This window comes from Cryobacterium sp. TMT2-4 (assembly GCF_004402575.1).
GTDB lineage: Bacteria > Actinomycetota > Actinomycetes > Actinomycetales > Microbacteriaceae > Cryobacterium > Cryobacterium sandaracinum.
In genome coordinates this window covers 1-56,735 of sequence record NZ_SOGE01000034.1, presented here as the reverse complement: position 1 = coordinate 56,735, position 56,735 = coordinate 1, and the positions used below count along the sequence as shown (strand labels likewise).

Below are 56,735 nucleotides of genomic sequence, written 5' to 3'. Positions count from 1 at the left end.
GCCGACCCAGCTCATTCACCGAGCTCGGTTTGCTCATGGACCCAGCGGTGATGCTGACTGTCGAGGAGCAACGTCCGGCCGTCATTCGCGCTCGACTACTCGTGGCCGGGGATACCGTGGCCGAGAAGTCAGTCGAGGTCCAGCTTCTGGCTGCGCACCAGTGGGTGTCACGCCCGGTTGAATTGGCACTGGAGATGCTGGCCGCCCATGTGCAGCCGAACCACCCTGCGATCGCACCGCTGCTTAGCGAGGCTTCCGACATCCTCGAACACGACACGGGTAGCGGCTCGCTTCAGGGGTATCAGGCCGGCCCCGACAGGGTCGACGAGATCGTCGCGGCTGTTTTCGAGGCGATGCGGAATCGCGCCATCCGCTATTCCAATCCACCAGCTAGTTGGGCTGACGTGGGACAGAAGGTGCGCAACCCTGCCGAGGTTCTCGAGGGACGGGTTGGCACCTGTCTGGACACTACGGTCGTGTTCGCCGCTGCCCTTGAGCAAGCGGGAATCAACCCACTTCTCTGGGTCGTCGATGGACACGCTTTCGTCGGCTACTGGCGCGAGGAAGACCGCAGTCTTGGTGCTCCGGCGACGACGGATGCGACGGAGGTCGTCAACCTCGTCGACCTCGAACTGATCAAGCTCGTCGAGACGACGATGCTGACGACCGAGCTCACCGAGAGCACCTTCGCTCAGTCGCAACGATCACCGTACGTCTCGCAGCTTTCCGGCAACCTTGAGAACGTCATCGGGGTGACCGACGTTGTGCAGGCGCGGAAGAACCAGATCATCCCCCTGCCAGCGCGCACCCAGGACGATAGCGGCACCATCATCGCCACTGAGTACCACCCCCACACTCCAGATATGCCGACCCCACCGCATGCCGGCGCCCCTGCCGGAACCATGAAAGACAGGCCCGGCCGGGTCGTTCCGTACCGCGTCGAGCAATGGAAGAACGCGCTGCTCGACCTCAGCCTCCGCAACAGGCTGATCAACTTCACTGACCGCGGCAGGCTCCCCCTCGTAGTTGCCGACCGCTACCTCGCGAGCATCGAAGATCTTATTGTCAACGGCACGGGACTGACCCTTCTGCCCTCGGACCAGGTCGCCAGCATTGACCGTCAGCGCGGCATCCGGTTTGGGCGAGACCTTCCCCAAGACCAACTCGCGTTGCTCCTGCAGGACAAGAAGTCTGTGTATGCCGATGTGACCGATGCTGCCTACACGACCCGACTGCGAGCTCTTGCGTACAAGGCGCGCACCGTCGTTCAGGAGACAGGTGCAAACAATCTCTACCTCGCATTCGGGACCCTGGTCTGGAATGTCAAGGGACGCGAGTTGCGCTCCCCGCTGGTCTTGGTTCCCGTGACCCTGGAAACGACGAACCGGGCCGGGAGCTACCGAGTGGTGCTGGACGAAGCAGGCCAGTCAACACCCAACTACTGCCTTTTGGAGAAGCTGCGCCAAGAGGACGGTCTATCTATCCCGGGACTGGAGAAGCCGGTCGAAGGCGCTTCGGGAATCGACCTAGAAGCGGCGCTGAGAGCCACCCGTGAAGCGATCGTCGCGGCCAAACTCCACTACCGTGTGGAGTCGACTTTGGACCTGGCAATCCTCCAATTTGCCAAGTTTCGGCTCTGGAAGGACCTCGACGAGAACTGGGAAACGCTCGCCGAAAACTCACTCGTCAACCATCTCATCTATACGCCGACCGAGGCATTCGCTGACCCTGTCCCACCTCCACCCTTGGCCGACCTTGACGCTCTCGGCGCCGAATGCCCGGTTCCCGGTGACTCCTCACAGCTTGCCGCCGTCGCGGAAGCGGTTGCGAATCGCACCTTTGTACTCGAGGGTCCTCCGGGCACAGGCAAATCGCAAACCATCACGAACCTCCTCACCCGAGCCGTGGCCGACGGCAAGAGAGTCCTCTTCGTGGCGGAAAAGCGAGCAGCTCTCCAAGTGGTGCAGAAGCGGCTCGAGGAAGTGGGCATGGGTGCATTCGCCCTGGATCTGCACGACAAAGCCAGCAAGCCCGTTGCCGTGCGCGCCCAAATTCGAGCCGCTCTCGAACACCGTGTGACGGTCGACGGACAAGGCCTCAAGAATGACCTTGAGGCGCTGGCGACCGCACGAGGAAGCCTGGCGCGGTATGCGAGCAGGCTCCACGACGAGAACCCGGCCGGCCTCTCGTACTACTCAGCCAGGACCCAAGCGCTGTCCTCCGCCCAGGATGTAGCGGCGATGTCGGTGCCGTCGGATCTGCCGGGTCACGTCACCGCCGATGTTCTGGATGATGTTCGACGGGTGTTTCGGAATCTCCCGGATGTTGCGGAACCGGCACGTGCACGGCCGGAGCACCCGTGGGCGTTCCTGACTGAGCCGCCCGTACCGTCACTGGACATTGAGCGGGTTCGCGCGGCATCCCTCGAAATGGATGCCGCGGTCAAAGACTTACCGGCCGACGGGACCGTCGCTGGCGTGCTTACCCATACTGTTACAGCGCCGGAGTTCACTGCCCTGGCAACACTCGCGACGTCGCCCCGACTCCCTTTGAGCGTCCTTGAGGCGACCGTCGCGAGTGAGTGGCGTGACGCCGAGCGCGATGCGATGGCTGCGGTGACTGCGTTCATTGCCGGATACCAGGCCGCCCTCGACGTGGTCACCCCGGCCGCATTCCAGCTCGATACAACAAGTGTCCATGCCGCCGCAACCGCAGCCGACGCCTCCGGCTTCTTCGGGCGCAAGAAACGCAGGCTCGCTGCTCTACAGATGCTTGACGGCGTGTTGGTGGAAGGCGTAGTCATCCCTCTGAAGAGCCTGTCGGAAGTCACGAGGCAACTCGTCGCCGCGCAATCCAAACTGGACGAGGTCAGGGTCCTAGTTCGAAGCGTGGATGGGGTGACGATCCCCGGAGAGTGGAACCCCCTTCTGGCCCCGGACGTGGAAGTCCTGTCCAGGCAACTTAACTGGCTTCGCTGGGTGGGCAGCGTGCTCACGCCGTCTACTTCGCCGCACGGCGAGGCGTTCACGGTCGCATTGCGCGCCTACTACAGCGATGCTGGTGCGAATGTCAGCCCTAAGCTGCGTGCGGCCGTCACAAGGTGTGGCACCGCAGTGGAGGAACTCATTTCCGCGCTGGGCGTGACCCCACAGCCGCTAGTCAAATGGTCGGGCCACATCGGATTCATTGCTGCGTGGCGGCGGACGGCTCCCGAGCGAGACGCCCTCGATCCCCAAATGCATTCCCTGCGTCGGTGGGTCGATCTCCTGGAACACCTCGCACCACTTACAGCAGCGGGCCTGTCAGAGGCGCGGACAAGCATCCTGGCCGGCACGACCGAACTCGTCGACGCCAGCCGGGCGTTTGAGAAGGGCCTCGCGATCGCATCGATTGGCGAACGCGCTCACGCGACTGCCCTGGACCAGTTCGAAACTGTGGCGCACAACCGTTCAATCACGCGCTTCACTGACTCCTCCCGCGCGGTACGCGAACACCTACCGTCCTATATTCCGTTCACCGTTCTCGGTCAACGCACCTTTGGTGCCACCGCGAGCACCGGCCAGATTGGGCTGCTCAAACGGCAGCTGGACCGGCAGCGCGGCGGCATGGGTGTGCGGGACCTGATGCGCAACTTCGGAGACCTCATCACGCAAATCATGCCTTGCATGCTGATGAGTCCGGAATCCGTTGCCAGGTTCTTTCCCGCGCAAGCCGGACTATTCGACATCATCGTCTTCGATGAGGCCTCCCAAGTTCGGGTCGCGGATGCGATCGGAGCAATGGGGCGCGCGAAATCCGTCGTCGTAGTTGGGGACAGCAAACAGATGCCGCCATCCAGCTTCGGCGAAAGCAGCATCGGCTCCGCGGATGACGACAGCGGAGCGATGGAATTCGTCCGTGATGAGGAATCCATTCTTTCCGAGTGTGTGCAATCCCAAGTCCCGAGCAAATGGTTATCCTGGCACTATCGGAGTCAGGACGAATCCCTGATCAGTTACAGTAACCGGGCCTACTACCGCGACCGCCTTTCATCATTCCCGGCACCCATACACACGTCCGGGAATAATGGGATCGCCGGCTACGGTGTGAGCTTGGAACGTGTAAACGGCCAGTTCCTGCGAAGCGGCACGGGCAAAGCTCTCCGCACCAACCCGGTGGAAGCCGAAGCAGTCGTGGACGAGATCATCAGACGATTCTGGGCCTCCCCCCTCGTGGTTCCCTCAATCGGAGTAGTGACATTCAACATGCAACAGCGAACTCTGATCGAGACCAGACTGCGCGACAGTGGTGACGACCGCATAGTGCAGGCGCTCGACAACGACACCGACGGCCTATTCGTGAAGAACCTGGAAAATGTTCAGGGTGACGAGCGCGACACCATCCTTTTCTCAACGGCTTTCAGTGCCAACGACCGTGGATACCTCCCCCTGAACTTCGGGCCGTTGAACCTGCCCGGAGGTGAGCGTCGACTCAACGTGGCAATTACAAGGGCGAGGCGCCAGGTAATCGTATTCAGCAGCTTCAACCCGAAAGACCTCAGGGCGGAGGAAACGACCTCGGTCGGCATTAAACACTTCAAGGCGTACCTTGAAATGGCGGAAAAGGGTGGCGACGCGGCGGCCGGGTCAACGCGGATATCGACCGCCATTGACCGTCACCGAGAAGACATCGCCGAAGGGCTGCGAGAGCGCGGACTCACGGTGACGACGGATGTTGGCCTCTCCGATTTCCGAATCGACTTGAGCGTCGCCGAGCAGGGCGACCCCGGCAAGCCCATCATGGCCGTGCTGCTGGACGGACCCGGTTGGGCGGCGAGGCGCACCGTCTCGGATCGGGACGGACTGCCGGTCGAGGTCCTCTCGAAGCTGATGCGCTGGCCAGCCGTGGAACGGATATGGATGCCTGAATGGCTGAGCAGTCGAGATTCTGTGCTCGATCGACTTACCCAAACGCTCGCCGCGGCCGCAAAGGCAAGCCAGACGGAGACCCCAGAGGAACCAATGGCCATGGCACTGCACGCTCAGACGCCACCCTCACTGGGTGCATCGCCCTCGACGACTGAGCGGAAACTAGCATCTGCCTTGTCCCCGACGTATCGCTCCCACGCCCTGGCTGGGCCCCCGCCTTCTTTGAATGCGGAGAGATTCGATCCATACCAAGTTCGCTACCTCGGGCAAACCGGTGTCCTGGATGCCCTCCCTCGCCTACAGGCCGCTGCCTCCGTATCCACCGCACTCAGAGCGATTGTCGACGCGGAGGGACCCATCCACTACGTACGCCTCACTAAATTACTGGCGCTGGGATTCGGGCTCGAACGAGTTAGTGCAACTCGCATGCAATCGATCCTTCGGCACCTGCCCGAGGAGCTGAAGGCCCAGGACGAGAAACCGTTCGCTTGGCCGGCCCGCCTTGACCCGAGGACCTGGCGAGGATTCCGCCCAACGCCTGGTGGGGTCGCCCGCCCTCTCGAACACATCAGCCCTCGAGAACTGGTTAATGCAATGGTGGAAATTTGCCACACCTCAGCAGGGATGAATGAAGTAGAACTGATGCGGGAGACCCTGAACATGTTTGGCGGTACATCGCTGACGACCAAGTCCCGAGATCTCCTCTCGGCCGCGCTACTGACCGGGCAAAACAACGGTCGGCTAGAACGCACACAAAACGGCGTCTACTTGGCTGCCAACCCCTGATCAGGACTGCTCGAACGACCGTCATCGCCCTTCGCCTATTTCAGTTGCCGTCAGGAGGCAGGCGCCGCGGCGTAGCTCGGTTTTCTTTGAGGCCCCGGCTTAAAGGCGGAGCTCAGTACGTTCGATTGAACAAAGAGAACAGGCAAAAACTCACATGGCTCAAGACTCAGATTCCGTCCCGATTCGTGCGAAGGATGCGGATGCTGCGCTGGTGGGCAATCCTTCCAGAGGCATCGGAGAAAGGAATCGCATGGCTGAAGAATGGCAACTCCGAAGTGTCCGTGTTCCGAAGGGAACGCATCTTGCGAACTCTAAAGGTACTCCCGGCGCTCAACGGGATCTGCTGTATAAGAACGGGACGAATGCGCTCGTAGGACCCGCGGAGTCGGTTCCAGTTGACAAGGAGGAGGGATCCTCCCCGGACTATGAGTACGCGCAATCGGACGAGGACGGACCAGGACTCGGTGCGGCAATCGCTGGTCTCGCACTGGTCGGACTGACAATCGGCACCATTGCTATGGTGGGCGCGTCCCGCGACAAGAATTCGCGGCTCCGCGAGTTAGAGTCAAGCCTCGCCGAGGCTCGCCGGGCCGAAGGTCAAGCAGCGGTTGCCATTTCGCGCGTTTCCGCACCCGCGGGCTGGTACGACGCGGATTCCGGGCGTCAGCGCTGGTGGGATGGCCAGCAGTGGACTGAACACTTCCAGTCCGACCCGCGTCGAGCCCCGGCGCCCGCAGGGTGGTATGACGATGGCTCGGGAAACCTGCGGTGGTGGGATGGCCACGAGTGGACGGCTCATTTTCAGACTACCCAAGGTCAGGTTGCTCCGAGGTCGCCAGGTGCACCAGACACTGCGCCGGTAACGCCATCCACTGATGTGGAGGCGGGGTTCGGAATGCCGCAGATCAGTATGAGCAGTGCAGAGTGGCAGGAGCGTGTTCGGGCGATGCTCCTCGCTCGGGCGTTCAGCGAAGAGCAGTGGAGGTTGCTGTCCAATGCCCGAATCGACGATGCGGACGGCGCGCTTCTGGACTGGCAGAGCGAACTGAACAAACTCACCCCGCAACAGTTCTCGGATCGCATCAACTACATGCTCGAGAGAAATCCCGCTCTGCGCAGCTCTGAACAGGACCCCGCTCCGGCGGGGTGGTATGACGATGGCTCTGGCCAGCAGCAGTGGTGGGATGGCCAGCAATGGACTGAGCGGTTCCAGGCAGAAGAGGTCAAGATACTCGCGGACTCGCGCGCGATCACTCCCGCAGGTTGGTATGACGACGGTTCCGGCCGACAACGCTGGTGGGACGGTCAGCAATGGACCTGACTTATCCGCCATCGTGAGCACGGCGCCTTGACACGGCGCCCACCCCGCGGCCGTGCAGTGAGCCGTAGCCGAAACGCGCGCTATTCGGCGCCCGACGCTGAGCCAAGGTCGCGCTGCCGGTCGTCCATCGCCTTACGTGGGTCCATAAGACCGTCGATTGCGACCTGAAACTTCAACCCACGGCGGCCGTTCACCTGCCGGATATTGTCAAGAAGCTGGGCATCTACCGCGTCGAACATCACTGCTACACCGCGGATATGCTGCTCCGGGTTGTCCCACAGTCGCGGGTTGGCGAGCACGTCCAGCAGGTAGTCGCGATCGAGTGCCTCAGCTAGCTTGCCGAGTTTGTCGACGTACTCGGCTTGGGCAAGAGCCCGTTGCACCTTGTCGGTCGGAAGGCTGAGCCGCCGGAATAGTTCAGTCACGTTTACGATCACTGAATCGATCTGCCCGATCAGCGACGGTGCGACGCGGTCGCCGGCTGCCGCGTGCATCAGGTACAGCTGCCGGAGCGTTTGCAGTTTCGCGATGCGCTCGCGGACGAGCGGGGGCAGCGAGTCGACGGCGCGCGGGTCCTTCGCGGCTGCGCCATGGGCCCGACGACGATGCAGCATCCAGATCGAGCCCGCGACGATCCCGACTGCAGCGAGGATCGCCAGGAGCACCCAGCCGAACGACGTCGGACCACCGCTGTCGACGGCGGCCGCGAGTGTCACCGCACCGATGCTGATCAGTACAGCTGAACCGAAAACTGCAGCGATGACGATCCAGGCAGTCTTCCTGTGCTTGTCGTATCCGGCCAACCTAAATCCGCCCACGTCGCGCTGGCCGCCGAAGAGCGTGATGAGCAGGTCGATGATCATCCAGTAGCCGAAGCCACCGACGGTGACGAGCTTCAAGACGGCCGAGCCGGTCTTTCCGAGGTAGAACCGGTCGGCGCCGAAGACACCAAGAAAGAACGAAAGCAGCAACGTCACGATGAAGCTCTTGCTGCCTTCAGGCACCGTTCCTGCGGGACGTGGGGTCTGCGTGCGCTCCCGGTCTCCCGGCGGAGCCGGCGGTACGAACCGTGGCGGAGGCGGGGACACGCGGGGCGGGGAAAGGGGCGAGGGTCGCGGCGGCGGCGGCGTTACGCGTGGTGGCGGTGGCGGGCTGCTCGACAAGTCGTCCCCCATTTTGTCCCTCGTGTTGGCCGTCGGTGCGCGATCGGCCTTCCGCCAGTCGTGTCGTCCGCGGCGCGGCAGCGGACCGTACGAGCACGACCCGACACCGGTCGATGCATATGCCGGCGGGCCTGACCCGGCCCCAGTCTAGGCGCACACGGCCGGTGCTAGGCTCCGCCAAGATCGCTGTGCACCGCGGGCCCCGCGAACGACAGCGAGGTGGCCAGAGAGATCTTGCAACGAGGCATCGATTCTCAGCGCAGGCCGGGGTCCGGCATGCACGGCTGGCACGTCCGCGGATCCCCGTGATTCCCATCCGCGATGGCGGTCTTTCCTCGGAACGCGGCACAGTCTGCGAGCGGTGGCCGCAAAAGATACTCGGCGGCGCGGGCTTGCGAGATGTGCCATGACCGGCAAGATGGCCGATAAGGCGGAATTACGTCAAGACCCCCGCGGAACCACCGTCAGAGCCGAGACCCAGGCCAGCCCGGAAATCCGCGAACGTCCTGCGGTCCACCTCCTCCATCGACGTGGCAGACCCGAGCATGGAACACCAGCGGTCGACGGCGTGCGCGGCCTGGTCTGCGGGGAGGCCGGGAATGATCCGGAGCAGTTCCTCGGCCCGCCGCTTCCGGCGCTCGTCCTCCAGGAGGTCGCTGGGGGTCTTGTATTCGGAGCTCATACGGACACACTAGCCAAGGTGGGGTTTGAGCGGGCGTGGTGAGGACTCGGAGCACGGTGCCGGGGTGAGCCCCGTCCTGGCGCGAGAAGTCTCTGGTCCGGCACAATCCGCAGCGTCGGATCGGTCGACATAGACTCACCCACAGGCGAGCTGGCGCGAGCTAGTCCTGCTCGGTGAGATCCACGCTCTTGATCAGAGCGTCAAGCTCCGGCTCCGTGGACAGATCCAAGGGCGTCAGCGCCTGGGCCGAGCCACTCTGCCGGATGGCCAGCTCCGACGACGCCTCGTTGACAATCTGGATGGCGCCGGTCTCACGCCACCGAACCCCAACGAGGCGGGAACGCTCGAACGTCGCCGCCAAGAGCACCTGCGCGCTGATCGTTCCGTACGCGTCCGGGGCCGACCGAGTAACGGCTACGACCCGCACGCTCTGCAGTGCCGGTACCTGGGCGAATGCTTCCTTGACCGTGACGAGGGTGAAGCCCGCGACCGCCTCCTTATGGAGTGTCGCCGTAGCCTGCTTCGTCGCCTGCTTCAGCGTCGGCTTCCCGCCGGGAGTGACACTCGGCAACTTCGACGGCATCGCTGTCGACGGCGGGACTAGCACGAGAACACTGGCTTCGGCGCCGTCAACGGAGAGCGGGACTGCCATGGCGTCGTTGTCCTCGAAGGCTGTTTCCAGCACGTGCATGACCGTGTACGGATCGTTGGCCCCGAGAGCGGACCAGACCTGGTCGAGATCCTCCTGTTGTGCCATTCTGGCGTCGTCGGCGGCTGCCCACGCGGCTGCTATTTCGCGAGCAGCTGACTCCCTGCCGTCGCGTTTGGCTTGCGCTCTGCGCGACCATGCGAGAATCCCAACCCCTTTGAGAGCAGCCTGGCGGTGGCGTAGGAACACGGCAGCTTCATCGATTAGCTGCGTTGGCGGGGCAACCGGCGCTGAGCTCGACTGAAAATCGGCCCAATGCAGGCTCGTCAGGCTGGCGACCAGGTCGACGAGTTCCTGAATGTACAGGAGGCGCTCACTAGCCGCGACCGACCGAGCCGACGCTTCCAAAGCGCGCGAAGTCGCTGCCGGGGAACGACGCGTGGGACCCGACGACCGCGCACGCGACCGGCTTTGCGATCCGCTCAGCGAAGTGTAAAAACTGAAGGGACCCGCCCCCGTGGAGAATCCTGTTCTGCCCGAGCCCACATGGATCCGTGCGGCGCGGGTACCGATGCTCGCGCGGACCCCACGGCTGTTCATTCTGATTCGCACGCCCGGCGCAAGCCTCACCGAAAACCCCATGTCCGAAACTTACCGGAATACGCCGTGATTCGATGAGCGTTCAGGCAGCATCTGCGCAACCAGTTGTCCCTAACCAGAAGGCCGACCACCCTCACCGAGGCACAGTTCGGCAGGTCGCACAATCGAACTCGGCCATACTGGCGTGATGGTCGACACGAAGATGACGAAGTCCGCTGGAGAGCATTGGGTCTGCTCGGTCCTGAGCCGGTTGAACTGGGGCGCCGCTCTCACCCGCGATGGCCTTGAACGCACGGATATCCTCGCCGTGCGTGCCGACGATTCGAGGACCATGATCGAGGTCCAAGTGAAATCGGCGAATGGTGTCACTCCGAAGACGAGTTGGCCGGTCACCCCCAAGGCGCAATTGCCTGCTCAGACCAGCCGTGAGTGGTTCGTATTCGTCGCCCTTCCCCAGGAGCCACACGAGCGGCCACGGTCATTCATCATTCCGCGTAATGTAGTCGCCGCTGCGACGTGGATAGTCCATCAGGACTGGCTCACCGACCCGGATGCAGTCCAGGGAAAACGAAACGTTGGCGTCGATCGCGCGCGCGTTTCAATGTGGACATGGGCCGGCTACGAAGACCAGTGGGGGCTGTTGGAAGAATCTGCCTACGATGCTCCGATTCTGTTGCCGCCCAAACTGCGCGAATTGGCGCTCGACCCACGCGTTGGACTTCCCCCGGACCATCCCTGGAACGACTCCCTGCCGTTCTGGTGACGGCGACCAGCCAGAACGTGGGCCAGGGCAAGGCTCAAGCGGCAGTGGCGGAATATGTCCCTTCTAATCAATAAGCGACTCGCTCGTCAGTCAGAGCGGGATCATGAGAGCGTGCGGCGCCAGGAAGTCCGGGCGCCGGTGATCGGGTCACCCCAACTCACGTGGAGTGTTGTGCTTGCCGGGCTCGCGAATGTCTTGCTGTAGTCGAAGTAGATCGACTCTCCCGGCCCGACATCCTGCAGATCGTGTTCAAAAAGGGTGATGTCATTTCCCTCGCCGAGCTCGTCAACCGACACGACATGCATAACGTCCTTCGAGATATTGCGGAGTTCGTACTTGCTCCCGATACTGCTGAGCGACCAGGGGTCGGTCGCGATCTTCGAAAGTTCAATCGCGTTCCTCTGTTCGAGCGCCTCCGCCGACCGCGCGGCGGCGGAGGCCGAATCGGCTGATGCGCGGAGGGCGACCGTCTCGTGCTCCTGTGCGGCGTCCCTGGCAGCACGGGCATCGTCCCGGGCGTGACGCGCGTCGACCGCCTGCCATGCGGTGACACCTACCCCGATCGCGGTGATGAGCAGGAGGCCAAGGTTGATGATGCTGCTCTGGTTCATTGGACAAACGTATCGAGTGCCGCTCGCAACGGATGCAGCATCGCCCTTGTTCCAGGTCGCACTCACGGCCTTTGGCACTGAGACGGGCAGCCGCCGATCGTCTCGCTAGCATGCACGCATGGTGGCGCCCTATCGAGCAGGCGATTCAACTCCAGAGCCTGCCATGAGTTTCGAGGTGAGGCCCCTCCTGCTCCACGGTTGAAAGGTCTGGCGGCGGATTCTCTGCCCGGCTCCCGATTTCCGGTAACGAATAGGCATGTGATGCTTGCGGTCAAGGGCATTACCCCGGGTCCAGAGTGCGGACTGCCTAGGCGCCGGCCACACCGAGAGTGGAGGCGAAGTTCCACCAAACTATGTCTGTTATGGCCCCATGATGACGGATCGCGAGATGCTTGAAAGCAACCGTCCACGAGGTCAACCGATATCGTCAATCCATGTCCTCCAAAGAACAAAGTCACTCGGCCGGCGACGAGAGGGTCTTCGCTGCCTATGGCCGAGCTATGCACGGATCGCAGGCGTTGGAGTTTTGGCTTCGAGTCTTAGTCAACGTGCATCGGGTGACGTTGAAGGACTTCGCCTCCCAAGCTGAACTCGACCGGGCCGTCGATACGCTCTCGACCTCGACAATGGGGACTGTGTTCTCAGCGCTCCGTACCCTGGCGCGGGACCCGATCTTAGAAGAGAAACTGACCATGGCAGTGGGCGAACGAAATCGTCTCGCTCACCATTTCTTCAGCGAGTGGTCGGATGCTTGGGACGGCCTGGAGACCGAGATCGAAATGATTGAAGACGCGAACCGCGTGCAAATGCTGTTCGAAGAAACGGTTCGGGACCTCGCCGCGACGCTGGGAAAACACTTGGACGTCATCGGGTCGAATCCAGATGCTTATATGCCTGGCCTGCAGCAGCGCCTCGGCGAATTTAACGAGCAAGGCGAGCCGACCACAAACTGAACCTCGCCTATCGAACGGAGTTGCAACCCAATCAGCTGTTCGATTCCAACAGGGATCGCGACGGTATCGTGCAGCTTATCGAGGCTTTGCCGACGGGCCCGACGGCATCAAGAGTTCAGCTCGCCCTTCCATCCATATCATCGGTTTCTGCAAGTTGGGCCACCACGGCGGCGTCAATCATCACGTCTGTGAGTGACGCGGCAGCGGGGCAAGGCAAGTAGGCGTGGCAGCTGGGTGAACAGCGTGAGCAATCATCTCAGGTGGGTCTACTCTCAGGGGTGACTATTCCGAACCCGCCCCAGTTCGATTTCAACCGCGCAATCAGCCCTGACACCGAGGAAGTGGGCGTCGCGCTTCTGCGGCTGCTGTTTTCCCGCATTGCGAGCGCCGAAGCGAAGCTGAAGGGTGAGTTCTTCGCTGTTGTTGACGACAGGAGCAGCCTTCGACTTGATGACCGTTACCTCGGACGATGGCGCACCGGCAGCCTGCACGGCACGGCCATGTCGGCATCGGTGGACGCCCTTCTGGCCGTGCAAACGATCCTGGAGTCGGTCCTCGCTGGAACGGGAGCGCTCCCGATGTCCGCGCTCTATCCGATGATCCGAGCCGCCCTCGAGAGCGCTTCGCTTGCCATCTACCTACTGGAGCCCGTCAGCCGAGATGAGCGGCTACGCCGAAGCTACATGGTGGCTGTCGAAGACGCGAAATACTTCGACACGTTTCAAATATCGCTGGGCAACCTCAACTCGCGGTCGAAGTCCCTCGCGCAGGCCGAGATCCGCGCGCTGATCGCGACTCGCCCTAGCCTCGGAGATCCCGCCGACTTCCCATTCACCACTGTGACTTACAGCGACACGGTCAAGAAAGCAGAGGTAGCAATCACAGCTGATCCAGCTATTCCCACGAGCGCACGCATGGCCCTGCTTGCTTGGTGGAAGTTGTTGTCGGGTCTGAGCCATGGCAAACAGTGGGCATTCGTCGAGGCGATGGAGCGCAGCGAGGCCGTCGTGGACGTTGAAAACCAATCGGCACAGATACGGATGACCTCGTCGATTGCGGCGGTCGCTCTGGTCACTCAGCGCGCGATCGAGGCGTTGGAGACAGCGCTGAATCTCTATGGGCGCCGGTCCCGAGTTACATGGACCGAGGTCGAAGATGCAAGCGAGCCTCCGACCTTGTCCTACACGGCTCTCCAGAACGAGAACGACGCGCGCGAAGATTAGGCAATGTCATTGCCACAATCATTTCCCGTCGAATGGAAGTAGGACCTGGCCCCTACCATCACGACAGCGAAGCCGTGCCCCTGAGCGGTCCCAATGACACCCGCCCAAGACTTCGGAACGGCCGCGAATTGGAACCGAATCTGCGTGCGTCGAGGTCCGACTATCGGGCAAGTTTGGCCGCGAACTAGAATCGCGCCACGATCTGGGTTTGTTTCTTTCTGTCCACGGGCGGATCCACGCTCAACCGCTGTCGCGGAAGGACTGTATGGTGCGATAGTGGCGCTCCAATGAATCGCGTCTGGCTTGCCCTCCAATTCCGGGCATCGAGGGGTGAAACACTAGTGACCAGATACTTCGCGCGTACGGAAATCAAGGTTGCGGCCGACGACGAGACTGGGCCGACCGTAGTCCTCGACGCCATCCGAGCCGATTGGCGCGGTTTTGAGTCGGGTGTGTTCGCGCTGACAGCGAATTTGGAATCTACTGATGGGCCAGCGCACAACTACTGGCGCGGACTATTCGAATCCGGCCCGTCCGGCCCGAACCCCCTCGACGACGCACCAATCGTTCGAATCGAGGTGAGTTCTCCTGCGAAAGATAGAGTGTCTCGGTCCCTCCTGGGTGCCAAGCTTCCGTGGCTCGAATTTGAGACGGGGGACCCAAATGGTGTCCCTGCCGTGCTCTTTGATGCCGGCATGAAGGGCCTCTTCGACTCGGAAGGAGTGAATGTCCAAATAGGCCACCTACGAGAAAGCAGATTCTCACCGGCGTTGAAGCGCATATTTGACATGGGAAGTTGGCCAAACGCTGACGAGGTCAAAATCAAAAAGGCTCTTGGAGAAGTTCCGGCTTTTTCGCAGATGCTCGCCATCGACGTGGGACAAGGCGGAGCCAACGCTCTTATCGACACAACTGGCACTCCAAGGCTCTATTTCGACGTCGGAGCAGGGATGGGAAGGCACTCAGGTTCAACGCCACCCAACCTTTCATTCTGCGCGTGCAGAGGCCAACCGATCGTCTTGTCGCACTGGGACACGGATCACTGGGCAGGAGCGAGACTGGAACCCCGATTTCTGGCCCATGTCTGGATCGCGCCACGCCAGCGAATCGGACCCAGCCACACGAAACTGGCCTCTGACATCCTCCATGCTCATGGAGACATCCTCATCTACGCCTCGAAAAAAGCCGTAGAGATTTCGCTTCAATGGGAAAACCCTCGATGGGTCAAGCAACATGCCGGCCCGGATCAACGGCTCAGCCTCGTGCCGTGTACAGGACGAAACCGGAACGACAGCGGCTTGGCAATGCGTGTTCGAGACATCGAGCGTGAGCTTGAGTGGCTGCTCACGGGTGATGCGTCCTACGATGCCATACCGGCTTCACCTACTCCAGTCGACTATGCAGCGGTAACGGCCTCGCACCATGGTGCCAAGCAACCTCGGATTGGAAGTGTCATTCCGGCTCGAACGACACGCGCCGAGAAGTATGCGAGGCTCCTCTACTCGTTCGCGACTCCAAACAGTTTTGGTCATCCGCATCCGAAGGCTGTTCACGATAGTGCCCGTCAGGGATGGCGCCACGGTCCAATGGTCGTTCCGTACGCAGCTGCCAAATTCGATGCGCTCGCCACCGGTTTGGGAGACACGCAGCGTGCCCGAGCGTCGGTTGCGGCGGGTTGGCGTCGGAGACCGTTGCTGCCGAAGCACCTGCTCGAGTGCGTGAATGATATGGAAATCGTCCGATAGGGCAGTCCACACCGCCGGTGCGTGACCCAGTCGTCGATGTTCGTCGTGGAAAAGCTGGAGTTAATCGCTGGAATGTCGTCCGGCACGTTCCGCGACTTCCCAGCGGTCACAGGCGAATTTGGATTTCCCGAACCACCCACAGAAATTAGATTCGGATCATTCCGACTCGTCATGTGGAAATAGGTCGCGACAATCGATACCGGTTGCGCGGCCTATTTTTTTATGGTTGAACGTGTCTCCGGCCGGAACGCAGTCTCCTCGCCATCACCCCGTATCGGAGGTCCGCCGGCGGCAGCCTCACCGCCGACATGCTCGGCGCCGCCCGCTTTCCCCGCAGGCGATCGCCACTGAAGAACTGGTTGGTGCCACCTACTGTCAACCGATCATCGGCTCCTCTCCCGTGCGCGCCTAGATCGCACACCTCATGCCGGCGATCCTCGACGGGACCGTCGATCCCGGAGGGTCTTCGACCGCACGGTGAACTCCGACGCATCCCCGTCGCCAACCGTGACGGGGCAACCGCGAAGCCCTCACGATCATGATGGCCCTCTGACCGGCCGCGTCGCGGCCAGAGGTCAGCGACCAAGGGAAGATCGTAGGGGCTGTGCTCGCAGTTGCCCGAGGTCGCGGCTTGGCAGCCTATTCCTCAAACGTCACGTTGCCGCGGCAGGCTTCGCCCGGGCTGGGCACCAGATCCTTGAAGCCGTGGCTGACGAACCGCCCGTAGCTCTGCACGCGCCCGTCCGTGACGAAGTCGTCGTTGAATTGGGGCGGCTGGTTTTCCTCAGCATCGGGGAGGTCCCGGCCCGAATAGGCGCACGCCGAACTCGCGTTCCTTGCGCCCGGGACCGGACTGCCATTGCCACTGGTCTCGCCAGCCTGAGCCGAAGTGGCGCCGACGAAAACAAGTCCGAGTGCGACAACGCACCCCAGTACCATGCGTTTCATGAGTAATCCTCTCAACAAGGGACGACCCGCCTGGCATCGGGTGAGCCAGCGTCCCGCCCCACCTTTGCGGAGGGTACTCCTCGGTGGCTATCTGGACAACGGGCGGAAGACACATTCGGAGAGCCATCCATGACCGCGCGAACCGCTTGTTCCCCTCAGGCAGGCCAGGCGCCGCAGCCGCAGCCGCATCCGACTTCGAGGAGTCGGTCGACGGGCTTCGGCCGCAATTTCTCGGCCAGGAGCCGGTATTAGTTCTCCTGCACCTCGTCAGGGATGTACCGGGTCGCGGAAAGCACGGGCGGAGGTAGATCATCGACGGCCCGAGCACCCACTCGTGGAAGGTATCCGACACTTCGTCGTGTCGGTGGATCGCTTGGGCGTCGAACCGCCGCGCGGGCCTAGACCGCTTCGGTGAGGGCTCCGGAGAGAACCTCGTCCAAAGCCAGGACGGTGTCTTCCGGTGATGTGCCGAGCGCCAGCGCCAGCTCAGACTCCAGGAGTTGACGGGACTTGGCGAGCATCCGCTTCTCACCGGCGGACACGCCGCCGTCCTGTTCGCGGCGCCACAGGTCCCGAACGACTTCGGCGACGCGCGTCACGCTGTCACTCGCCATCTTCTCTTGATTCGCTTTGAACCGGCGGCTCCAGTTCGTTGCTTCCTCCGTGAACGGCTCGCGCAGAACCTTATAGACCTCTTCCAGCCCAGCGGCATCGATGACGTCACGCACTCCAACAAGCCCCGCATTCGCGATGGGAAGTTGGATTGTGAGCTGCGACGAATGCACGCGCAGCGTCATCGCCGGCTGGGCGACGCCCTTCAGCGTTATGGTGGAGAGCTCGGTAAGGGTGACCGCACCGTGGTGCGGATAGACGAGGGTTTCCCCAACGATGAACTTCAAACTGACTCGATTCAGATCGTGCTGCATGCGGCGTCCCGGTGGCGCCGACTAGCCGAATTCCCGGCGGCCAACCTGTCAATCGTGCCACAGTCCCCTGAACGTTCACCTTGCGGCAGTAAGCGTGGCGCGGCGTACTACCCGGCCGATGGCTGCTGCTGGGTGATGCAGTGGATGCCGCCGCCGCGCGCGAACAACGGCCGCGCCTCGACCGACACGACCGTTCGGCCCGGATACGCCGCGGCCAGGATCTCCCGGGCGACCTGGTCGGCCCGTTCCTCGCCGAAGCCGCAGGCGATCACGCCGCCGTTGACGACGAGGTGGTTGACGTAGTTGTAGTCCACGAAGCCGTCCTCGTCCGTGAGTGCGGCCGGTGCCGGCAGGTCGACGATGGTGAACGGCCGGCCCGCCGCATCCGTCTCCTCGGCGAGAACGGCGCGGAGCTGCCTGGTCACGGCATAGTCCGGGTGGGCCGGGTCGTTCTGCGCGTGTATCAACACCGTTCCGGGCGACGGGAGGGCGGCCACCATATCGACATGGCCGCGGGTTCCGTAGCGCTGCTGGTCCCGGCTCAGGCCGCGCGGCAGCCAGACCAGGCGGGTGGCGCCGAGGGTACGGGCGAACTCGGCCTCGATCCTCGCCCGGTCGACGTAGGGGTTCCGGCCCGGATCCAGTTGAACGGTCTGCGTGGCCAGCACCGTTCCCGCGCCGTCGACGTGAATGCCACCGCCCTCGTTCACGAGCACCGAGGAGATCGCACTCGCGCCAGAGGCGGCGGTGACGAGCCTGCCTACCTCCATGTCTTTGCCCCAGCGCGCCCAATCCTGGGCACCCCAACCGTTGAATGCCCAGTCCACCGCCCCCAGCTGCCCGTCATCACCCAGCACGAAGGACGGGCCGATGTCGCGCATCCAGGCGTCGTCAAGTGGTGCCTCGATGATTTCGATCTCCGCGGAGAGGTACCGCCGAGCGGTCGCCACCTCGGCCGGGTCGACGACCATGGTGACGGGTTCGAATTCGAGGACCGCGTGGGCAACCGCGGTCCAGGTGCCGCGCGCCTCGTCGGCGGAATACGCATCCGTGCCGAGCGTGTAGCCGTCCACCGGGAATGCCATCCAGACCCGGTCCTGCGGCGCGGTCTCCGCCGGCATCAGCCAGGTCACGACTCCCCCGACGTCACCATCGCACCGAACGGATGAGCCGGGTCGACCGGCGTGGTCAGCCCCGCATAGCTGTCCGGCCGTCGGGTGGCCAGGAAGGGAAACAGCTTGAGCCACTCCTCCCGTTGTGCCAGGTCGAGGTCGGCGACCAGCACCGCGGACTCGTCACGGGGAGCCTGCACGAGCACACGACCGTAGGGGTCAGAGATGAAAGAGGAGCCGTAAAAGGTCAGGTCGCCCTCGTCGCCGTGACGATTGGGCACCACCATGAAGAGGCCGCTGGTGATCCCGTTGGCCACGATCACCTGCCGCCAGAGCGGTTGGGTGTCGAACGTCGGGAAGCCGGGCTCCGAGCCGATCGCCGTGGGGTAGACCAGCAGCTGGGCGCCGCCGAGGCCGTACAGCCGCGACACCTCGGGGAACCATTCGTCCCAGCAGGTGGGCAGCCCGATCCGGGCACCGCCCAGTTCCTCCGGCGCATAGACGGGATACGCGTCCTCGGCTGGGCCCGGTCGGAACCAGGTGTCCTCGTAGTAGCCCTCGGTGACCGGGATGTGCAGTTTGCGCGTGCGGCCGAGCAGCCGACCGGTCGGCGAGACCAGGATGGCCGTGTTGTAACCACGCGGGTCCTCCGGTGCATCCTCTGCGTCCGGTCTCTCGTAGAGGGAGGCGTGCACGACGACGCCGTGCAATTTGGCCTGCTCAGCCGCGAAGGTGAAGGTCGGTCCGGTCAGCAGGTCCTCGGCCGTCAGCTTCGGCACACCCTGTGCCCGTGCGTTGCCGGGGTATTTGCGCAGCGTCAGCTCGGGCAGGAAGGCGACGCGGGCACCCTGGTCGGAGGCCAGACGGATGCCCTCGGCCAGCTCCGCGCGCAGCGCGTTTTCGTCGACGTGCCAGCGGTGCTGCACGAGCCCGACCCGGAGCGGCGGCCGGGCCTCGCCCGACGTGCGGGTCAGCGGTTCGGCAATGCCGGGCGCGTTGATCACGAGCATGACGAGACCTCCCTGCGGAATAATTGATCACTTGATCAATAACCGTTGGCTAAAGATATATAGACTCAGGTTTCATGTCAACCGATCCGAGCGCATCGCGGCGCAAAGCACCGATCGAGCGGGCGGCGGAAATCGCCCGCGCCGCCCGGGAGATCGCCCTTGACGAGGGCTTGTCGGCCCTCACACTGCGTGCGGTCGCCTCCCGGATCGGGGTGACCCCGGCCCTGGTCAGTCACTACCAACCGAGCATGGACTCCCTGGTGGCTTCCACTTTCGGGGCGATCGTGGCCGCCGAGATCGGCGAGGTGGCGGAGGAGCTAGCGCTCTGCGAGACAGCCGTGGCGGCCCTGCAGACGCTGATCGACACTCTGCTCGGACCCGAACGCAGCACCGTGACCGCGGTCTGGCTCGACGCCTGGAGCCTCGGCCGACGCCACCCTGCGCTCGCCGTGGAGGTGGGCGTTCAGATGGACGCCTGGCAGGCGTTCCTGGCCGTCCTGCTGAACACCGGCTGCGCGCGCGGCGAATTCCGGGCGATCGACCCGGACGCCGTCGCCTGGCAGCTTTTGGCGATCATCGACGGGCTGAACGCGCACGCCATCGTGCGCTACGGCCATGCACAGCGGCTGCGCGGTCTCGTGCGCACCGTCGCCGAACACGAGCTGGGGCTGCGCTCCGGGGCCCTCGGGCCCGGGGACGACTCCGGCCGCCGACCCGAACCTGACCATCCCCCGGCACCGATCACCGTGCCTGTATGCTAAGCGCATACTTCCGGTCATGGTTCTGCTGTGAACGGACGAGCGCTGGTTGAGACAGTGCATGAGGCCCCGGCGATTCGTCGCCGGGGCCTTTCCCGTTGCGGAGCCGTCACTCAACCCTCGACGTTCTCCGCTGCGGGACGGTCGCTCCCGGCGGCCGACTCCCCGGCGGCCCGGAGCCGTCCCGATTCGCCTTGACAACCCGGCGGCCCCGGAGCACTACGTGACACGATTCCAGCTTCCCTCGACTATGTGCGCACCAGCACGGTCGACGATGCGATCACCCGACTCGAGCGCCATGGTCCGGAGTCCCGGGTCATCGCGGGCGGGCAGAGTCTTCAGCCGATGATGAAGCTCCGTCTGGCCAGACCCGAGTGGCTGATCGACATCAACAAGCTCTTCGAACTGGACTTTGTGCTGCGCGATCGCGGCGGACCAGGCGCCGCTGCCCCAGCCGCCGGTCCTGGCTCCGGACGAGGTCGCCCAGATGCGTCGCCTGGTGCGCCGGATCGCCCTCGCCACGCCGGAACGCGTCAACAGCCGCACCCGGAAGAGCTCCCGGAGCGCCCCGAGGCTGGACCTGCGCCGCACGGTCAGGGCGGCGCAGCACAGCGGCGGGGAACCGGTGCGCCTGGTCTACCGGCGCCGGCGCACGCGACTGCGCCGTTTGATCCTGCTGTGCGATGTGTCCGGGTCGATGGAGCCGTACACGCGGGTTTTCCTGTCGCTCCTGCAGGGTGCAATCGCGGAGGCCGAGGCCGAAGCCTTCATCTTCTCGACCGGATTAACCCGGCTGACCCGTCAGCTCGCGGTGCGCGACCCGGACCAGGCTCTGGCACGGGCTGCCGCCAGCACCCAGGACTGGGCAGGCGGCACCAGGCTGGCAAAAAGCATCCGCCATTTCACGAATGCCTGGGGTCGACGTGGCCTCGCCCGCGGGGCCGTCGTCGTGATCATCTCGGATGGGTGGGCGCTGGACGACCCGGAATCGGTGCACACCCAGATGGCCCGCCTGCGGCGCCTGGCCTACCGCATCATCTGGGTCAACCCCAGGAAGATCGCTTTGCACTACCAGCCGGTGGTGGGCGGCATGGCGGCCGCGTTGCCCTTTGTCGACGCGTTCGTCAGCGGGCACAGCTATGCGGCCCTGGCAGAAGTGGCGGCGGCGATTCGCGCCGACCGTTCGTACCCACACGAGAATACGAGGACCCGTTGATGGACATCAACAGCACGTTCTCCGTCGTCGCACCGATCGACGAGGTGTGGAAGACTCTGATGGACTTCGAACGTGTCGCCGGCTACGTTCCGGGGGCACAGGTGCTGAACAAGCTTTCGGATGACGCCTATCAGGTCGGAATGAAAGTGAAACTGGGTCCGGTGACCATTCAGTACAGAGGTCAGATGACCGTTCTCGAACGCGATGCGACCGCGCACCGCGCCGTGTTCGAGGGGCGCGCTCAGGAGACCCGCGGTCAGGGCACGGCGCAGGCTACGGCCACCCTCACCCTCGTCGAGGCGGAGGGCGAGACCCAGGGCACGGTCAGTGCCGAGGTGGCGCTTTCCGGCAAGGTGGCCGCGATGGGGCGCAGCATCATCGGCAGCGTCACGGACCAGATGATGGCCCTCTTCGCCGAGAACCTGCAGGCCATGGTCACGGGTCCGGCTCCGGAACCGGCGGTGCCTGCTGCCGGGGCCACGACCAGGAAGACCGCCGAGACGGTCAGTGGGACGGGAACCGCGACGGCTCCGCCCGCCGCACCGCCGGCCCGGCCCCTCATCACGACGGCGCCTACCTCCCGGGCGCCGCAGCCGCCCGCCGAGACCAGCCTGAACGCCCTCGATCTGGCCAAGGGCATCGTGATGGATCAGCTCAGCAGCCTGCCCAGGCTACTCGGCGTGATCGCAGCGGTGGCGTTTGTCGCCTATTGGATCGGCCGCCGCGCCGGCGGTCGGTAGACCCGGATGAGCGAAACCGGAAGGGTCACCACCTGTGCGTGAGGTTCTGAACCCGCTGCTGACGGGATGGCAGGCCGGCGGCATTGCCGGCCTGGCCACCGTCGTGCGCACCTTCCAGTCCGCCCCCCGGCCGGCCGGCGCGTCGATGCTGGTCACCGCCGACGGGGAGGTGGTCGGCTCGGTCTCCGGCGGCTGTGTCGAAAGTGCCGTCTACGACCTCGCGACCCAGGTGATCGAGGATGGGCGGCCGGTGCTGGTGCGCTACGGCATCAGCGACGACGACGCCTTCTCCGTTGGTCTGACTTGCGGCGGCATCCTCGACGTCTTCGTCGAGCCAGTCAGCCAGGTGAGCTTCCCGGAGCTGGCCGCTGTGGAGCAGGACATCACCGGATCGGCCCCGGTAGGGGTCGCGACCGTGATCGCGCACCCCGATCCCAGCCGTCTAGGCCGACACCTGATCATCCGGCCGCACGGCTTCGACGGCGATCTGGGCTCCGAACGGGCGAACCGGGCCATCGGCGACGATGCTCGCGGGCTGCTGGCCGCCGGACGCAACCGCACCCTCACCTACGGTCCCGACGGTGAACGACGCGGTGAGGGCATGCGGGTCTTCGTCAACAGCTACGCCCCGCGCCCACGGATGCTGGTGTTCGGCGCCATCGATTTCGCGGCCGCCCTGGCCCGGCTGGCTTCCTTCCTCGGCTACCGTGTCACCGTCTGCGATGCCCGCGAGGTCTTCGCCACGGCGGCCCGGTTCCCGGAGGCCGACGAGGTCATCGTCGGCTGGCCGCACCGCTACCTGGCCGAGCAGGTCGCGGCCGGGCTCGTGGATGAGCGCACCGTCGTCTGCGTGCTCACCCACGACCCGAAATTCGACGTGCCGCTCCTCAAGGTGGCCCTGACCCGCGGCCCATTCGCCTACATCGGTGCGATGGGGTCTCGGCGCACTCACGAGGACCGACTGACCCGGCTCCGCGAGGCAGGTGTGGGCGAGGCGGAGCTGGCAAGGTTGCACAGCCCCATCGGGCTGGATCTCGGCTCCCGAACCCCGGAAGAGACGGCCGTGTCCATCGCCGCGGAGATCATCGCCGAGCAGTGGGGCGGCACCGGAGAGCCGTTGGGCAGCCTGGCCGACCGGATCCACCACGACGACCTGGACGAGCCGACCTCGGTGTAGCCGCCGCCCTACTCCCGCATCCCGAAGCGGGCGTAGATCGGATGCAACCACCTCGGCGCCCACCAGAGGCCCTTCTCGAGCGAGGTCATCACAGCGGGAACCACGATGGTGCGCACGAGGGTCGCGTCCAGCAGCACGGCCACGGCGAGGGCGACGCCGATCTGTTTCATCTGCAGCAGATTGCCGGTCGCGAACCCGGCGAACACGATCACGATGATCAGGGCCGCGGAGGAGATGATCCGGCCCGAGCTCTGCAGACCCGTCTCGATAGCGAGCCGCGTGGCCTCACCCGCCTCGTAGTGCTCCTTGATCCGGGCGAGCAGGAACATCTCGTAGTCCATGGCCAGGCCGAAGCCGAAGGTGAGCACGAGGGTCAGAACCAGAGGGTCCACCCCGGCGATCGTATCGGCATCGAAATCGAGCAGGCCTGCGAGATTTCCCTCCTGGAAACCCCAGACCAGGATGCCCACGGAGGCGCCGAGCGAGATGACGCTGATCACGAGGGCGGTGAGCGGGATGACCACGGAACCGGTCATCAGGAAGAGCAGCAGGAACGTGGCCCCGGCGATGATCAGGGCAGCCCAGGGCGCGCCGGCGACCAATGAGTCGACATAGTCGACCGACGCGGCATCCGTGCCGCCGACCCAGTGGTCGAAGTCGGGCCGGTAGTCCCGGATCTCCCGCACAACGGCCGGGCCCGCGTTCTGGTCGACGCCGACGCGCGACACCCAATGCCCGTTCACCAGGGCCGGTGGTGTCGTGCCGGTGACGTTCGGCAGCGTCGCCACCTCCTCGGCCCAGGCCGCGGCGGACGCCTCATCGGTGTCCGAGACGAGCTGCACCAGCGGGGCCGTGGCGAGGGGGAAGTGGTCGTTCAGCGCCGTGACGAACCCGTACTGGGTCGAGGCCTTCGGGATGGCGTCGGCGCCGCCGCTGGACACGTTGATGTTTAGCGCGGGGCTGCCGAGCAGGAGGAGCACGGCGATGCCCCCGAGCGCCACGAGCACGGGCGCCCGTTGCACGCGGCGAGTCAGCCGGGAGAAGACGCCCTCCCGGGGGGCGACGTCGCCGAAACGGGTCAGGAGGGGACCGAGGCCGGGGATGCGGGTCAGCAGGCCCGGCTTCAGCAGCCGTTCGCCGAAGTACCCGAGCAGAGCCGGCACAAGAACGAGCGCCGTCAGGATGGCGATCAGCACCACGGAGACCGCGCCGATGGCGATGGCACGGATGATCGTCGGTTCGAAGACCAGCAGGCCCACCGTGGCGATGGCGAAGGTCAGACCGGAGTAGAGCACCGTGCGGCCGGCCGTGTCCGCCGTGATGCCCACCGCCTGCAGCATCAGCTCGTGACGTTCCGTACGCGTTTCGCTGTCGCCGGCCCGCTCCACGAGTGCCCGGAACTCCTCGCGGAACCGGCTGACGATCAGGAGCCCGTAGTCGATGGAGAGCCCCAGCCCGATCACGGTGATGACGTTGAGCACCGTGGTGTCGATTTCCATCAGGTAGCTGAAGCCGAAGAGGGCCCCGAGAGCGCCGGCGATCGACGCCAACGCCCCGATCAGCGGGATGCCGGCCGCCAGGAATCCGCCGAAGATGACCAGCATCACAAGGAGGGCGATCGGCAACGCGATCAGCTCGCCCTTCTGCAGGTCGGCCTCGGCGACCGCCACCAGGGATTCCACCAGGAGCGGGGTTCCGCCGACTTCCACGGTGGCGTCCGGCTCAAGCTGCCGGACCTCGTCGGCCGCCACGCCGAGCCGTTCTTCCACCTCGCCCAGCAGGTCATCACTGAGGTCACCGTCTGGTGCCACCATCTGGGCGTTCAGCAACAGTCCGGTGCCGTCGGGCACCAGGAGAGGCATCGCAGCCGGGTTCGGCGAGCCGTCAGGGAGCGGTGGGATGGCGAGCGGGTTGATGACCTCTGATACCCCGTCGACTTCCAACAGGTCGGTCGTGGCCGCGGTGAGGATCAGGCCCAGGTCCGGGGCGGACAGGTCGACGTCGTGGATCAGCAGAGAGAGAGATTCCGTGTCTGCGCCCTCGGTGCCCTGCAGCAGATTGGCTGCCTGGCTGGCCTCGCCTTCAACGGTGGGTCCGGCGCTGGAGAGCCGCTGGAAAAGGTTCTCCCCCGTCACCCCGATCAGTGCCGTCGCCACGCACGCGGCGATCGTGAGCGCCCAGAGCAGCAGAGAGGTGAACCGGTGACGGGCGATCAAAATGCCCAGTGTGCGCAGCATGGCAGAAGTCCTCCGGTCTCAGGCGGCTACCGCCAAATTACTCCACCCGGCGCCGACGGACCGACACCTGTCGGGTGCCGGGACACACCGCGGGAGGTGTACGCTCGGAGTTATGCCCCGTATACCTATGGGGGTATAGTCCGGGTTGGCCTGATCGCTGCCACTTGGGACGAACGTGCGCCGCAAGATCCTTGTCGGTCGAGTCCGGGGCTCTGCGACAACTTCATCCCGAACGAATTCGACGGAGATTCTGCTCTAAACAGCGCCCGTGGGCTAAAAAACGGGAGTTTGACCTAAAATCTCCGTCGAATTGGTTCGAGACCGGAGACGACCAGGACTCACACTCACCTACGATGCCTCGTCGACGATGCCGATGAATGCGTTGCCGATGCCGTCGACCTCGGTGCGACTGAGGCCGGCGGCGGCATCTGGGAGTTCCTCGGATCCGTGGTAGTCACAGGTCAGATAGGTGAAGGCGGGCCACCACTTCTTGGGACGCGCGGCTTCGGAGAACCCGCAGACATCACAACGTAGTTCCACCCAGACCGGCTTCTTGCCGGTGCGGTTGGCCCGAGACTGCACGAGCCACGCCGGCGGGTTGCGCTCGATCTCGGCCAGTTCAGCCTCCGACATCCGGGAGGGCAGTTCGTGGCGCTGCGCCATTTCGATCGGGATATCCAGGCGCAGGGCGGCGATTCGTCGGGTAATCATCTTGACCAAGGATAGGCGTTCCCGGGCCGGGTAGCCTCGTCGGCTACGGCACTCCCTGCGTCAAACTCGACTTTCTCGACCCGTCGACGTCGGCCGAGGCCCGGAGCACCAACGGTGCGATCACGGTGGGGCTGCCGGCGGACGGGGTGACCTACCGGGTGGACGCCCGCGCGACCAACGGCGAGAGTGACAGCGGGTCGGTCCCGAGCGACTCCTCTTCCCGCCGCTCCATCACCGCGGCGACCGCCAACGGGAAGGTGACGGTCGAAGCCCGCTGACCGGTCGAAGGGGCCGCCCATGAAACACTGGGGTATGCGCGATATCGTCTCCCCCCTCGGCCTGCTGCTCGACGTGGACGGGCCGATCGCCAGTCCGGTGTCCCGGACCATCGCCATACCGAGCATCATCACGGATCTGATCAGCCTGGCCGGAGCCAACGTTCCGATCGCATTCATCACCGGGCGGTCGTCGACATTCATCCGCGAGAAGGTTGTCGCGCCCCTCCGCGCAGCCGGACTGCCCGAGTCGATGCGCATGTACGGGGTCTGCGAGAAGGGAGCCGTCTGGTTCCCGATCACTGCCGCGGGGATGGGCGAGATCGTCGTCGATGACAGCGTGGCCCTGCCGACCGCCGCCGTGGATATGCTGCGCAACCTCGTCGTCGACGGGTTCAGCGACACGATGTTCTTCGACGAGACCAAGCAGGCCATGGTCTCGGTCGAGCAGCGCACGGATGCCGACCACGGCCGGTACCAGGCCGCCGCGGTGGAGTTCAACGAGGCCGCATTCGGGGTGATGGTTGAACTCGGGCTGGGCATCCGTTTCGGTGATCGAGTCGTTCCGGACCAGGCCGGCACCGTGGGATTCCGGATCGACCCGACGATCATCTCGACCGACATCGAGTCGGTCACCCTGGACAAGGACCGCGGCGCGGAGCGGGCGCTGGCCTTTTTCTCCGAATCGGGAACACTCCCCCGGGTCTGGCGCTCGGTCGGCGACTCGCGCAGCGACTACCTGATGGCCGACCACCTGCATGCCGCCGGCTATGACGTCTCGCATGTGGATGTGCGGCCGTCCGACGGTATCCTCGAGCGCCCCTACCCCGTGATCGTAGAGGGGTCCCTGATCCACGACGCGGCCGGCGCAGAATTCCTCCGGTACTGGGCCGACAAGCTGGGCCTGCGCGAAGCGGCTACTCCGAACTGAAGCGGATGCCGTCCTGCAGGCGGCTCCGCAACTCGAACACCTTCTCGAAGCTGCCGCGGTCCATTCCGGGCAGCCCGCTGCGCAGCACCCCGATCAGCCGTGACCTCGGCAGCGTGATCACGGTCGGGCGCCGGCCACGTCCGGGGACCGTCAAAGGGTCAGTCAGGGCCTCGTCGGGCAGCACGACCAGCACAGCGGTGAACCTCACCCGCAGCGACTTCGCCAGAGCCCGCACGACACCCTCGACGTCTTCGATCGGACGAACATCGGGGCCGAGGGCGTCACCGACGAGCTCCCCGCGCCGAAGCTGCACCGGCCCGCCCCAGTCCTCGGACAGGACCGCGAACAGTCCCGCCGGGCCGAGCACGACGTGATCGACCTTGCCGCCCTGCATGCCGGCAGACACATCATGCCAGGCCGTGAAGCCGATCCCGAGGGCGGAGACGAGTTGCGCCGTTGATTCCTCGGCCAGAGCCTTCGCCAGCCAATGCCGGATCTCCCGCGGCGCCGAACGGATCAGCGTCGGGGCATACGGGTCATCGATAGAGGTTCCGCGCCCGGCCCATTCCCGAAGCAGTTCGAGGTAACGCTGGCGCGCCTCCCCACCCGGATGGCCGTACATGCGCGCGCGCGGCCCAGCCTGCGTGGCCTGCCCACGGCCGGCTCCGGAGGCGTAGGCGGGGCGCTCCGGCTCGGGGAACGCGTACGGGTACCGGCGGCGGTCATAGTCGGCGCGCCCCTCCGGGGTTCCCACCCGCTCCCACGCGATCTGAACGAGGTGGAAGGCGGCGGCGTCTCCGCCGACGTCCGGATGCGTGTGGCGCAGCAGGCGACGGTAGGCACGACGAAGTTCGTCGTCACTTGCCGACGGGCTGACGCCGAGTACCTCGTAGGGCGACGCCGCGGTCGGGCTATCTGACATCCAGCGTTCTCTTTCAGCGTTAGTGCGGCCGGCAATGGAACAGCCAGCCAATCGTTCCCTCACACTACCGACCCTGGCTGGCATAACACCGGATGCGCCCCGGGCCTCGGCCCGCAGAGACCCGATTTAATGGCACGATCAGCATATGACGACGCACGGCCAACGCCTCCACCGCTCGAGTACCCGACTTATCGGCATGTTCGCGGTGGGTGTCGTCGTCGCTGTTCTGGCCGGGGTGTGCGGGAGCTGGACCCTGGCTCCGATCGCGGGCTGGGCGGCCGCCTGCGTGACGTATGTCACCTGGGTGTGGATCACCATCGGCCCCATGGACAACCAGAACACGGCCAGCCATGCCACCCGGGAGGATTCGTCCCGAGGTGCCGCCGACATCCTGATTCTTCTCAGCAGCCTCGGCAGCCTCGGCGCTCTGGTGTTCCTGCTGGTGGGGACCGACACCAGCTCGGTCACCGCACGGGGAATCCTGGCGGCGGCGGCGGTGCTCAGCGTCGGACTCTCCTGGATTCTGGTGCACACCCTGTTCACGCTCCGCTATGCCTCGCTCTACTACTCCGGGCCCGACGGCGGGGTGGATTTCAACCAGGCGGTGCCACCGAGTTACGGGGATTTCGCCTACCTGGCCTTCACAATCGGGATGACTTTCCAAGTGTCAGACACCAGTCTGCAAACGCACGCAATTCGGATGACGGCGTTGCGCCACAGTCTGCTCTCGTATCTGTTCGGCTCGTTCATCTTGGCTACCCTGATCAACCTGGTGGCCGGCCTGTTGCGCTGACGAGGCCCGTCAGTCGGCAAACTCCCGGACCGGGCGCACAGTGCTCCCGCCGAAGACGACCACCCACACGCCAGCGTCGCCGTCCACGGTCAGCCCGTCGGGGTAGCCGGCCGCGGCCGGAAAGCCGGCACAGGGAAATAGGCCAGGGAACCGGCCATCCGAGTCGCAACCGCCCTCGTTCATCCCCAGGCCGGGAACATTCGAGAGCACGTCCAGCTTGGTGACCGTTCCCGCGGCGTCTTCGAGCGCGAACCCTCGTTCGAGCGCGAGAACGGATCCGCCGACACTTCGGGGCCGGAGGGCCGCCGCGATCAAGCCGACATGGTACCGGGGGCTGCGACCTAGTCGCGGAGGATCTGCACCGGGATGGCCACGGCCAGGGAAACGCAGAGGATGCCGCTGAGGAAGATCGGCAACTGCCAGGCCGTCACCTCGAACGCGAACCCGAACAGCCAGAGACCGAAGACGAAGATGGCCATTGCGACGGTGAAGGCGACGGCGTTCATGGTGCGATCCTTTCGAGCGATGCCCGCACTGCACGCCGGGCCGATGAGTCGAGCGTACCCGGTCGAGCGTCAGACCGTCGACGGCGCCCCGACGGGCTCGATGAGTTCCGGACCGTCACCGCGCACCGGGGCGACCTCGTGATAGCTCAGGCTCTCGACGGTCTCCCGGGCGGCGGCCACCGCGGCGTCGACCAGGGCCTGGTCACCCGGAGTATGGGGGTCGAGCCACTGGTCCCACCATTCTTCCGCCAGGATCACGGGCATCCGGTCGTGGAGGGCGGCCAGGGGACCCTCGGCGTCCTGGGTGAGAATCGTCGCGGACAGTACCCACCGGGCCGGGTCGTCGTCGGCCAGGGCCGGATTGCGCCACCAGGAATAGAGGCCGGCGAAGGCCAGTGGAAGACCGTCGTCTGAGTGGATGAAGTACGGAGTCTTCACGGTGCCGTCCGTGTGCCACTCGTAGTAGCCCGTGGCCGGGACCAGCGCGCGCCGGGAGGCGACCGAACTCTTGAAGGTGGGCTTCTCCGCCGCCGTTTCGGCACGGGCGTTGAAGGTGGCGAAGGACGACTGCAGCTCGGTCGCGAATGAGGGGACCAGGGACCAGCGCGCGCCCTCGAGCCGGCGCACAACCGGCCCGGCCTTGGCTGACTCGAGCACGATCGGGATCTTTTCGGTGGGTTTGATGTTCCACGACGGTTCCGGCAGGTTCTCGCCCTCGTGCTCGACGTCGAACATCGCGGCGAGATCGGACGCCGTGTCCGTGATGATGAATCGACCGCACATGGAGACAGGTTACTACCGGACGCCGACACCCCGGCCTGAGAGCGCAGACCGTGCCGGCCATCCGCTAGCGTCGATTCCGGTGTCGGCGAGGCGCAGGAGCGAGGAAGACCGTCAATGGACGAGCGGAACATGCAGGATCGGTACAGTGCGGATGTACTTTCCCCCGGCTGGCGGGACGCTGGCCGGAAGGTCATTCCGACGCAGGAAGCCATGCCCGATCTGGTCGTCGAAGAGGTCGCGACCGGTTTTTGCGGTGCCGTGGTGCGGATCGAGAAGAAGATCGTCACCCTGGAGGACCGCCACGGTCAACTGCGCCTGTTTCCGCTCGGCGGCGGATTCTTGATTGACGGCGAGCCGGTGGTGCTCGTCGTCCCGGTCAGGGCGGCGCCGCAGGGCCGCGCCCGCACCGCCTCGGGATCGATGGCCGTGCGGGATGCCCCGGCGCGGGTGGCCCGAGCCAGCCGCATCTTCGTCGAGGGCCGGCACGACGCCGAGCTTGTGGAGAAGGTCTGGGGAGCCGATCTACGGATCGAGGGGGTCGTCGTCGAGTACATTGAGGGCGTCGACAACCTCGAGGAGCTCCTGCAGGAGTTCCGCCCGGGACCCACCCGGCGGGTCGGGGTGCTGGTCGACCACCTGGTGCCCGGATCGAAGGAAAGCCGGATCGCCGACGCCGTGGCGCGCGGACCGCACGGCCGGAATGTGCTCGTGGTCGGGCATCCATATATCGACGTATGGCAGTCCGTGAAGCCGAACCGCCTGGGAATCACGACGTGGCCCGCGATTCCGCGCAGCATCGAATGGAAGCACGGGATCTGCGAGGCCCTCGGCTGGCCCCACGAGGACCAGGCCGATATCGCCCGGGCCTGGCAGCGGATCCTGGGTCGGGTGCGCACATTCGCCGATCTGGAGCCGCAACTGCTGGGCCGGGTGGAGCAGCTGATCGACTTCGTCACCACCGAGTAGTGCAGGGTGCGCCCTGATCGGGTCATAACCTGCAATCAACGTAACGCTTTGGAACCGAATTGGCACGGAATCTGGATGCACCGCGGCGATGTGGGCTAGGGTTGACTCAGTAGTTGTAGTGCTTGCACGTCTTATAACGCGGTGACCTCGGTCGCCGCGGCGTATTCCTTTCGGAAGCGGACGACGAATACCGCGACGAACGGCCTCGAAAGTCGGGGCCTTTCTAACACTCCTGGAGGAGTTTCATAATGGCAACAGGTACCGTGAAATGGTTCAACGCTGAAAAGGGCTTCGGCTTCATCGCTCCCGACGACGGAAGCGCCGACGTGTTCGCGCACTACTCCGCGATCGCATCGAACGGCTACAAGTCGCTCGACGAGAACCAGAAGGTCGAGTTCGAGGTAACCCAGGGCCCGAAGGGTCCTCAGGCCGAGAACATCCGCGCCCTCTAAAGTTCGCAACTGCTCAACTAGCGAGGCGGCTTTCCGAGTCGCATAGCTCACGAGCTTCGACAACGCCCCTGCTTCGGCAGGGGCGTTGTCTGCGTCAAGCGAACTATTTGACGAGGTCCTGCCAGCCGTCACCGTCGACGTACTCGAAGATAAGGTTAGTCTCGGTGTGCGCAACCGCCGGATGCTCCGCCAGATGCTGCAGGACGAAGTCACGCAGGTCCGACGCGTCCGCCGCGGCCACGTGCAGCAGATAGTCGTCGGCGCCGGCGGTGTGGAACAGGCCGATCACCCCGGGCCAGTGCGGCGCCGCCGCCCGGAACGCGTCGATCTGCACGCGGGCGTGCTTGACCAGACGAACCGAGATCAACGCCTGCAGGGACGCGCCCAGCGCGGCCAGGTCGATATTCGCGCGATAGCCTCGGATGTGCCCCAGCTGCTGCAGCCGGCGCAGGCGTAGCGACACGGTCGACTCGGCGACGCCGATCTCCGCGGCCAGCGCCGCACCGGAGGCACGGGCGTTGACGGACAGCGCACGCAGGAGCGCCCGGTCGACCCGGTCGATTTCGGCTTTCTTCGGTTCCATCGGCCTACTCTTTCTTCCGTGAGCAGTTTATGCGAAAGCTTTCGCTGATTCGCAAGGGTCTGCAAGGATGATTGCGCCGTGCGGCAGAATCTGTTTGTGTCTGTGCATGACGCCAACGCTTCCGCTGCCGCCCCTGCCTCCCCGCGGACCTGCCCTGCGGCCATCGGCCCCGCACCCAGACACGGTTGCCGTGCACGGCGGGATGGCCGGGCTGACAGCGGCCGGTTCGCATGTGCCCGTGATCGACCTCTCCACGACCAATCCGCTGGCGGGAGTCGAGTGCGGCGGGGACTCCTACGAGAACCTCGCCACCGGAGGTACGATCCGCGAGGGCGATTCCGCGGTGTACCAGCGACTCTGGCAGCCCGGAGTCGCCCGGTTCGAAACGGCGCTGTCGGCCCTGGAGGGCACCGAGGGCACCGTCGCCTTCGCGAGCGGAATGGCCGCGCTGGCGGCCGTGCTGATCGCATCCGTGGCCGGCGGCACGCCCCACGTGGTGGCCCTCCGGCCGATCTACGGCGGTACCGACCATGTGCTCGCCACCGGGCTGCTCGGTACGACTGTGTCGTGGGTCGATCCCGACGGGGTTGCCCAGGCAATCCGGCCGGACACCGGGCTGGTCATTCTGGAGTCCCCAGCGAACCCGACGCTGGCGCTGACCGACATCCGTGCCGTGGTCGCGGCGGCCGGCAGCGTGCCGGTGCTGGTCGACAACACGTTCGCCACCCCGGTGCTTCAGCGCCCGGTCGATTCGGGCGCCACGCTGGTGCTGCACAGTGCGACCAAATTCCTGGGCGGCCACGGAGACGTGATGGGCGGCACGGTCTCCGGCCCCGAGCACTGGATGGTGCGCCTGCGCCAGGTGCGGGCCCTGACCGGCGGTGTGCTGCATCCGTTCGCCGCGTATCTGCTGCACCGGGGGCTGCGCACGCTGCCGGTGCGTGTGCGCGCCCAACAAGCAACCGCCGGCGCCGTCGCGGAGCGCCTCGCGGGTCACCCCGCACTGGCCCGGGTACTGTACCCAGGGCTGCCCGGGCAGGACCCGCTGGGGCTTTTGGGCCGTCAGGCGAACGGGGCCGGGTCTATCATCGCCCTCGACCTCGCGGGCGGTTTCGATGCGGCCGTGCGCTTCACCGAGGCTTGCACGCTGATCACGCACGCGGTCTCCCTCGGCGGCGTGGACTCGCTCGTGCAGCATCCGGCCTCCCTGACCCACCGCCCGGTCGAGGCCGGCGCCCGGCCCGGTGCCGGGATCGTGCGCCTTTCGATCGGCCTCGAGCACGTCGACGACCTGCTCGCCGACATCCTCGCCGCCTTGGACGTAGTGATGGACGTCACTCCCGACGGGGCGAAGGTCGTGGTGCCGAACACCGCGGCCGCCGAACCCCAGGACGCCGTCGCCTGAGAGGCCGATTCGGTCGAGAGTAGCCGTTCAGCGGGTCACTCCCGCCCGGAACGGGCACCCGCGACGCTCAAATGCGGTTCCGCCGCGGGTCAGCTGCGGCCGAGGCGGCGGCGGAGCAGGTCGATCCGTTTTTGCAACTGGGTGACGCTGGCCTGTGCGACGGCGGGCCCGCCGCACTCGCGCCGGAGTTCGGCGTGCACCATGCCGTGGGGTTCGCCGGCGAGCTTCGACCACATGCCCACCAGACTCGCCAGCAGCGTGCGCTGCTCCTTGAGCGTGCGATAGAGCGGTGGCGGGTCCACCGGGGCGACCTCGCCGGTGACGGGATCCTTGCGTCGGTCGGTGGAGCGCTTGGCTTGCCGGTGCTGGCGCTGACGCAGCAGCTCGGAGACCTGCTCAGGCTCGAGCAGACCGGGGATGCCGATGAAGTCGAACTCCTCGTCGGTGCCCGGTTCCGCCAGCTCGCCGAACTCGTCGCCGTTGAACATCACCATGTCGAAGGTGGCCTGGGAATCGATGGCCTGCCAGGTGAATTCCTCGCCGAGGTCGTCGGAGGCCTTCTCCGACTTGTTGGCGTCGGCGACCATGGCGTCTTCGGGGTTGTACATGCCGTCGTCGCCGTCGTCGTCGTCGCGGTTGCTGCGGTCGAGGGCGTGGTCGCGCTCCAGCTCGAGCGCGTTGGCCAGGCTGAGCAGGCTGGGCACATTGGGCAGGAAGATGGACGCCGTCTCACCGCGGCGCCGGGCCCGCACGAACCGGCCGATGGCCTGCGCGAAGAAAAGCGGTGTGGAGGCGCTGGTCGCGTAGACGCCCACGGCCAGGCGCGGCACGTCGACCCCTTCCGACACCATCCGCACGGCCACCATCCAGCGCGAGGTGTTGTGCGCGAACTCGTCGATCCGGTCGCTCGACTCCTTCTCATCGGAGAGTACGACGGTCACCGACTCCCCCGAGATCTCCTGCAGGATGGCCGCGTACGCGCGCGCCATGGTCTGGTCGGTGGCGATGACGAGGCCACCAGCATCCGGGATGCCGTGGCGCACCTGGGTGAGGCGCAAATCAGCGGCGCGCAGCACTGCGGGGATCCACTGCCCGGTGGGTTCCAGGGCGGTGCGCCAGGCCTGGGAGGTGATGTCCTTGGTGTTACCCTCGCCGAGTTTGGCTTCCATCTCGTCGCCGGCGCGGGTGCGCCACTTCATATGCCCGGCGTAGACCATGAACATGACCGGGCGCACGACGCCATCTTCGAGGGCCCGGCCATACCCGTAGTTGTAGTCGCTCTGGGACAGACGGATGCCGTGCTCGTCGGGCAGGTAACTCACGAACGGGATCGGCGAGGTGTCAGATCGGAACGGGGTGCCGGTGAGCGAGAGGCGGCGGGTGGCCGGCTCGAACGCCTCCCGGATTGCGTCACCCCAGCTCAGCGCGTCCCCGCCGTGGTGCACCTCGTCCAGGATTACAAGGGTGCGGTTGGACTGGGTCAGCTGCCGGTGCAGCGCCGCCCGGCTGGCCACCTGGGCGTAGGTGACGGCAACGCCGTGGTAGTGGTTGCCGTAGCGACCGTTGGCGTTCTTGAAGTTGGGGTCGAGCCGGATGCCCGCCCGCGCCGCGGCATCCGCCCACTGGCGCTTGAGGTGCTCGGTGGGCGCGACCACCGTGATGCTGTCGATCAGTCGGCGGGCCTTCAGCTCGGCGGCGAGCCGCAGAGCGAAGGTGGTCTTGCCGGCGCCCGGTGTCGCCGCGGCGAGGAAATCACGTGGCTGGTGCACGAAATACGCTTCCAGCGCTTCCGCCTGCCAGGCCCGCAATTTGCCGGCCGTGCCCCACGCGGCACGCTCCGGGAACGAAGGCGAGAGATGCTCGGCTGCACTCGTCCCCTGGGCAGGACCGAAAGGGGGTGGAGTATTCACGTCATACGAACTTACCCGGTGAACGGACTGCCGTGATGCGGGGGGAGAATGGAGCAATGACGACGCCGATGCATCCGTGGTCCCGCTATGTCGCCCTCGGGGACTCCTTCACCGAGGGGGTGGGTGATCCCGAGCCGACGAGTCCGGGTGGGAACCGGGGCTGGTCGGACCGGGTCGCCGAGGTGCTCAGCCAGGGCACACCGGACTTCGCCTACGCGAACCTCGCCGTGCGGGGCAAGCTGATCCGCCAGATCAGCGTGGAACAGGTGGAGACGGCGCTTGCGCTGCATCCGGATCTGATCACCTTCTCCGGGGGCGGCAACGACGTACTCCGGCCGGGATCCGACCCCGACCTCATCGCCGCCAGGGTCGAGGAGCAGGTGCTCCGGCTGAGTCGCGATAACGCCACCATCGTGCTGTTCACGGGCGCCGATGTGGGCTTCTCCCCCGTTTTCCGTGGTATTCGGGGCAAGATCGCGATCTATAACGAGAACCTGCGCGCGGTCGCGACGAAGTATGACTGTGTCGTCGCCGACCTCTGGTCGCTGACCGAGATTCAAGATGCCGGCATGTGGTCTGCGGACCGGCTGCACCTGAACGCCCTCGGCCACCATACCGTCGCCCGGATGGTGCTTTCCGATCTCAACGTGCCCAATGCCCTCGAACCCCGGAAGCCCGAGCCAATGCCAGGGCGCACCTTCCGGGAGGCCCGCACGGAGGACATGCAGTGGGCGCGGGAGTACCTGTTGCCGTGGGTTCTGCGCCGTATCCGGCACCAGTCCTCCGGCGACCACGTGCTGCCCAAGCGCCCAGATGCCCGGCCGTTCAGCCAGCCCAGGCACTAGACCGGCTCAGCGGCGGCGAGCCCGCGCCGCCCGGCGTCCGGCCGACGGTGTCCGGTCACCAGCGTCCGGTCACCAGCGTCCGGTCACCAGCGTCCGGTGTCGAACCAATTCGACGGAGATTCTGGGGAAAATGCGGGTTTCCGATTGATTACGGCCGAGTTTGAGAAAAAACTCCGTCGAATTCGTTCGGGCAACGGGGCTACGGGGCGGAGCGCGAGAGGTGGGCCCGAACCCGACAGGCGCTGCTTCGGATCCGGCCGGAATGTGGCTAACTCAGGAGATCCGACCGGCTGGGGCGGGCATCGTTACCGGTTCGGCACTGGTCCGCAGTGGCCGGTGAGTGCGGGCGACGGATGTCCTGAGTTGGCCACACGCGCGGGCTCGGCCCGGCCTCACGTGCGACTAGCCCGCGGCCAGCTCGGCCGGGTGGGTGAAGCGCCAGGCGGCACCCGGGTCGGTCAGCTCGCGCTCGAGCACCAGCGGCACGCTCACCGTGGTCTCCCCCACCTGGAAGTCGATCGCACCGGCCGAGTCGCCGACCTCCCCGAGGGTGACCGGGCGCGCCGCCGGGACGGCCGTGATGGGCGTGTCCGACCAGACCACGGCGAAGGCCGCCTCCGCGGCGACCGCCCGACTCTTCTGCCCCCACTGGGTGGCGTAAGTCGCGTAGGCGGCACCCTTGTCGGCCAGGCTTACCGCGCGGAAACCGGGTTCGACGCTGTCGAGCAGGTCCACGATCGACGCATTCAGCTCGGGATGAGTGTCGCCGCCGAGCATGACGCCGACCAGGGTGATGGTCTCGCCGCCGACCGTGAAGTCGGCCGAATACAGGAGGCAGGCGCCTGCCTCGTCCGTGGTTCCGGTCTTCATCCCGGTGACACCGTTGGAGCCGAGGAGCTTGTTGGTGTTGGTGACCGTGCCGACGGTCGGCAGGTCGGACGTCTCCATGGACACGATCTCGGCCAGGACGGAGTCGGCCAAAACAAGCTTGCCGATCTTGACCAGGTCGCCCGGGCTGCTCACGCTGGCCGGCGACAGCCCACTGGTGTCGGCCACCGCGGTGTCGGTCAGACCGTTCGCGGCCAGCCAGGTTTCAGCCTCCGCCAGGTAGGCATCCACGGAACCGAATGCCCAGATCGCCAGTGAAATGCTGTAGTTGTTCGCGGAGGGCAGGAGCATGGCCTCGAAGGCCTCACGCTGGCTGAGCACCATGCCGGCGGACACGGGCGCGACCGAGCCGTCCTCGGCCAGCACGTCGTAGTAGATGTCGACGTCGTCGTCGGTGAACCGGATGTCCGGGCCGGGCTCGTTCAGGCTCAGGGGTTTCTCCTCGAGCAGCACGAGTGCGGTGACCATCTTCGTGATGCTCGCGATCGGCATCGATTCCTGGTCGCCGGTGGAACCGAGCAGCCCCGGGTAGCCGACCGCACCGATGGCGCCCGCACCGGCATCCGGCCAGATCAGCTCGGCGGCCGGCTGGGTGAGCGCGGCCGGTTCGATCAGTTCGACGGCCGCGGCCGGCACCGGGGCCAGCCCCGTGCCGGCCAGGTAGCCGACCCCGCCCAGGGTGAGAACCAGTGCCGCCGCGAAGGCAACCCGACGGCGAAGGAACGTTTGGCGTCGGGTCAGTGGCATCCGACGACTCTACCAAGCGCCCGCGTTCAGACGCGCAGAGCGTACAGCGCGACGGCGCTGGCCGAGGCCACATTGAGCGAGTCGACGCCGTGGAGCATGGGGATCGTCACGACGGTGTCGGCGGCCGAGAGAGCCTGGGTGCTGAGCCCATCGCCCTCGGCGCCGAGAATCAGGGCCAGCCGTTCCGGCGCGTTCCCGGCGAACTGCGGGAGGCTGACAGCGTCGTCGGACAGTGCCAGGGCCGCGAGGTGAAAACCGGCCCCGTGCAGCATCGGGGCGGCCTCGCTCCATTCCGGCAGTCGGGTCCACGGCACCTGAAGCACCGTGCCCATGCTCACCCGCACACTGCGCCGGTAGAGCGGGTCTGCGCAGCGCGGCGTGATCAGGACGGCGTCCGCGCCGAGACCGGCGACCGAGCGGAAAATGGCGCCCACGTTGGTATGGTCCACGATGTCCTCGAGGATCACAATGCGCCGCGCGTCCCGGATCACCTCGTGCACCGGCGCCAGATCCGGACGGTGCATCGCCGCCAGCGCACCACGGTGCAGGTTGTAGCCGGTGAGCCGTTCGAGAACGGATGCCGCGCCGACGTACACGGGCACGTCCGGCCAGTCCGCGAGCAGCGGCAGCACGTCGGGCAGCCACTGCTGCTGCAGTAGCACGGACCGCGGGCGGTGGCCGGCCGCGAGGGCTCGGGTGATGACTTTGCTGGACTCGGCGATGTACAGCCCGCCGGCCGGTTCGGAGACACGGCGGAGCGCGACATCTGTCAAGCGCGAGTAGTCGGCGAGACCGGGCAGGTCAAGGTTTTCGATGGGGACGATCTGCACAGCGGGACGCCTTTCACGGGGATGATCCGTCCAGCCTGCCAGTTCCCTCCCCCAGTCGAAAACCGGCGAGTTTAGACTCGGTGTACACAGGATGGAGCTCCATGACCACCGAAACGCTTCCGGTCGCCGTCGGCGCCGCTGCCGCCGCTCTGGATGCCGTGGCCGAGGTGCTCCGCGGTCGCCACATCGCGGTGCTGACCGGAGCCGGTCTGAGCACCGATTCCGGCATTCCCGATTACCGTGGGAAGGGTGCCCCCGTGCGCACCCCGATGAACTTTCAGACCTTCGTCGGCGACGAGCGGGCGCGCAAGCGTTATTGGGCCGGCAGCCACCTCGGCTGGCACCGGTTCCGCTCTGCGGAGCCCAACCTCGGGCACCGGTCCCTCGCCCGGCTGGAGCAGAGCGGACTGATCAGCGGGGTCATCACGCAGAACGTGGACGGCCTGCACACCCGCGCCGGGTCGCGGCACGTCGTGGACCTGCACGGGTCGTTGGACCTCGTCGTCTGCCTGGACTGCGGTCAGGCATTCGGCCGCGACAGTGTGGCCGCGCGCCTCGAAGCGGCCAACCCGACACTGATGACACCGGGCGACGTGCGCACAGCCCCCGACGGCGATGCGGAGGTGTCCGACATCGACGGTTTCACCATTCCCGACTGCACGGTCTGCGGCGGTATGCTCAAGCCCAACGTCGTCTTCTTCGGCGAGCTGGTGCCGACGGTGAAGTTCACCGAGGCAACGGCGCTCGTCACCGGTGCGGAGGCCCTGGTCATCGCCGGCTCGTCCCTGTTTGTGAACTCGGGCATCCGTCTGCTGGAACAGGCCCGGCGCCGCAAGCTGCCGATCGTCGTGATCAACCGCGGCGAGACCAAGGGCGACGGCCGGGCACTGCTCAAGCTGGAGGCGGGCACGTCGGAGTCGCTGGCGGGGCTGGCCGACCGCCTCGCCGGCGCACCGGCGTGAAACAGGCCCGGTCCACCACCACCCCCACCCCCGCGACAACGGAAACGGCAGGATGACCAGACTTTCGATCGTGCGGCACGGACAGACCGAGTGGAACCTGCACACGCGGATCCAGGGCAGCACAGACATCCCCCTCAACTCGACCGGCCGGGCGCAGGCCGCCGAGGCAGGCCTGAGGTTGAGATCCCGGCGCTGGGACACCATCGTGACGAGCCCTCTGGACCGTGCCCACGAGACGGCCCGGATCATCGCCGGCGAGCTCGGCTTGCCGAGCCCGGAGGTCATCCCGGAGCTCACCGAGCGCCATCACGGCCAGATCGAGGGACTCACGTTCGCCGAACGACAGCGTCGCTTTCCCGACGACGTGCCCGTTCCCGGCCTCGAGACGCGCCAGGAGGTGCTCGACCGGGTGCTGCCGGCCTTCGGGCTGCTGGCCGCCGCGCGCCCCGGACAGTCTGTGCTGGTCGTCTGTCACGGCGGGGTGATCGGAACCCTGCTGCGCCATAGCACGGCCGGGGAACGGCCGCGCCAGAACGAGATCATCGCCAACGGCTCGGTGCACGACTTCGTCTGGCGGGACGGTCGGCTGGGGCTGACGCATTTCGACGCCACCCAGCGCGGCCGAGCCGAGAACACGCACTACACAGGCTGAACCGGCTGCTCCGCGTCGATGCCGGGGCCCGTAGCCGTCTCGGTCCGCGTACCGGAGTCATCCGCGGTATCGGTGCCGGTGAGCAGTTCCAGGAGCCGCCGGGCCGAATCGCGCCAGGTGAAGCGTTCCGCCTCGATGACGGAGGCTGTGGAGCGGGCCGCCCACTCCCCCGCGCCCAGCCGCCGCACGGCCAGGGCGAGCGCGTCGGTGCTGGCCGGGTCGAAGTAGAGCGCAGCGTCGCCGCCGATCTCGCGAAAGATCGGGATGTCGCTCACCACGACGGGGATGCCGAGGCTCATCGCCTCGACGAGCGGGATGCCGAAGCCCTCGTCCAGAGACGCCGTGACCAGCGCGGTCGCGGAGCCCAGCACCCGCAGGTACTCCTCGTCGGTGACGCCGTTGTGGAACACCAGCGTCGCCTGCGGCGCCAGGGCGGTCAGGCGTTCCCGTTCCTGGTCGCTCACCTGGCTCATCAGGTGGAGCTCATGGCCCGGTAGTTCCGCGGCTGCGCGCACCAGAGTGTCCACGTTCTTGTACGGCATGAACGAGCCCATGTAGACCAGGCGACCCGTTTCCGCAGCGGCACGTCCGGCGGGCGGCGTCGACCGCGTGTCGGCGGCGTTGTGGATGACCGTGACCGGCCGCCGCGTCAGACGGTTGTCCCGGATCAGGTCCCGGGTAGTCTCGGAGACGGTGACGACGCCGTCGGCCCGGTTCAGGAGCATCCGCTGCGGCCACCACGATAGGTGATACAGCCGCCAAGTCAGGCGCAGCAAACCGGGCAGGTCCCGCGGCGGGGTGCGATTGCGGTAGTAGATCAGGTCGTGCACGGTGAGGAGCAGCCGGTACTTCCGGCCCCAGGATCCCATCGTCTGCATCGGAGAGAACACGACGTCGGGCTTCAGCTGGTTGATCTGGAGGGCGATGAACGGCTCCCGGATGCTGGTCGGGGCACTCACGAGCTGCCAGGGCAGATCCGGAAGCAGGTCGAGCTGCCGGTGGTCATTGATCAGCATGGTGACCGGGTGGAGCTTGCCCAATTCCGTGACCAGCCCGGCCGTGTACCGGCTGATGCCGTCGTGCCGGTCGAATCGGGTGTAACGGCAATCGAAGACGATTCTCACTTCGTCTCCCTTGCGCTGAGGAAGCGGCGCAGGGCGTCCGCCGCCTGCGCCGGCACCTCGTAGTGGATCAGGTGGCCGACGTCGGGGATCACCTGCAGGGTGGCATCGGGAAACAGCTTCTGCAGCCGGTATTGCGCTGCGACCGGCGTGATGTCGTCTTTCTCCGCCGCGATCAGCAGCGTGCGCTGCGGGATGCGACCGGCGAACTCGCTGACGTCGGAGCCGACCGATGCGGTGAAGGCTTCCAGCACAACCCGGCGATCCGCGAAGGCGGAGAAGTAGCGGTCGTGCTGGTTGTGGATCCAACGGCGCAGCTCGGGGTCCCCCGTCTTCGCCATGGTCACGCTCATCACGCGGACGATGACGCGGTTGCGCAGCAGGGCAAAGCCGAGCCGTTCGGGCAGACGCGCGGCCACCCGGTAGTAGAACACCGCCAAGCGGGTGAGGATGCCGCGCGGCCCGGCCAGGGCAGGTGCGGCGATGGGGTTCACCAGAACCACGTCGTCGGCGTGCAGTCCCCCTGCGACGGATGCCGCGACGATGATCGACCCGAACGAGTGCCCGAGCACCACCCTGCGCCCGGTCAGACCCAGAGCTGCCACGAACTCGGCCAGCCACCGGCCGTAGCCCGCGATGTCGTGTCGGCACCCCTGGAGCACGCCGGACTCGCCGAAACCGGGAAGGTCCGGTGAGATCATGCGGAATCCAGGAAGCTGGGCGACCACGGGCTCCAAGCCGTGGTGGTCGCCGCGGAAGCCGTGCACCATCACGATGGTGGTGTGCGCGGTTGGATCGCCGTACTCCCAATACCGCGTTTCGCTGCCCAGCACCGGGACGTCCCGGACCCTGACAGGGATCCGGACGAGCTGCGAATCGTAGGGCGAAGGAACATTCATCGTCCCAAGTTTAGGGCGGCCGACGGCTGTCGCCGGACGCCCTCGGGCGGGAGGGAACGCAATGAGCTTCACCGCCCCGATCAAGCGTCACCCGGGACCCGCGCTGGTACCGCCGCGCCGTGTCCTCCGAGCTGATGGTGCGCTCCTCCGGAGACCGCAACGGCGACGGGACCGGTGACTACGCCGGACGCATCTCCACAGAGACACGGAGAACTCGAACTGGGCCCTCGACTCCGTGCGGCGCCGGTTCCACGACCACCGCTTCGTCTTGAACCAGCCGGACCTCAACTGCTTTTCCCACAACCCGATCGCCTTTCGGATCGAAGACTCGGTGCTGGCCGGCCTGCCAGCGGGCCGACGCCCGAGGCGCCCGGGGATGACGGTGGTCGGCCCTAGGCTTTCCCCATGAGCAACTGGAGTGACACCCTCGCCGTTTTCGACCTTGAGACGACCGGCATCGACGTGGAGACGAGCCGCATTGTGTCGGCCACCGTCGCGATCATCGATGTGACCGGGGAGGTGCTCGAACGCGTGGACTGGCTCCTGGATCCCGGAATCGAGATCCCGGCCCAGGCCACCACCGTGCACGGCATCACGACCGAGCATGCCGCCGCGAACGGCCGGGTCGCCGCCGACGGGGTGGCCGAGATCGTCGCGACGATCCGGGAGCACCTCGCCCGGGGTCTTCCTCTGGTGGCGTACAATGCGCCCTACGACCTCACCCTGCTCAACCGCGAGTCGATTCGCTACGGGGTTGCCCCGCTGGTCTCACCGTCGCCGGTGGTCGACCCGCTCGTCATCGACAAGGCCCTCGACCGGTACCGCAAGGGCAAGCGCACCCTTTCAGTGACCAGTGCGTTCTACGGTGTGCCCCTCGATGACGCGCACGACTCCGGGGCGGATGCGATCGCGGCCGGCCGAGTAGCCCAGGCCATCGCCCGGGCGCATCTGAAGACCCTGCCGGTCACAGTCGGCGAGCTGCACCTGCTCCAGGCACAGTGGTCCGTGCAGCAGGCGGAAAGCTTCCAGGCCTACATGCGCCGCGAACGCGACCCCGCGTTCGTCGCGGCGGGCGGCTGGCCCGAACGCTGACCCGGCAGCACCCGAGCAACAGCGACACCAGACCCAGAGCAGCAACATCGAAAGGGCGGCCAGCCGAAGCTGGTCGCCCTTTCGATGTGCAGGATGCCGCGGTATGGCGCGGTTCTACTTGCCGAAGCCCTTGTAACGCGAGTTGAACTTCTCGACGCGGCCGGCGGAGTCCATGATCCGCTGCTTGCCGGTGTAGAACGGGTGCGACTCCGACGAGATCTCAACGTCGATGACCGGGTACGTGGTTCCGTCGGTCCACTCGATGGTCTTGGAGCTGGAGACCGTCGAACGGGTAAGGAACGTCGCACCCGACGCGAGATCGCGGAAAACCACGGGAGCGTACGTGGGGTGAATGTCAGACTTCATGAAGACTTCCTTATTGCTGTTCGATTGGTGAGTTGCGCTTCGATTAGCGAGTACAGACTCGCCAGGTGCGGCAGAAAAAACCGTGCGGCCCAAGGACCGACTGTCGAGTTTAGCAGAATCCACTGGCTGTGACCGCCATCCGGTGGCGGTCAGATCGCGCGGGCGCTGAAACGTCCGTCGGTCTCGTGCAACTCGATGGACAGACCGAACGCCTCGGTCAGTGACTCCGCGGTCAGCGCGTCGGCGATGGGCCCGGCGCTGACGATGCGGCCGTTGGACAGGAGCAGGACGTGCGTGAAGCCGAGGGGGATTTCCTCGACGTGGTGGGTGACCATGATGATCGCCGGCGACCCCGACTCGCTCGCGTAGCCGCCGAGGAGCTGCAGCAGTTCCTCGCGCGCGCCGAGGTCGAGGCTGGCGGCCGGCTCATCCAGAAGCAGAACCTCGGGGTCGGTCATGATGGACCGCGCGATCTGCACCCGCTTCTGCTCGCCGTCGCTCAGCGTGCCGAACTTACGGTCGGACAGAGTATCGAGCTTCCACTCGCCCAGCACCCGCTGGGCGCGGCGCTCATCGATGGCTTCGTACTCTTCGGTCCAGCGCCCGGTGACGGAGTACGCGGCCGTCATCACCACATCGAGGACCTTCTCGTTCGCGGGGACCCGGCGGGCCATCGCCGTCGAGGCGAACCCGATCCGCGGCCGCAGCTCGAAGAGGTCGGTGCGTCCGATCGGTTCGTCAAGAACCACGGCACTTCCGCTCGACGGGTGGATGAGGGCGGCGGCGATCTGCAGCAGCGTGGTCTTGCCGGCGCCGTTCGGGCCCAGGATCACCCAGCGCTGGTCGTCATCAACACTCCAGTTCACTGAGTCGAGGATGGGTGTGCCATCCCGGACGACGGAGACGTCGGTGAAGTGGAGAACGTTGACCATAAAGCCATGTTATCTGCCGCCGCCGATGCCCAGACACGCGAAACGGGTGCCGGGCATTCCTGCAGCACCCGTTTGGGCGGTTAGTCGGAGCCCGACTCAGAGTAGTGAGGCGTAGATCTCCCGGGTGCGGGTGGCGATTTGGGTCCAGCTGAACATCTGCTCGGCCCTGACCCGGCCGGCTCGGCCCATCGCGGCGGCGTTGGCCGGGTCGGCGAGGACCTCGATCAGGGTGCGCGACAGGTCTGAGACGAAAAGGTCGGCATCGATGGGAGTTCCGGTTCCGTCGGTGGCCTGATCGATGGGCACGAGCCGGCCGGTCACGCCGTCGGCGACCACCTCGGGGATGCCCCCGGTGGCCGTCCCGACGACCGGCAGCCCGCAGGCCATAGCCTCCAGATTGACGATGCCGAGCGGTTCGTAGACCGACGGACAAACGAAGACGGTGCCGGCAGTGAGCACGGCGGCCAGGTCGTGCTGCGACAGGAGGCGATCGATCCAGACCACGCCGGAGCGTTCGCGCTGGAGGGCCTCGACCCCGGCCGTGACCTCGGCCAGGATGCCCGGGGTGTCGGGGGCGCCGGCGCAGAGCACCAGCTGCACCTCCGGTGGCAGCAGGGCTGCCGCGCGGAGCAGGTAGGGAAGCCCCTTCTGCCGGGTGATGCGGCCCACGAAGACCACGGCCGGTCGGTCCGGGTCGATGCCCAGTGCCCGCACGGTGTCCCGGTCGTCCGTGGGCTTCCACCGTTCGAGGTCGATGCCGTTGTAGACGACGTGCACCCGAGCAGCGTCAAGTGCCGGATAGCTGCGCAGGATGTCGCGGCGCATCCCACCGCTGACGGCGATGACGGCATCCGCGGCTTCGAAGGCGGTGCGTTCGATCCAGCTGGAGACCCGGTAGCCTCCGCCGAGCTGCTCGGCCTTCCACGGGCGGAGCGGCTCGAGGCTGTGCGCGGTCACAACGTGCGGGATCCCGTGCAGGAGCTTCGCGAGGTGACCGGCGCCGTTGGCGTACCAGGTGTGGGAGTGCACGATGTCGGCGCCCTGCACGTCCTGCGCCATCTGGAGGTCGACGCCGAGCGTGGCCAGCGTCGCATTCGCGCCGGCCAGTTCCGCCGGCACCTCATACGCGTGGGTGTCGACGGCGTCGCGGAGCGCGCCGAAACATCGCACGGAGACGTCGATGTCGGTGCGAAGGGCCTTCACAAGCTCCGCCACATGCACGCCTGCTCCGCCATAAATCTCCGGGGGGTATTCCTTGGTCAACAGATCCACTCGCATGAGGCAAAGCTAGCGCAGGCTGGCCGGAGGCACACCCACTCGTGCTGGATCGACGTGACGAATGGCCCTACTGTAAAGACATGCAGTCAAAGAAGATCTTTGGAATCGTGCTCGCCGGCGGAGAAGGAAAACGGCTCATGCCGTTGACGGAGGACCGTGCGAAACCGGCCGTTCCTTTCGGGGGTCATTACCGGCTGATCGACTTCGCGCTGTCGAATTTGATCAATTCGGGCCTCACCCAGATCGTGGTTCTCACCCAGTACAAGTCCCACAGCCTTGACCGTCACGTCTCCCAGACCTGGCACGTTTCTGGTGGCCTGTTCAACTCTTATATCGCATCGGTGCCGGCGCAGCAGCGCCTCGGCAAGCGCTGGTTCAGCGGATCCGCGGACGCGATCCTGCAGAGCCTCAACCTGATCCATGACGAGAAGCCCGACATCGTCGTCGTCGTCGGAGCCGACCACGTCTACCGGATGGACTTCAGCCAGATGATCGAGGCTCACATCGCCTCCGGAGCCGCCGCAACCGTCGCGGCCATCCGTCAGCCGATCGGTCTGGCCGACCAGTTCGGCGTCATCGAGGTCGACGCGGCGACGCCGGACCGCATCCGTGATTTCCGCGAGAAGCCGAAGGATGCCGTCGGCCTCGCCGATGCCCCGCACGAGGTCTTCGCGTCCATGGGCAACTACGTTTTCAACACGGAGGCGCTGATCGAGGCCGTCCTGCGCGACGGCGAACGCGCCGACTCGAGCCACGACATGGGTGGCGACATCATTCCCGACTTCGTGTCCCGCGGTGAGGCCGGCGTCTACGACCTCAAGCTCAATGACGTCCCCGGATCCACCGACCGCGACTGCGACTACTGGCGCGACGTGGGTACCATCGACTCCTTCTTCGAGGCACACCAGGACCTGATCAGCGCACTGCCCGTTTTCAACCTCTACAACCAGAAGTGGCCCATCTTCAGCCAGCAGCTCAACTCTCCGCCGGCGAAGTTCGTCCGGGACGGACGCGGCTTCCTCGGCACCATGATCGACTCGATCGTTTCCCTCGGCTGCGTCATTTCGGGAGCGCACATCGAACGCAGTGTTCTCGGCCCCTGGGCCGCCATCGATTCCGGCGCCCAGGTGGTGGACTCGATCGTCTTCGACCGGGTGCAGATCAAACCGGGTGCGACCGTGCGTCGGGCGATTCTGGACAAGGACGTGGTGGTCGCCGCCGGAGCGGAAGTCGGCATTGATCGTGAGCGGGACCGCGCACGGGGCTTCAGCGTCACCGAGTCCGGCATCACCGTCGTCGGCAAGGGAGTCCACGTCCACCCGTGACCGAGTTCGTTCGTTTCCTCGTCGTCCTGGACGCCGATTCCACCCTGATCGAAGACGAGGTCATTGAGCTGCTCGCGGATGCGGCCGGCTCGCTGGCCCTCGTCGCCGAGGTGACCGAGCAGGCCATGCGCGGCGAGATCGATTTCGCGCAGAGTCTACGGCTCCGGGTCAAGACTCTGGCCGGACTGTCCACGGATGTTTTCGCGGAGGTCGGGCGGCTCGTCCGCCCGACTCCCGGGGTGCAGGAACTCATCGACGGCCTGCACGCCCGAGGCAGCAGAATCGGGGTGGTATCGGGCGGCTTCCACGAGGTGCTCGACCCGCTCGCTGCCGCCTTCGGCCTCGATCACTGGCGGGCGAACCGGCTGGAGGTGGCCGACGGTCGCCTCACCGGCGGCCTGGTCGGACCCGTCATCGACGCCGCCGCCAAGGCCGCGGCCCTGCGGGAGTGGGCCGCCCTCGAGGGCGTAGCCCTGCCCCAGACCGTCGCCGTCGGCGACGGAGCAAACGACCTCACGATGATGCGGGCAGCCGGTCTGGGCATCGCTTTCAACGCGCAACCGATCGTGAGGGCGCAGGCGGACCTGGCCCTGGATACCCGCGACCTGAGCCAGGTCCTGCCGATACTCGGTCTGCGCGGTTAGTGCCCCATCCCCAGTCCGCCGTCGACGGGGATGACCGCGCCGGAGATGTACCCGGCGTCGTCCCCGGCAAGCCAGGTGACAACCCGAGCCACCTCGACCGGAGTCGCGAATCGTCCCGCCGGGATGCTGCGCTTGTAGTCGGCCTGCTGCGACTCGGAGAGTTTTGCGGTCATATCGGTTTCGATGAAACCCGGTGCGACGACGTTGGCCGTGATGCCCCTCCCGCCCAGCTCACGGGTCACCGAACGGGCGAGGCCGATCAGACCGCTCTTCGAGGCGGAGTAGTTGACCTGTCCCGCGGAGCCGTACAGGCCGACCACGCTGGAAATCAGCACGATGCGGCCGAACCGGGCCTTGAGCATCCCCTTGGACGCACGCTTCACGACTCGGAAGGCGCCGCTGAGGTTGGTGTCGATGACCGAGGTGAAGTCGTCTTCGCTCATGCGCATCAGCAGCATGTCCCTGGTGATGCCCGCGTTGGCGACAACCACCTCGACGGGGCCGAGCGCCGCCTCGATCTCGGTGAACGCGGCGTCGATGGATGCGGCGTCCGTCACATCCGCGCGCACCGTCAGGCTGCCGCTGGGGCCGTCCCCAGAGCGGGCGGTGACCGCGACGCGGTGTCCCTGCCTGATGAACTCCTCCGCGATAGAGAATCCGATGCCGCGGTTTCCCCCGGTGACAAGGACAGTTCTGCCAGTCGTCATGCTGGGTCCAATCTCTTTTTCTCAGCGAACGAACAGCCGTACGCACGTGTTTTCCAGTTTAGGGCGTCTACGTTTGAGTCCGACGAGACGTAGAATTTACAGGGAAAACTCCCCCGACTGACCGAATCGATGGCATCCATGAAGCAGCAGTCGATCACCTCGCTCCCCCCATCACCCGAGGAGCTGCGTCGTGCCCGGATGATCAAATACTCGATCGCCATGGGCATCCGGATGGTCTGCATCGTGCTGATGCTCTTCGTCCAGGGCTGGTGGCTGCTCGTCTGCGCCATCGGCGCGATCGCCCTTCCCTACTTCGCGGTCGTCTTTGCGAACGTTCAGGGCGGCGCCGTGGCGTCCACGGTCGTCCGACCGGGAGCCGTGCAGGTGTTCCGGGCGCCGCCTCGCGGACCGGACAATGACGAGAGCGGAACGTGATCGGCCTCGGCGCCGATCTCGAAACGACGAACTGCTCGCGCGCCGGCTGTCGTGAGAACGCCGACTGGCGGTTGGACTGGCGCAATCCCCGTATTCACGCTCAAGACCGCGTGAAGACCTGGCTGGCCTGCGACCTTCACGTCGATTACCTCCGCGATTTCCTGGCCAGCCGAGACTTCCCATTAGCCGTCTCGCCTCTTCCGGTCTCCCTTGAGGCTGTAGAGCCGGAAGCCGGGCCGGCGTGATCGGCTGGAAATTTGCGTTCACCCGGCGCTGGGCCGGATACCTTGCGCTGACCATCCTCTTTGCGGCCGTCTGCTCCGGGCTCGGTCTCTGGCAGCTCGCGCGCCGCTCCGACGCACTCTCCGAAATGAACAAAGTGGAGACCAACTATGCGGCGGACCCGGTTCCCTTGGCCGAGGCTCTGCCTGGCCTGGACGCGTTCTCCGCGTCTCAGAAGTGGCTGCCCGTTGTCATGACCGGCACGTATTTGACGGACGACGAGCTGATCGTGCGTAACCGCCCGCTCAATATCAACCCGGGTTTCGAGGTTCTCACTCCCCTGCTACTCGCCGACGGCTCGGTCTTCATCGTGAACCGGGGCTGGTTGCCGACCGGGCAGACCCCCGACGCCCCGGCATCCGTGCCAACCGCCCCCTCGGGGGTTGTCACCGTCACCGCCCGGCTCAAGGCCGGTGAGCCTTCGTTGGCCGGGAGATCGGCCACGGGCGACCAGATCGCGACGATCAACCTCGACGAGGTGTCCACCCGGCTGGACCTTCCGACGTACACCGGCGCGTACGGGCTGATGGCTTCCGAGGAACCGACGCCGGACGAACGTCCCGTGGCGGTCACCCGCCCGGTTAAAGACGAGGGGCCTCACCTGTCCTACGCATTCCAATGGTTCGTGTTCGCCCTGATGGGCTTCGTCGGTCTGGGTTGGGCTATCCGGCAAGAGTACCGAGCCGTGAACTTCGACGACCCGGACGAGCGCGTTCGCGCCGCCGAGCGTGCCCGCCGTCAGGCTGCCAAACCGCGCAGCGACTCGGAGATCGAGGACGAGCTCATCGACGGCAGATGATTGGCAGGTCAGAGGGGCACGGAGACACGAATGTCCGGGCCAGTAGGCCCGGGAAGCGTGCTGTGCGCAGGAAGGGTGATCAGGCGAGCATGATCAGATCAAGGTAGTCCTTGTTCCAGTGATCCTCAGTGCCATCGGGCATGATCAACACGCGCTCGGGGTTCAGCGCCTCGACAGCGCCCTCGTCGTGGCTCACGAGGACGACAGCCCCGGCATAGTGCGCCAGGGCGTCAAGGATTTCCTCGCGGCTGGCCGGGTCGAGGTTGTTAGTCGGTTCATCGAGCAGCAGAACATTGGCGCCCGACACCACGATCATGGCCAGGGCCAGCCGGGTCTTCTCGCCACCGGACAGAACCCCGGCCGGCTTGTGCGAGTCGTCGCCGGTGAAGAGGAACGAGCCCAGAACCCGGCGGGCCTCCATCTCAGTGATGTTGGGCGAGGAGGACACCATATTCTCTAGCACGCTGCGCTTGACGTCGATCGTCTCGTGCTCTTGCGCGTAGTAGCCGATCCGCAGGCCGTGGCCGGGCACGATCTCTCCGGTGTCCGGCTTATCCACGCCCGCGAGCATGCGCAGCAGTGTGGTCTTGCCCGCACCATTGAGGCCGAGGATGACCACTTTCGAGCCGCGGTCGATGGCCAGATCCACGGCCGCGAAGATCTCCAGCGAGCCGTAGCTCTTAGAGAGGTCGGTGGCCATCAGCGGGGTGCGCCCACACGGGGCGGGCTCGGGGAAGCGCAGTTTGGCGACGCGGTCGACTGCCCGCACGGCGTCCAGTCCGGACAGGAGCTTCTCGGCGCGCGCCACCATCTGGTGGGCGGCGGCAGCCTTGCTCGCCTTGGCGCCGAACTTCGCGGCCTGCAGCTGGAGGGTCGACGCCTTCTTCTCGGCGTTGGCGCGTTCTTTCTTACGACGGTCCGCGTCGGCCACGCGCTGCCGCTGGTAGTTCCTCCAGTTCATGTTGTAGATGTCGATGACCATGCGGTTGGCGTCGAGGTAGAACACCCGGTTCACCGTGTCGCCGACCAGCTCGATGTCGTGGCTGATGATGATGCATCCGCCGCGATAGTTCTTGACGAACTCCCGCAGCCAGACCACGGAGTCGGCGTCGAGGTGGTTGGTGGGCTCGTCGAGGATCATCGTTTCCGCGGCCGAGAACAGGATACGGGCGAGTTCGATGCGGCGGCGCTGTCCGCCGGACAGGGTTCGCAGCTGCTGGTCGAGGATGCGGTCGGGAAGGTTCAGGTTGCTGGCGATCGACGCGGCTTCCGCCTCGGCCGCGTAGCCGCCGAGCGCGTTGAACTCATCCGTGAGGTTGCCGTAGGTGCGCATGGCCTTGGCGCTGGTCTTGGGGTCGTCGCTGCCCATGTCGATACCGGCCTGGGCAAGACCCAGGGAGATCGTGCCGAGGCCGCGGGCATCCAGGATTCGGGTCCGAGCGAGCATGTCCGGGTCGCCCGAGCGGGGGTCCTGGGGCAGATAGCCGATCTCACCGGTGCGGTCGATCGAGCCGTTGGTCGGAACTGTCTCACCCGCCAGAGTCTTCGTCAGTGTCGTCTTACCAGCCCCGTTGCGGCCGACCAGGCCGATCTTGTCACCGGCGGAAACGCGGAAACTGACGTCTTCCATGAGCACGCGCGCCCCAACTCGGATTTCGAGATTTTGCACACTCAGCACAGCAACAGTCCGTTCAGGGGAGTCGTAGAATTTTCTGGCCGAAGCGGGCCAGCTATCCACTATATTTGATCGGTTGCGCCTCGGTGTGCGCCGGGAAGCGAAAGTGCCCCCTGGAGCGCCTTCGCCAGCCAGTCCCGGTAAGCGGCATCCGACCAGCCGAGGTCGAGGACCAGAGACCGGTAGGCCTGTGGATGCCCGAGCGCCCACACCGTTGCCGCCGCCTCGTGGTCGCTCACTCCCCCGCGCAGGCTGTGCCGTGAGCGCAGCGCGGTCGCGACCTCGCCGTACTGGAGAAGTCGCTGGGCGGAACGCCGCATCTCCAGCTCCGCGATGTCTGCATCGACTCCGGCCGCCTGGGCGATCACGCGGTGCACCCCGGACGTCTGGGCGTTCAGGTCGGCGATCCAGCCGGTCAGGATTCGGACGATCTCGGCGGCCGTGCGCGCTTCGGCGATCTGACTGCGCAGCGGTGGGGGGCCGGCTTCCTGTTCGTGTGCACGTGCGGCCACGCGGTCGAGCACGGCGGAGAGAACGGCGGCTTTGCCACCGACCGAGTTGTAGATGGTCTGCACCGCGACGCCTGCCTCGGCGGCGATCGAGCCGAGAGTGGTGGAAATGTACCCTCGCTCAAGCATCAGCTTGAGCGCGGCCCGCACGATCAAGGTGCGGGTCTCGCGCGACTGAGCCTCCCGGCGCGATTTGATGCTCATCAGGACTTCACCCTTCTTCTTAGACGATCATTCTAAACACTGGAATGATATTCTAAAGGGGTGCATTTCGGCCCGGGAACTATGCGGAAGCGCTCGGCCATAACGTTGTGTGACCGGGCGGGGTGCCCGGGCCAGACTGGCCTCCTATGGTTAGGCATGACACTCGTGCAGACGCCCGCCGCACTCTCCCCTCGTGCCGAAGATCGTGCTGGCCGCCTCAGCGCCGCCGGAACCGCTTGGAGTGAGCGCATCAGCGCTGACGCGTCGAAATAGAAACTGACCTACCGGGTCACGGCCGCCGGCGAGGGCTCGGTCGCCACCCGCATCACGGCCGGCAAGCATGTCTTCCCCGCCGACGAGCCCGGAACCTTGGCCGGAGACGCTGTGGCGGCCAGCCCCGTCGAGATTGCGCTCGGCGCCCTGCTCTCATGCCAGGTGGTCGTCTACCGCCTCAACGCCCAGGGGCTGGGCATCCAGGTCGACGAGATCGAGATTGCCGCGGAGGGCGACCTCGACGTGCGGAGACTGTTCGGCATAAGCGAGGACGTGCGGGCCGGCTTCTCAGCGATCCGCCTCCACATCACCATCACCGGTCCCGAATCCGATGAGCGCTACCAGGAGCTGCGGGCAACCGTCGACGCGCACTGCCCGGTTCTCGACCTGTTCGCGAACCCCTCTCCCGCGTCCGTCATCGTCACGAAGGCGTAGCCGCATCCGATGCCGACCGGTGGTCAGGCCTGTCGCGTCCCGCGGCGCACCGTGTGGAAGCTGGCGCACGATAGGCCATCCGCCGGCTTCCACGACGTGCGCCGTGAAGCAGTCACCCACTCGTCTCGCGGCGAACAGGGCGGAGGCCTACCGTCGGCTGCAGCTGCAGCCGCAGCGGTCGCTGCACGAATGTGAGGAGGTCGACGATGGACCACGAATCAGCCGCACCACCCCCAACCGAACCCGGACGGGCCTCCCCCGTCCGGCTCAGATGAGGAACAGGAAACCATCAGCCCTGCGGGCGACATGTTCGAGGACGGTGAGACCGACGTCTGGCCGCACCCGTCCCTGATCGATTTGGAGAATTGGGAGCCGTCTGAGTTGGCGTCGTCCGCTGAGACGGGCGCTCGGGAAATGGGCACGGATGAGAATACATCGGACGAGTGACCAGGATCGGAGCACCGCCCAGGACACGTCGAAGGGGCGCCGGCCAGATGGCCGGTGCCCCTTCGACGTGACTGGATCAGGACTGGATCAGGACTGGATCAGGAGTGGATCAGGAGTGGATCAGGAGTGGATCAGGAGTGGATCAAATGAAGAAGCCGAGGGCACGGATCGACTCCTCCGGGGGCTTAACCGGATTAATGCGGAATATATTCCGTTTAATAGGAGGATACTTGCAGGCAGCAAGCAGGAGATGGGCATATCGGTGCTGTAGATCGCACTCCCGACACGGTTGGGGAGGCGTCCTGCTTCTCAAATGGGGACGGTATGGATACAAACTCGATTGATCGAAATATTCCTGCAACAGACATTGGAGCAGGGGGGACGCGGAGAAGTTTTCGGGAGGAACTGGACACGAAGCGGTACCACGTGGTGGATGACCACTGGGCCGGCCGGGTCCCTGCCCAGTACGGCGTTGCCCCGCGGGTGCGGATCGGCACGGACAAGTGGTTCAATCTGCTGTGGTTGATACCCATTGGACTGGTCCTGCTGATCGTGGGGATCGCCATTGCCAAGGGGCTGCGGGAGATGCCCGCGGTGCAGGACTTCATGAGCCAGTATCCGGGAGCGACTGCACTGCCCGACAACGCCCCGGTCGGGTTCCCGGCGTGGGTCGGTTGGCAACACTTCCTGAACCTCTTCATGATGATCTTCATCATCCGGTCCGGTGTCAGCATCATGGCGGACCATCCGCGGCTGTACTGGACCCGGCACTCGACACCGGGTAAGGACTGGTTTCGCATGCAGAAGCCGGTGCCGAGCGATCCGCTCTACACGGCGAAGGAGGACTCAATCACCTTGCCCGATGGTGTCGGGCTGCCGGGGCGCCGTCACTCCATCGGTCTCGCACGGTGGTGGCACCTCGGCGTCGATACGGTCTGGCTGCTCAACGGAATCATCTTCTGCGTTCTTATCTTTGCGACGGGGCAGTGGATGCGCGTGGTCCCGCTGAGCTGGGACGTCGTCCCCAACGCCGCGTCGGCCGCCCTTCAGTACCTGTCTTTGGACTGGCCGGCCGAGAGCGGGTGGACCAACTACAACAGTCTGCAGCTGATCGCCTACTTCATCACCATTTTCATTGCGGCACCTCTCGCCCTGGTCACCGGCCTCGGCATGTCCCCCGCACTGTCGACCCGCTTCCGCAAAATCAGCTCGGTGTTCAGCATCCAGGTGGCCCGTTCGCTGCACTTCTTCGTGCTCTGCTGGTTCGTCATGTTCATCGTTGTGCACGTCACCCTGGTGATGACCACAGGGGCCCTGCGCAACCTCAACCACATGTATGCGTCTCAGGACAGTGAATCGTGGGTCGGCATCGGGATCTTCGCGGCTTCGATGGTCGTCGTCATCGGAGGATGGCTCGCAGCCACGCCTTTCACCTATCGGCATCCTCGTGTGGTGCAGAAGGTCGGTTTCGCGCTGATCGGTCGCGCGCAGCGCCTATTTGAACACATCGACGCGAACCCCGGCCAGTACACGGAGAAGGACATTTCACCGTACTTCTGGCATAACGGCAAATACCCGGACTCCGAGGAATACCAGGCGCTTCGAGCGGGCAACTTCGCGGACTACACACTGCGGGTCAACGGGCTCGTCGAGAACCCCGTCGATTTGAACCTCGCACAGTTGCAGGGTCTCCCCCATCACGATCAGATCACCCAGCACTTCTGTATTCAGGGGTGGTCAGGGGTCGCGAAGTGGGGCGGAATCTCAATGCAGACGATCCTGGATCTGGTGCAGCCGAAACCCGAGGCGAAATGGGTCATTTTCTATTCCTTCGCGGCGGGTCCGGACGGTGGCACGTACTACGACGCCCAGCCCATCGAGCAGATGAGCTACAAACTGACCATGCTCGCCTATGACCTCAACGGGCAGACCCTATCTTTCGGGCATGGAGCACCGCTTCGGTTGCGCAACGAAACGCAGCTGGGTTTCAAGATGGTGAAGTGGATCAAGGGAATCGAGTTCGTTGAGGACTTCTCTGAGATCGGTGCGGGGTTTGGTGGGTACCACAACGACCATGAGTTCTTCGGCTATCGGCAGTCCATCTAACGCACGCGAAAACCCCGATTTCCGGAGGAGATCGGGGTTTTCGCGTGCGTTAGGGGAAGTTCAGATAGAAAAGCCGAGGGCCCGCATCATGTCGCGGCCGTCGTCCGTAATCTTCTCGGGACCCCACGGCGGCATCCAGACCCAGTTGATGCGGAACTGGTCGACGACGCCGTCCAACGCCTCGGCGGTCTGCTCCTCGAGGACATCGGTCAGCGGGCAGCCGGCCGAGGTCAGGGTCATGTGGATGATCAGGGCATCGTTCTCATCGTCCCAGCCCAGGTCGTAGATGAGCCCGAGGTCGACCACGTTGATACCGAGTTCCGGGTCCATGACGTCTTTGAGCGCCTCTTCGATTTCATCGAAGCGCGCCGGGGGCAGCGTGGAAACCATGCGCCTAACCTACGTTCGATTCGGTGAGAAAGCGATCGTAGCCCTCGTCTTCGAGGCGGTCGGCGAGTTCGGGGCCACCCTGTTCGGCGATCCGGCCGTCGACGAAGACGTGCACGAAGTCCGGCTTG

At 65.6% G+C, this 56,735-nt stretch carries 54 protein-coding genes and 2 pseudogenes (1 of these 56 running past the window's edge); 28 read left to right on the top strand and 28 right to left on the bottom strand.

The annotated features are described in order from the left end of the window. Both E3O54_RS11610 and E3O54_RS16970 read left to right on the top strand, forming a co-directional pair. Positions 1–5,693, top strand: the 3' portion of a protein-coding gene (locus E3O54_RS11610; RefSeq protein ID WP_166805248.1) for a DUF4011 domain-containing protein. It extends 733 nt beyond the left edge of the window; the window shows 5,693 of its 6,426 coding nt (coding positions 734–6,426); its start codon lies beyond the left edge, outside the window; it ends in the stop codon at positions 5,691–5,693. A 250-nt stretch (positions 5,694–5,943) separates the two neighbouring features. Beyond that, positions 5,944–7,014, top strand: coding sequence for a DUF2510 domain-containing protein (locus E3O54_RS16970; RefSeq protein WP_241976882.1), 1,071 nt, complete (start codon positions 5,944–5,946; stop codon positions 7,012–7,014). Between the two features lie 80 nt (positions 7,015–7,094). On the opposite strand, the gene E3O54_RS11590 is transcribed toward E3O54_RS16970, so the two are convergent. From E3O54_RS11590 to E3O54_RS11580, 3 genes are all read right to left on the bottom strand, one after another. Further along, positions 7,095–8,018 carry a TM2 domain-containing protein gene (locus E3O54_RS11590; protein WP_134401639.1) on the bottom strand — a complete coding sequence of 308 codons (924 nt, stop codon included), beginning with the start codon at positions 8,016–8,018 and terminating at the stop codon, positions 7,095–7,097. A 595-nt stretch (positions 8,019–8,613) separates the two neighbouring features. Then, the gene (locus tag E3O54_RS11585; protein WP_134373712.1) at positions 8,614–8,859 is read right to left on the bottom strand and encodes a hypothetical protein; all 246 of its coding nucleotides are present in this window, start codon (positions 8,857–8,859) and stop codon (positions 8,614–8,616) included. Positions 8,860–9,019: 160 nt separating this feature from the next. Beyond that, positions 9,020–9,616, bottom strand: coding sequence for a hypothetical protein (locus E3O54_RS11580; protein WP_134373710.1), 597 nt, complete (start codon positions 9,614–9,616; stop codon positions 9,020–9,022). Positions 9,617–10,295: 679 nt separating this feature from the next. Between E3O54_RS11580 and E3O54_RS11575 the strand changes: the two genes are divergently transcribed. Further along, the gene (locus E3O54_RS11575; RefSeq protein ID WP_134373708.1) at positions 10,296–10,871 is read left to right on the top strand and encodes a hypothetical protein; all 576 of its coding nucleotides are present in this window, start codon (positions 10,296–10,298) and stop codon (positions 10,869–10,871) included. Between the two features lie 101 nt (positions 10,872–10,972). Here the strand turns inward: E3O54_RS11575 and E3O54_RS11570 are convergent, their stop codons facing one another. Continuing rightward, positions 10,973–11,482 (bottom strand): hypothetical protein, encoded by a 510-nt coding sequence (locus E3O54_RS11570; RefSeq protein ID WP_134373706.1) that lies wholly within the window; start codon positions 11,480–11,482, stop codon positions 10,973–10,975. Positions 11,483–11,916: 434 nt separating this feature from the next. Between E3O54_RS11570 and E3O54_RS11565 the strand changes: the two genes are divergently transcribed. From E3O54_RS11565 to E3O54_RS11555, 3 genes are all read left to right on the top strand, one after another. Further along, on the top strand, positions 11,917–12,435 hold the full coding sequence (locus tag E3O54_RS11565; protein WP_134401638.1) for a hypothetical protein: 519 nt from the start codon (positions 11,917–11,919) through the stop codon (positions 12,433–12,435). A 278-nt stretch (positions 12,436–12,713) separates the two neighbouring features. Next, positions 12,714–13,658: a hypothetical protein gene (locus tag E3O54_RS11560; protein WP_134373702.1), complete on the top strand. Its 945-nt coding sequence runs from the start codon at positions 12,714–12,716 to the stop codon at positions 13,656–13,658. Between the two features lie 341 nt (positions 13,659–13,999). After that, positions 14,000–15,403 (top strand): hypothetical protein, encoded by a 1,404-nt coding sequence (locus E3O54_RS11555; RefSeq protein WP_134373700.1) that lies wholly within the window; start codon positions 14,000–14,002, stop codon positions 15,401–15,403. A 639-nt stretch (positions 15,404–16,042) separates the two neighbouring features. Here the strand turns inward: E3O54_RS11555 and E3O54_RS11550 are convergent. The 4 genes from E3O54_RS11550 to E3O54_RS11535 all read right to left on the bottom strand — a co-directional run bounded on the left by E3O54_RS11550 (position 16,043) and on the right by E3O54_RS11535 (position 19,399). Continuing rightward, the gene (locus E3O54_RS11550; protein WP_134401637.1) at positions 16,043–16,351 is read right to left on the bottom strand and encodes a hypothetical protein; all 309 of its coding nucleotides are present in this window, start codon (positions 16,349–16,351) and stop codon (positions 16,043–16,045) included. 398 nt (positions 16,352–16,749) lie between these two features. Continuing rightward, positions 16,750–17,250 carry a CarD family transcriptional regulator gene (locus E3O54_RS11545; protein ID WP_104102105.1) on the bottom strand — a complete coding sequence of 167 codons (501 nt, stop codon included), beginning with the start codon at positions 17,248–17,250 and terminating at the stop codon, positions 16,750–16,752. A 134-nt stretch (positions 17,251–17,384) separates the two neighbouring features. Then, entirely contained in the window at positions 17,385–18,410 is a 1,026-nt protein-coding gene (locus E3O54_RS11540) for an agmatine/peptidylarginine deiminase (RefSeq protein ID WP_104102107.1), read from the bottom strand. Next, positions 18,407–19,399 (bottom strand): nitrilase-related carbon-nitrogen hydrolase, encoded by a 993-nt coding sequence (locus E3O54_RS11535; RefSeq protein ID WP_134401636.1) that lies wholly within the window; start codon positions 19,397–19,399, stop codon positions 18,407–18,409. Before E3O54_RS11535 ends, E3O54_RS11540 begins: the two co-directional genes overlap by 4 nt. Positions 19,400–19,473: 74 nt before the next feature. On the opposite strand from E3O54_RS11535, the gene E3O54_RS11530 reads away from it, so the two are divergent. The 5 genes and pseudogenes from E3O54_RS11530 to E3O54_RS11510 all read left to right on the top strand — a co-directional run bounded on the left by E3O54_RS11530 (position 19,474) and on the right by E3O54_RS11510 (position 23,290). After that, the gene (locus tag E3O54_RS11530; RefSeq protein ID WP_134401635.1) at positions 19,474–20,160 is read left to right on the top strand and encodes a TetR/AcrR family transcriptional regulator; all 687 of its coding nucleotides are present in this window, start codon (positions 19,474–19,476) and stop codon (positions 20,158–20,160) included. Between the two features lie 249 nt (positions 20,161–20,409). Beyond that, positions 20,410–20,517, top strand: a pseudogene (locus E3O54_RS16965) (xanthine dehydrogenase family protein subunit M); the annotation flags it as partial. Between the two features lie 52 nt (positions 20,518–20,569). Next, positions 20,570–21,373, top strand: coding sequence for a VWA domain-containing protein (locus E3O54_RS11520; protein ID WP_241976881.1), 804 nt, complete (start codon positions 20,570–20,572; stop codon positions 21,371–21,373). After that, entirely contained in the window at positions 21,373–22,113 is a 741-nt protein-coding gene (locus E3O54_RS11515) for an SRPBCC family protein (protein WP_134401634.1), read from the top strand. Before E3O54_RS11520 ends, E3O54_RS11515 begins: the two co-directional genes overlap by 1 nt. 34 nt (positions 22,114–22,147) lie before the next feature. Continuing rightward, positions 22,148–23,290 (top strand): XdhC family protein, encoded by a 1,143-nt coding sequence (locus E3O54_RS11510; RefSeq protein ID WP_134401633.1) that lies wholly within the window; start codon positions 22,148–22,150, stop codon positions 23,288–23,290. Positions 23,291–23,298: 8 nt separating this feature from the next. Here E3O54_RS11510 and E3O54_RS11505 read toward each other — a convergent pair whose 3' ends face one another. Together E3O54_RS11505 and E3O54_RS11500 are read right to left on the bottom strand one after the other, a co-directional pair. Further along, entirely contained in the window at positions 23,299–25,527 is a 2,229-nt protein-coding gene (locus E3O54_RS11505; RefSeq protein WP_134401632.1) for an MMPL family transporter, read from the bottom strand. Between the two features lie 348 nt (positions 25,528–25,875). Next, positions 25,876–26,238, bottom strand: a complete 363-nt coding sequence (locus E3O54_RS11500) for a hypothetical protein (RefSeq protein ID WP_134401631.1) — start codon at positions 26,236–26,238, stop codon at positions 25,876–25,878. Between the two features lie 125 nt (positions 26,239–26,363). Between E3O54_RS11500 and E3O54_RS16390 the strand changes: the two genes are divergently transcribed. Both E3O54_RS16390 and E3O54_RS11495 read left to right on the top strand, forming a co-directional pair. Then, complete coding sequence (locus E3O54_RS16390; protein ID WP_166805247.1) at positions 26,364–26,516, top strand: hypothetical protein; 153 nt, start codon at positions 26,364–26,366, stop codon at positions 26,514–26,516. 19 nt (positions 26,517–26,535) lie between these two features. After that, positions 26,536–27,444, top strand: coding sequence for a hypothetical protein (locus E3O54_RS11495; protein WP_241976880.1), 909 nt, complete (start codon positions 26,536–26,538; stop codon positions 27,442–27,444). Here E3O54_RS11495 and E3O54_RS11490 read toward each other — a convergent pair. After that, entirely contained in the window at positions 27,431–28,366 is a 936-nt protein-coding gene (locus E3O54_RS11490; RefSeq protein ID WP_134401630.1) for a DnaJ domain-containing protein, read from the bottom strand. The genes E3O54_RS11495 and E3O54_RS11490 overlap by 14 nt on opposite strands. Positions 28,367–28,511: 145 nt before the next feature. On the opposite strand from E3O54_RS11490, the gene E3O54_RS11485 reads away from it, so the two are divergent. Continuing rightward, positions 28,512–29,159 (top strand): DUF1345 domain-containing protein, encoded by a 648-nt coding sequence (locus E3O54_RS11485; RefSeq protein ID WP_241976878.1) that lies wholly within the window; start codon positions 28,512–28,514, stop codon positions 29,157–29,159. 9 nt (positions 29,160–29,168) lie between these two features. Here the strand turns inward: E3O54_RS11485 and E3O54_RS11480 are convergent, their stop codons facing one another. From E3O54_RS11480 to E3O54_RS11475, 3 genes are all read right to left on the bottom strand, one after another. Next, positions 29,169–29,474 (bottom strand): hypothetical protein, encoded by a 306-nt coding sequence (locus tag E3O54_RS11480; protein WP_134373686.1) that lies wholly within the window; start codon positions 29,472–29,474, stop codon positions 29,169–29,171. Positions 29,475–29,500: 26 nt separating this feature from the next. Then, positions 29,501–29,665 carry a hypothetical protein gene (locus tag E3O54_RS16385; RefSeq protein WP_158250294.1) on the bottom strand — a complete coding sequence of 55 codons (165 nt, stop codon included), beginning with the start codon at positions 29,663–29,665 and terminating at the stop codon, positions 29,501–29,503. Between the two features lie 69 nt (positions 29,666–29,734). After that, entirely contained in the window at positions 29,735–30,448 is a 714-nt protein-coding gene (locus E3O54_RS11475; RefSeq protein ID WP_134342869.1) for an SOS response-associated peptidase, read from the bottom strand. A 129-nt stretch (positions 30,449–30,577) separates the two neighbouring features. Between E3O54_RS11475 and E3O54_RS11470 the strand changes: the two genes are divergently transcribed. Then, complete coding sequence (locus E3O54_RS11470; protein WP_104102232.1) at positions 30,578–31,414, top strand: DUF3097 domain-containing protein; 837 nt, start codon at positions 30,578–30,580, stop codon at positions 31,412–31,414. 248 nt (positions 31,415–31,662) lie between these two features. Continuing rightward, positions 31,663–31,866, top strand: coding sequence for a cold-shock protein (locus E3O54_RS11465; protein WP_035840308.1), 204 nt, complete (start codon positions 31,663–31,665; stop codon positions 31,864–31,866). Positions 31,867–31,969: 103 nt separating this feature from the next. Here E3O54_RS11465 and E3O54_RS11460 read toward each other — a convergent pair whose 3' ends face one another. Continuing rightward, positions 31,970–32,449, bottom strand: a complete 480-nt coding sequence (locus E3O54_RS11460; protein ID WP_104102139.1) for an Lrp/AsnC family transcriptional regulator — start codon at positions 32,447–32,449, stop codon at positions 31,970–31,972. 106 nt (positions 32,450–32,555) lie between these two features. On the opposite strand from E3O54_RS11460, the gene E3O54_RS11455 reads away from it, so the two are divergent. Then, the gene (locus E3O54_RS11455; RefSeq protein WP_134373682.1) at positions 32,556–33,854 is read left to right on the top strand and encodes a PLP-dependent aspartate aminotransferase family protein; all 1,299 of its coding nucleotides are present in this window, start codon (positions 32,556–32,558) and stop codon (positions 33,852–33,854) included. Between the two features lie 89 nt (positions 33,855–33,943). Here the strand turns inward: E3O54_RS11455 and E3O54_RS11450 are convergent, their stop codons facing one another. Next, the gene (locus E3O54_RS11450; protein ID WP_134401629.1) at positions 33,944–35,764 is read right to left on the bottom strand and encodes a DEAD/DEAH box helicase; all 1,821 of its coding nucleotides are present in this window, start codon (positions 35,762–35,764) and stop codon (positions 33,944–33,946) included. A gap of 56 nt (positions 35,765–35,820) precedes the next feature. On the opposite strand from E3O54_RS11450, the gene E3O54_RS11445 reads away from it, so the two are divergent. Then, a complete protein-coding gene (locus E3O54_RS11445; RefSeq protein WP_104102147.1) occupies positions 35,821–36,609 on the top strand; it encodes an SGNH/GDSL hydrolase family protein in 789 nt (262 codons plus the stop codon). Between the two features lie 402 nt (positions 36,610–37,011). Here the strand turns inward: E3O54_RS11445 and E3O54_RS11440 are convergent, their stop codons facing one another. After that, positions 37,012–38,244, bottom strand: coding sequence for a D-alanyl-D-alanine carboxypeptidase family protein (locus E3O54_RS11440; protein WP_104102150.1), 1,233 nt, complete (start codon positions 38,242–38,244; stop codon positions 37,012–37,014). Positions 38,245–38,270: 26 nt separating this feature from the next. Beyond that, positions 38,271–39,074, bottom strand: a complete 804-nt coding sequence (locus E3O54_RS11435) for an RNA methyltransferase (protein ID WP_104102152.1) — start codon at positions 39,072–39,074, stop codon at positions 38,271–38,273. A 101-nt stretch (positions 39,075–39,175) separates the two neighbouring features. Between E3O54_RS11435 and E3O54_RS11430 the strand changes: the two genes are divergently transcribed. Both E3O54_RS11430 and E3O54_RS11425 read left to right on the top strand, forming a co-directional pair. Further along, positions 39,176–40,036 carry a Sir2 family NAD-dependent protein deacetylase gene (locus tag E3O54_RS11430; protein WP_104194042.1) on the top strand — a complete coding sequence of 287 codons (861 nt, stop codon included), beginning with the start codon at positions 39,176–39,178 and terminating at the stop codon, positions 40,034–40,036. 52 nt (positions 40,037–40,088) lie between these two features. Next, the gene (locus tag E3O54_RS11425; RefSeq protein ID WP_134401628.1) at positions 40,089–40,688 is read left to right on the top strand and encodes a histidine phosphatase family protein; all 600 of its coding nucleotides are present in this window, start codon (positions 40,089–40,091) and stop codon (positions 40,686–40,688) included. Here the strand turns inward: E3O54_RS11425 and E3O54_RS11420 are convergent. Beyond that, positions 40,676–41,812: a glycosyltransferase family 1 protein gene (locus E3O54_RS11420; RefSeq protein ID WP_134401627.1), complete on the bottom strand. Its 1,137-nt coding sequence runs from the start codon at positions 41,810–41,812 to the stop codon at positions 40,676–40,678. The genes E3O54_RS11425 and E3O54_RS11420 overlap by 13 nt on opposite strands. Next, on the bottom strand, positions 41,809–42,708 hold the full coding sequence (locus E3O54_RS11415) for an alpha/beta fold hydrolase (protein ID WP_134401626.1): 900 nt from the start codon (positions 42,706–42,708) through the stop codon (positions 41,809–41,811). The genes E3O54_RS11420 and E3O54_RS11415 overlap by 4 nt, the downstream gene beginning before the upstream one ends. Before the next feature lie 405 nt (positions 42,709–43,113). On the opposite strand from E3O54_RS11415, the gene E3O54_RS11410 reads away from it, so the two are divergent. Then, complete coding sequence (locus tag E3O54_RS11410) at positions 43,114–43,800, top strand: 3'-5' exonuclease (RefSeq protein ID WP_134401625.1); 687 nt, start codon at positions 43,114–43,116, stop codon at positions 43,798–43,800. 114 nt (positions 43,801–43,914) lie between these two features. Here the strand turns inward: E3O54_RS11410 and E3O54_RS11405 are convergent, their stop codons facing one another. From E3O54_RS11405 to glgA, 3 genes are all read right to left on the bottom strand, one after another. Next, positions 43,915–44,166 (bottom strand): type B 50S ribosomal protein L31, encoded by a 252-nt coding sequence (locus tag E3O54_RS11405; RefSeq protein WP_104102169.1) that lies wholly within the window; start codon positions 44,164–44,166, stop codon positions 43,915–43,917. A 149-nt stretch (positions 44,167–44,315) separates the two neighbouring features. Further along, a complete protein-coding gene (locus tag E3O54_RS11400; protein WP_104102172.1) occupies positions 44,316–45,098 on the bottom strand; it encodes an ABC transporter ATP-binding protein in 783 nt (260 codons plus the stop codon). A 96-nt stretch (positions 45,099–45,194) separates the two neighbouring features. Beyond that, entirely contained in the window at positions 45,195–46,376 is a 1,182-nt protein-coding gene (glgA, locus tag E3O54_RS11395) for a glycogen synthase (RefSeq protein ID WP_134401624.1), read from the bottom strand. An 80-nt stretch (positions 46,377–46,456) separates the two neighbouring features. Between glgA and glgC the strand changes: the two genes are divergently transcribed. Both glgC and serB read left to right on the top strand, forming a co-directional pair. Beyond that, positions 46,457–47,701 carry a glucose-1-phosphate adenylyltransferase gene (gene glgC / locus E3O54_RS11390; protein WP_104102176.1) on the top strand — a complete coding sequence of 415 codons (1,245 nt, stop codon included), beginning with the start codon at positions 46,457–46,459 and terminating at the stop codon, positions 47,699–47,701. Beyond that, a complete protein-coding gene (gene serB, locus E3O54_RS11385) occupies positions 47,698–48,345 on the top strand; it encodes a phosphoserine phosphatase SerB (protein ID WP_134373670.1) in 648 nt (215 codons plus the stop codon). Before glgC ends, serB begins: the two co-directional genes overlap by 4 nt. Here the strand turns inward: serB and fabG are convergent. Next, positions 48,342–49,052, bottom strand: coding sequence for a 3-oxoacyl-ACP reductase FabG (gene fabG, locus E3O54_RS11380; protein WP_104102181.1), 711 nt, complete (start codon positions 49,050–49,052; stop codon positions 48,342–48,344). The two genes, serB and fabG, sit on opposite strands and share 4 nt — an antisense overlap. Positions 49,053–49,181: 129 nt before the next feature. Here fabG and E3O54_RS11375 point away from each other — a divergent pair, with 129 nt between their 5' ends. The 3 genes from E3O54_RS11375 to E3O54_RS11365 are packed head-to-tail and all read left to right on the top strand — an operon-like array spanning position 49,182 to position 50,568. Continuing rightward, positions 49,182–49,487, top strand: coding sequence for a DUF3099 domain-containing protein (locus tag E3O54_RS11375; protein ID WP_233191467.1), 306 nt, complete (start codon positions 49,182–49,184; stop codon positions 49,485–49,487). Further along, a complete protein-coding gene (locus E3O54_RS11370; protein WP_104102184.1) occupies positions 49,484–49,732 on the top strand; it encodes a hypothetical protein in 249 nt (82 codons plus the stop codon). The genes E3O54_RS11375 and E3O54_RS11370 overlap by 4 nt, the downstream gene beginning before the upstream one ends. After that, positions 49,729–50,568, top strand: a complete 840-nt coding sequence (locus tag E3O54_RS11365; RefSeq protein ID WP_104102187.1) for an SURF1 family protein — start codon at positions 49,729–49,731, stop codon at positions 50,566–50,568. The genes E3O54_RS11370 and E3O54_RS11365 overlap by 4 nt, the downstream gene beginning before the upstream one ends. Positions 50,569–50,647: 79 nt before the next feature. On the opposite strand, the gene E3O54_RS11360 is transcribed toward E3O54_RS11365, so the two are convergent. Next, positions 50,648–52,246 (bottom strand): ABC-F family ATP-binding cassette domain-containing protein, encoded by a 1,599-nt coding sequence (locus E3O54_RS11360; RefSeq protein WP_104102190.1) that lies wholly within the window; start codon positions 52,244–52,246, stop codon positions 50,648–50,650. Positions 52,247–52,305: 59 nt separating this feature from the next. Then, entirely contained in the window at positions 52,306–52,956 is a 651-nt protein-coding gene (locus tag E3O54_RS11355; RefSeq protein ID WP_134401623.1) for a TetR/AcrR family transcriptional regulator, read from the bottom strand. Positions 52,957–53,325: 369 nt separating this feature from the next. Between E3O54_RS11355 and E3O54_RS16960 the strand changes: the two genes are divergently transcribed. Next, the gene (locus E3O54_RS16960) at positions 53,326–53,664 is read left to right on the top strand and encodes an OsmC family protein (protein WP_241976876.1); all 339 of its coding nucleotides are present in this window, start codon (positions 53,326–53,328) and stop codon (positions 53,662–53,664) included. A gap of 873 nt (positions 53,665–54,537) precedes the next feature. Continuing rightward, positions 54,538–56,217 (top strand): molybdopterin-dependent oxidoreductase, encoded by a 1,680-nt coding sequence (locus E3O54_RS11345; protein ID WP_241976874.1) that lies wholly within the window; start codon positions 54,538–54,540, stop codon positions 56,215–56,217. A 60-nt stretch (positions 56,218–56,277) separates the two neighbouring features. Here E3O54_RS11345 and E3O54_RS11340 read toward each other — a convergent pair whose 3' ends face one another. Then, positions 56,278–56,607, bottom strand: a complete 330-nt coding sequence (locus E3O54_RS11340) for a metal-sulfur cluster assembly factor (RefSeq protein ID WP_104102197.1) — start codon at positions 56,605–56,607, stop codon at positions 56,278–56,280. A gap of 4 nt (positions 56,608–56,611) precedes the next feature. Beyond that, positions 56,612–56,735: pseudogene (sufC, locus tag E3O54_RS16955) on the bottom strand (Fe-S cluster assembly ATPase SufC); the annotation flags it as partial.

Coding starts and splice junctions, on each gene's coding strand:
- E3O54_RS16970 (WP_241976882.1), top strand. CDS start 5,944: ATGGCTGAAGAATGGCAACTCCGAAGTGTCCGTGTTCCGAAGGGAACG.
- E3O54_RS11585 (WP_134373712.1), bottom strand. CDS start 8,859: ATGAGCTCCGAATACAAGACCCCCAGCGACCTCCTGGAGGACGAGCGC.
- E3O54_RS11580 (WP_134373710.1), bottom strand. CDS start 9,616: ATGGCACAACAGGAGGATCTCGACCAGGTCTGGTCCGCTCTCGGGGCC.
- E3O54_RS11575 (WP_134373708.1), top strand. CDS start 10,296: ATGGTCGACACGAAGATGACGAAGTCCGCTGGAGAGCATTGGGTCTGC.
- E3O54_RS11570 (WP_134373706.1), bottom strand. CDS start 11,482: ATGAACCAGAGCAGCATCATCAACCTTGGCCTCCTGCTCATCACCGCG.
- E3O54_RS11565 (WP_134401638.1), top strand. CDS start 11,917: ATGTCCTCCAAAGAACAAAGTCACTCGGCCGGCGACGAGAGGGTCTTC.
- E3O54_RS11550 (WP_134401637.1), bottom strand. CDS start 16,351: ATGAAACGCATGGTACTGGGGTGCGTTGTCGCACTCGGACTTGTTTTC.
- E3O54_RS11535 (WP_134401636.1), bottom strand. CDS start 19,399: ATGCTCGTGATCAACGCGCCCGGCATTGCCGAACCGCTGACCCGCACG.
- E3O54_RS11530 (WP_134401635.1), top strand. CDS start 19,474: ATGTCAACCGATCCGAGCGCATCGCGGCGCAAAGCACCGATCGAGCGG.
- E3O54_RS11515 (WP_134401634.1), top strand. CDS start 21,373: ATGGACATCAACAGCACGTTCTCCGTCGTCGCACCGATCGACGAGGTG.
- E3O54_RS11505 (WP_134401632.1), bottom strand. CDS start 25,527: ATGCTGCGCACACTGGGCATTTTGATCGCCCGTCACCGGTTCACCTCT.
- E3O54_RS11500 (WP_134401631.1), bottom strand. CDS start 26,238: ATGATTACCCGACGAATCGCCGCCCTGCGCCTGGATATCCCGATCGAA.
- E3O54_RS11495 (WP_241976880.1), top strand. CDS start 26,536: ATGAAACACTGGGGTATGCGCGATATCGTCTCCCCCCTCGGCCTGCTG.
- E3O54_RS11490 (WP_134401630.1), bottom strand. CDS start 28,366: ATGTCAGATAGCCCGACCGCGGCGTCGCCCTACGAGGTACTCGGCGTC.
- E3O54_RS11485 (WP_241976878.1), top strand. CDS start 28,512: ATGACGACGCACGGCCAACGCCTCCACCGCTCGAGTACCCGACTTATC.
- E3O54_RS16385 (WP_158250294.1), bottom strand. CDS start 29,665: ATGAACGCCGTCGCCTTCACCGTCGCAATGGCCATCTTCGTCTTCGGT.
- E3O54_RS11475 (WP_134342869.1), bottom strand. CDS start 30,448: ATGTGCGGTCGATTCATCATCACGGACACGGCGTCCGATCTCGCCGCG.
- E3O54_RS11470 (WP_104102232.1), top strand. CDS start 30,578: ATGCAGGATCGGTACAGTGCGGATGTACTTTCCCCCGGCTGGCGGGAC.
- E3O54_RS11465 (WP_035840308.1), top strand. CDS start 31,663: ATGGCAACAGGTACCGTGAAATGGTTCAACGCTGAAAAGGGCTTCGGC.
- E3O54_RS11460 (WP_104102139.1), bottom strand. CDS start 32,449: ATGGAACCGAAGAAAGCCGAAATCGACCGGGTCGACCGGGCGCTCCTG.
- E3O54_RS11455 (WP_134373682.1), top strand. CDS start 32,556: ATGACGCCAACGCTTCCGCTGCCGCCCCTGCCTCCCCGCGGACCTGCC.
- E3O54_RS11445 (WP_104102147.1), top strand. CDS start 35,821: ATGACGACGCCGATGCATCCGTGGTCCCGCTATGTCGCCCTCGGGGAC.
- E3O54_RS11440 (WP_104102150.1), bottom strand. CDS start 38,244: ATGCCACTGACCCGACGCCAAACGTTCCTTCGCCGTCGGGTTGCCTTC.
- E3O54_RS11430 (WP_104194042.1), top strand. CDS start 39,176: ATGACCACCGAAACGCTTCCGGTCGCCGTCGGCGCCGCTGCCGCCGCT.
- E3O54_RS11425 (WP_134401628.1), top strand. CDS start 40,089: ATGACCAGACTTTCGATCGTGCGGCACGGACAGACCGAGTGGAACCTG.
- E3O54_RS11415 (WP_134401626.1), bottom strand. CDS start 42,708: ATGAATGTTCCTTCGCCCTACGATTCGCAGCTCGTCCGGATCCCTGTC.
- E3O54_RS11410 (WP_134401625.1), top strand. CDS start 43,114: ATGAGCAACTGGAGTGACACCCTCGCCGTTTTCGACCTTGAGACGACC.
- E3O54_RS11405 (WP_104102169.1), bottom strand. CDS start 44,166: ATGAAGTCTGACATTCACCCCACGTACGCTCCCGTGGTTTTCCGCGAT.
- E3O54_RS11400 (WP_104102172.1), bottom strand. CDS start 45,098: ATGGTCAACGTTCTCCACTTCACCGACGTCTCCGTCGTCCGGGATGGC.
- glgA (WP_134401624.1), bottom strand. CDS start 46,376: ATGCGAGTGGATCTGTTGACCAAGGAATACCCCCCGGAGATTTATGGC.
- glgC (WP_104102176.1), top strand. CDS start 46,457: ATGCAGTCAAAGAAGATCTTTGGAATCGTGCTCGCCGGCGGAGAAGGA.
- fabG (WP_104102181.1), bottom strand. CDS start 49,052: ATGACGACTGGCAGAACTGTCCTTGTCACCGGGGGAAACCGCGGCATC.
- E3O54_RS11375 (WP_233191467.1), top strand. CDS start 49,182: ATGGCATCCATGAAGCAGCAGTCGATCACCTCGCTCCCCCCATCACCC.
- E3O54_RS11355 (WP_134401623.1), bottom strand. CDS start 52,956: ATGAGCATCAAATCGCGCCGGGAGGCTCAGTCGCGCGAGACCCGCACC.
- E3O54_RS11340 (WP_104102197.1), bottom strand. CDS start 56,607: ATGGTTTCCACGCTGCCCCCGGCGCGCTTCGATGAAATCGAAGAGGCG.